Raw genomic sequence first — 57,671 nt, forward strand, 5'->3', positions numbered from 1 at the left:
CCGTCAGCAAGTTGTTGCAGGTGGTGTTGCAGAGGTTAATGCTCAGATGCAGGCTGCTCTGCAGGCTCAGCAGGTTGCAAACTATGGCGTTAAACAGTCTGGCGTTGCCCAGTACGCTGAACCACAGCAGGCAATCAGCTATAGCGGCCTTACTCAGCGCCCTGGCTATGCAGTCACTACCATGAACTTTAGCGCGGCTCAGGTTGCTGCTAAAAATCCTCAGATGGCTGTCAGGGTTCAGATTGACGGCGTACAGCAGACGGTCACCGCTGCTCAGCTTGCACAGGTAGCGCCACAGGTACAGATTGCCGTGCCTCAGACGGTTTCTTACTTCCAGAATATCCAACCGGTAAAAGGTGGCGCTGACCACGACAACAAGGGCGGTCACACATCTGGTCATGATGGACGCGGTTCAGACAATGCACACAGTCACGCTTTCGGGGGTCATGGCTACGGTCACGACAACTCACGCTCTGAGGGTTTTGGTGGTCATTCTCATTTCCACTGATTAAAACTTTTGGGGCTTAACCGCCCCATTGTAACGCTTTCGGGGGAAAGGTAATGAAACCATCAAATGCAAGAAAATTAGCCCAGGCTGGCTGCGCTTCCTTCTGGCTGATAGTGGGTCTGGGTTGTCACTCTGCACGTGCTGCAATGCTTGAATCTCAGTTTGTTGATTCTAACGGTGATCGGATTTGTGTTTATAACAAACAATTTCACAGTGTCTATGTGAACAAAGGCTTTACCGGAATGTGTAGCTTCAATGTGCCGGATGAGGAACTTCCATGACCAGATTGAAAGTAATGATTATGTCTACACCCTGACCGGCCAACGCTGCATTGTTGAATGAGCAGCAATAAAAAACCCGGTGAACCTTTCCCTTTACAGAGACTGAAACTGTAGTGGCACACTCAATTTGGGCTCAAATCACTCAATTAGACAGCCTGGCTGGGGAAGAAGACGGCAACCTGTGACACCGAGCGGGGCGCTACAGATGGGGGCGCGCAGAGGCTGATACCCAACCATACAGCCAAAGTAAGCCGCTGCAATCATAAGCAGTTAAAGAATAATCTTTGCCAGCTGTGGTTGCTGGGGGAAATATACATATTTTAAGACAGTTTTTTGTCACAAGACTCGCTGCTTTTTTGTGACAATTTCATTAGCATGTTGATATTCCCCTCTTTTTAGTAATCACGTTATGCCGACCTCTACTCCGCAGGATGGCCTGCCCGTTCCGCAGCGCTATGGCGCGATTTTAGCTATCGCACTGGGTATTACCGTTGCCGTGCTGGACGGCGCTATCGCCAACGTGGCGCTGCCAACCATTGCCCGCGATCTTCAGGCCAGTCCGGCGGCCTCAATCTGGATCGTCAACGCCTATCAGCTGGCGATTATCGTCTCGCTGCTTTCGCTCTCTTTTCTGGGCGATATCCTGGGCTACCGCCGCGTCTATCAGTGTGGACTGGTGGTATTTACCTGTACCTCGCTGTTCTGCGCGTTTTCCGACTCGCTGGGCATGTTGACCTTCGCCAGGGTGCTGCAGGGTTTTGGCGGCGCGGCACTGATGAGCGTGAACACCGCGCTGATCCGCATCATTTATCCGCAGCGCTACCTGGGGCGCGGAATGGGCATTAACTCCCTCATCGTCGCCGTCTCAACCGCCGCTGGCCCGACCGTGGCCGCTGCCGTGCTCTCTGTCGCCTCCTGGCAATGGCTGTTCCTGATTAACGTGCCGGTAGGCCTCGGCGCGCTATTTCTCGCCTTCCGCTTTCTACCCGATAATCCGCAAAAAGCCAGCGAACAGCGCTTTGATATTCCCAGCGCCATCATGAACGCGCTGACGTTTGGCCTGTTAATCTCTGCGCTGAGCGGTTTCGCCCAGGGTCAGAGCGGCAAACTGGTTGCGGCGGAACTGGTCGCGCTGGTAGTTATTGGCGTGGTGTTTATTCGTCGGCAGCTGCGGCTGCCGGTGCCGCTGCTGCCGGTCGACCTGCTGCGTATCCCGGTATTCTCGCTGTCGCTCGGCACCTCGGTATGCTCCTTTTGCGCGCAGATGCTGGCGATGGTGTCGCTGCCGTTTTTTCTGCAAACCGTGCTGCATCGCGACGAGGTAGCGACAGGCCTGCTGCTGACGCCGTGGCCGCTGGCAACGATGGTGATGGCACCGATAGCGGGCAGACTCATCGAGCGCTACCATGCCGGGCTGTTGGGCGCTATAGGGCTGGGATGCTTTGCGATCGGCCTGTTTTCGCTGGCGCTGCTGCCAGCTTCGCCGGATAACTGGAGCATTATCTGGCGCATGATGATCTGCGGCGCGGGCTTTGGCCTGTTTCAGTCGCCCAACAACCACACTATTATCAGTTCGGCGCCACGTCATCGCAGCGGTGGCGCGAGCGGCATGTTGGGCACGGCGCGCCTGCTGGGTCAAACCAGCGGCGCGGCGCTGGTCGCGTTAATGTTCAATCTGTTCAGCGATCAGGGCACGCACGCCTCGCTGCTGCTGGCGGGGGGATTTTCTACGCTGGCCGCCATCGTCAGCGCGCTTCGGCTGACGCAGCCGGGGCCGCAACAGAAAGCGGGCTGATCGACAGGCAAAAAAATGCCGGTCAGCGACCGACATTTATCATCTTAACGACTATTTCAGGTACTGGCCGCTGCGCAACGCCTCAATACGCTTATCCAGCGGTGGATGCGACATAAACAGCTCGCTCAGCGACTTCGATTTACCGTTAATGCAGAACGCCATCATGGTGCTTGCTTCCTGCGGCTCATAGCTGGTTTTCAGACGTTGCAGCGCGGCGATCATTTTCTCGCGGCCAACCAGACGCGCCGAACCGGCATCGGCATGGTACTCACGATGGCGCGAGAACCACATGGTGATAATGCTGGCCAGAATACCGAACACCAGCTCCAGCACCATCGACACCGCAAAATAGACCAGCGGGTTGCCGTTGCTGCTTTCGCCCTCTTCGCGATCGCCCGACATAAAGCCTGCGGCTATCTGCGCGATAATACGCGAGATAAAGATCACAAAGGTGTTTACCACGCCCTGGATCAGCGTCATCGTCACCATATCGCCGTTGGCGATATGGCTGATCTCATGCGCCAGCACCGCCTCGGCCTCATCGCGGTTCATGTTTTGCAGCAGCCCGGTAGAAACCGCAACCAGTGAGGCATCGCGGCGCGCGCCGGTAGCAAAGGCATTAATGTCCGGCGCATGATAAATAGCGACCTGCGGCATAGCAATGCCCGCCTGCTGCGCCTGTCCGGCAATGGTCTGCATCAGCCAGCGCTCGGTTTCGTTACGTGGCTGCTCAATGACCTCACCGCCTACGGAGCGCAGCGCCATCCATTTAGACATCAGCAGTGAGACAAACGCACCGCCAAAGCCAAACAGACCCGCCATGATCATCAGGCCCTGAACACTGCTTGACTGAATTCCCGTCAGACTGAGGATCAGTCCAAAAACCAACATTACGCCCAGGTTGGTTAACAGGAAAAGCGCAATACGCATCATAAAATTTCTTCTTCCTCAGTTAAAAAATCGCTTATAGCGGATAACTATCCTATGGGCGCGGCAAAACATTTCAAGCGGCAAAGGGCATTAAGTGTCTAAAAAGACATAACTTTACATTTTGTCTTAACTTTTAACGTTCAGGAAAACATTGACTGTCAGGAAAGGCAAAGTTACCGCGTGGATTGGGAAAGTTCAGGTAAAAATAAGGCACAGCTTGCGCTGTGCCCTGGGGGTTATTTGGTGCTCTGGCTTTTTTCCAGCTGCGCCATATCATTGGCGATATTGACCGTTTCGTCCAGGTAAGGATCCGGCTCTTTGTAATCCTTCGGCAGATCCTCAAGCTTCGCCAGCGGCTTTTTGCCTTCCACTTTAAAGCGGGCGTTGATCCGCTCCAGCCGCAGCGCGTCATCCTCGTGATTTTCTTTCTCACGCTCGGCAAGATTCAGCGAGATGATATTGCGCTTATCCTTCATCGCGTTGAAGCGGGCAATATCTTTCAGGATGTACTGGAACTCCATATCCTTCGCGATACGATCCTGATGCGTCTTGAGCAGCTGCGGGATCAGCGGTTTAACATCGCCGGTTTTGGTATAGGCCGCCGCATCAATGCTGTCCCACGGCAGCGCGTTATCCTCGAATTTCTCACCGGTTTCCACCGCTTCCACGCCGGTCGGCATCAGCAGATCCGGCGTAACGCCTTTACGCTGGGTACTGCCGCCGTTAACGCGGTAGAACTTCTGGATGGTGTAGGTGATGGATCCCAACGCGGGCCATTCGGGACGCAGCATCTGATCGTAGATACGGTTCAGCGAGCGATACTGCTGCACGGTGCCTTTACCAAAGGTCGGTTCACCGACGATCAGCGCGCGACCATAATCCTGCATGGCGGCGGCAAAGATCTCGGAAGCCGAGGCGCTGAAACGGTCTACCAGCACCACCAGCGGGCCTTTATAGTAAACCATGCTGTCGGTATCGCTGTCCTGACGCACCTTGCCGTTGTTATCGCGCACCTGCACCACCGGGCCGCCCGGAATAAACAGGCCGGAAAGCGATACCGCCTCCGTCAGCGCCCCGCCGCCGTTGGTACGCAGGTCGATCACTACGCTGTCGACATTCTGCTTCTGCAGCTTTTGCAGCTGCACTTTAACATCGTCGGTCAGACCCACGTAGAAGCCCGGAATATCCAGTACGCCGACTTTCTCTTTGCCGACGTTATGCACGCTCATTTTCACCGCGCGATCTTCCAGACGGATTTTTTCACGGGTCAGCGTAATAATACGGGTTTTGGTGCCCTTGCCGGCCGGCAGGATCTCCAGACGCACTTTGCTGCCTTTCGGGCCTTTAATCTGCGCCACGACGTCGTCCAGACGCCAGCCGATCACGTCCTGAACCGGTTTGCCGGGCTGGCCGACGCCGACGATACGATCGCCCACGGTAATCGCTTTGCTTTTGGCTGCCGGGCCGCCCGCAACCATGGAGTTGATCACGGTGTAATCATCATCCATTTGCAGTACGGCGCCGATACCTTCCAGCGACAGACTCATTTCAGTATTGAACTGATCGGTATTGCGCGGAGACAGGTAGCTGGTATGCGGATCGATTTCACGCGCGAAAGCGGTCATCGCCAGCTGGAAAACGTCCTCGCTATTGCTCTGCGCCAGACGGCGGATAGCAAACTGATAGCGCTTGGTGAGAACCTCGCGGATCTCCTTTTCCTCTTTGCCCGTCAGCTTCAGGCTCAGCTCGTCATATTTGACTTTGGCATCCCAAAGCTGGTTCAGCTCCGCAGTGGTTTGCGGCCAGGGTGCCTTGCTGCGGTCGATATCAATAGTATCGTGACCGCTAAAATTCATCGGCTTGTTCAGCACCGTCAGCGCGTATTGATAGCGCTCAAAACGGCGTTTCTGCGCCAGGTTATATAAATCGTAAAAAACATTCAGCTGACCCGATTTCAGTTCATCGCCCAGCGTGGTTTTTTTGGTGTTGTACTGCGCCACGTCAGAAGCCAGCAGCACATTGTGGTTGTAGTCCAACAGATTTAGATAGCGGGCGAAAATTTTCGCGGAGAAATCTTTATCCAGGTCGAACTGACGATAGTGGGAACGCGTAAAGCGCGACGTCACGCGCTCGCTGACGGTCGCGTGCTGCGGTTCCTGATGAAGCTGCGGAATTTGCTCGGCGCGCGTAATAGCATCGGCGGCGAAAACATGTCCGGTAAACAACAGTGCAGCAATAACGGTGGTTTTAAAAAAGTTGTTCATGCCCTGATTGGCCTCCGTATCAGAACTGCAAGTGTTCTGCGCGCACTATCATTGCCAGGCCGGAAGCCAGCTGTACCCGGACGCCATCTTTTGTAATCTCAAGAATGGTTGCATCCATCGCACTTTTGCCTGCCGTGACTTTGATGTTTTGACCCACCTGCAATGCTGCGGTATCCGTAACGGGTGTCGTGCGTTGCGGTTGGCGTTCTGCGGAAGGCGCGCGGCCAGGATTACGCTGCGGCTTGCTGCGTGCGGCCCGAGGCTGCTCGCCTTCAGCAGAAGGTTTACGAACCGGCTTGCGTGGACGACGAGGGGCAGTTTCTTCACCCGCTTCGCGTTTTTTCGCTTGCTGCTGCTCGCGCTGCGCCTGAACGCGCGCCTTGGCCTCTTCGAGCTGCTTACGGGCGTGTTCCACGTGCTGCTCGTCCAGAACGCCGCAGGCGTTGCCGTCCAGGTCAACGCGGGTGGCACCAGCTTTGATGCCGTATAAATAGCGCCAGCTTGAAGTATAAAGGCGCAGCGCGGAACGAAGCTGAGTTTTACTCAGGCCCATTTCGCCCTGCACGCGGTCGACTAAATCCTGAAAGATGCCGATTTTTAGCGGTCGCGCTTCGCCTTCGGCACTGAAGCACTGTGGGAACCGCTCCGCCAGAAAGGCGATTACTTCTTTACTGCTATTCAACTTAGGTTGATTTTCCATGAAATTTCCTGATTACAACGGGTTTGCCAACCAGCGCAGGCATGAACAGGCGTCATTATAATGACACCATCAGCAAATGCTACGTGATCCAGCACTTTAGCTGCGTTTCATGTGAATAAATTTTTCCACGTCCGTGCCGGCAAGCACTTCACACAGCCCGTCAACCAGCGTAATCAGCCCGTTTTCGTCTTCCTGATCGAAGCGATTATATTCCACGCTGTCGATATCCAGTACGCCGATCGTCTCGCCGTTTACCACCAGCGGCAGCACGATTTCGGCATTGCTGGCCGCGTCGCAGGCAATATGCCCGGGGAAGGCATGGACGTCGTCCACGCGCTGTACGGCGCTCTCCGCCACCGCCGTTCCGCAGACGCCGCGGCCTACCGGAATGCGTACGCAGGCGATTTTGCCCTGAAACGGTCCCAGCACCAGGGTCTTCTCTTCCGTCAGCAGATAAAACCCGGCCCAGTTAACGCCTTCCAGGCGCTCAAACAGCAGCGCGCTGCAGTTGCCCATCGCGGCCAGAAAACTGGTTTCGCCGGCGATAAGCGCGCGTAAATCACGATTGAGATCCGAGTAAAATTCTTTTTTAGTCATTTTTTAACCATTATTAAAACTGTTACGAAGCCCGGAATGGCTTCGCCTGATAAAATAAGCATTAAATGTCCAGACGGACAAGGTGAATGATTCCGTTAGTTAATATACCCTTGTTGGTCTGAAGCTTTAAAAACAAACGTAAGAGTGGTTCGCCGGGGCGATTTTGCCTGACCGTACCCTGCAAATCCGGATAATTCGTGAAAATATACGCTATCAGCCAAATTCTGCCTCAGGAACGTTATCAGCGTTGTCCGCAATGCGATACCCTTTTTTCCTTACCAGATGTTAAATCGAACCAGTCGGCGCACTGCCCGCGCTGCAACGCCCGTATCCTTAACGGACGCGACTGGTCGATGACGCGGCTGGCGGCAATGGCCGTCACTATGCTGCTGCTGATGCCGTTTGCCTTTAGCGAACCGCTGCTGACTATCCGGCTGCTGGGCACCACTATCCGCGCCAGCCTGCTGGAAGGCATTATCCAGATGGCGCAGCAGGGCAACGTGATTACCGCCTCTATGGTGGCCTTTTGCACCATCGGCGCGCCCGCCACGCTGGTGGCGTCAATCGGCTGGCTTTTTTTTGGTGACCGGCTGGGTTTAAATTTGCGGCCGGTGCTGCTGATGCTCGATCGGCTGAAAGAGTGGGTCATGCTGGATATCTATCTGGTCGGTATCGCCGTCGCTTCTATCAAGGTGCAGGACTATGCGGATATCAATCCCGGCACCGGCCTGCTCGCCTTCCTGTCGCTGGCCGCGCTGAGCCTGGTGACGCTTATTCATATCAACGTTGAACAGCTGTGGCATCGCTTTTATCCGCAGCCGCAGCCGCATATCGCCCCCGAGCAGCTGCGCGTTTGCCTGAACTGCCATCATACCGGCCTGCCTGACGAACGGGGCCGCTGCCCGCGCTGCCATACGCCGCTACGACTGCGTCGTCGCCACAGCCTGCAAAAATCCTGGGCGGCGCTGATCTCTGCGGTGGTATTGCTGATCCCGGCCAATCTGCTGCCGATTTCCGTTATTTATCTCAACGGCGCGCGCCAGGAGGATACTATTCTTTCCGGTATTCTTTCGCTCGCTTCCGGCAATATTCCGGTAGCGATCGTGGTTTTTATCGCCAGTATCCTGGTGCCTTTCACCAAGGTTATCGTGCTGCTGACGCTGCTGCTCAGCATCCATTTTAAATGTGAACAGGGTCTGAAAACGCGCGTTCGTCTGCTGCGGGTAGTTACCTGGGTCGGACGCTGGTCTATGCTGGACCTGTTTGTTATTGCCTTAACCATGTCGCTGGTGAATCGCGACCAGCTTCTGGCTTTTACTATGGGACCGGCTGCCTTCTATTTTGGCTCAGCGGTTATTCTTACTATCCTTGCCGTCGAGTGGCTGGATAGCCGTTTACTTTGGGATGCACATGCAACAGGAAACGCCGACTACACCGACTAGCGCACGCGTGAAAAGCCGCCGCAAAATTTCGCCGTTCTGGCTGCTGCCTTTGATTGCGCTGTTGATAGCGGGCTGGCTCGTCTGGAACAATTACCAGGAGCGCGGCACCACGGTTACCATCGATTTCGCCACCGCTGACGGCATTGTGCCTGGCCGAACGCCGGTGCGCTATCAGGGCGTCGAGGTGGGTCTGGTGCAGGGCATCAGCATGACTGACGATCTGCGCACCATTAAGATCAAGGCCAGCATCAAGAGCGATATGAAAGACGCGCTGCGCGATAAAACGCAGTTCTGGCTGGTGACGCCGAAAGCGTCACTGGCGGGCGTGTCGGGCCTCGATGCGCTGGTGGGCGGCAACTATATCGGCATGATGCCGGGCAAAGGCAAGCCGCAGGAGCATTTTGTGGCGCTGGATACGCAGCCGAAATATCGCATGAACACGGGCGAGATGATGATCCATCTGCACGCCGCCGATTTAAGCTCGCTGAATACCGGCTCGCTGGTCTATTTCCGTAAAATCCCGGTTGGCCGCGTCTATGACTACAGCATCAACCCTGGCAATCAGGGCGTAACCGTTGACGTGCTGATCGAGCGCCGCTTCACCAACCTGGTGAAAAAAGAGAGCCGCTTCTGGAACGTCTCCGGGGTGAAGGCCGATGTGGGCCTGAGCGGTGCCAAAGTGCAGCTGGAGAGCCTGGCGGCGCTGGTCAACGGTGCAATTGCGTTTGACTCGCCAGCCGACTCCGCGCAGGCAAAAAGCGATGACAGCTATCAGCTCTACCCGGATTTGGCGCACAGCCATCGCGGCGTGATTATCACGCTTGACCTGCCCGACGGCAAAAACCTGAAGGCGGGCAGCACGCCGCTGATGTATCAGGGACTGGAGGTCGGCAAGCTAACCGCGCTGAACTTACAGCCCGACGGCAAGGTAAAAGGCGAACTGACCATCGATCCGTCGGTAACCGGCCTGATGCGTACCGGCACCCGCATTGAGATGCGCAGCCCCAAAATCACCCTCGCCGATACCAGCCTCAGCAGTCTGTTAACCGGCAGCACGCTCGAACTGGTGCCTGGCGAAGGCGAACCGCAGGATCGCTTTACCGTGCTGCAAAGCAACGAGTCGCTGCTGCAGCGGCCTGACACGCTGGAAGTGAAGCTGACCGCGCCGGAAAGCTACGGTATCGATGCAGGCCAGCCCGTAATGCTGCACGGGATGCAGATTGGCCAGGTGGTCAGCCGCAAGCTCAATGAAAAAGGCGTGAATTTTATTATCGCTGTTACGCCTGAGTATCGCGAACTGGTGCACGGCGACAGCAAGTTTATTATCAACAGTCGGCTGGACGTTAAGCTGGGGCTGGACGGTATGGAAGTGCTGGGCGCCAGCGCACGCGAATGGATCGACGGCGGCATTCGCCTGGATCCCGGCAGCAAGGGTGCGCCAAAAGAGAGCTATCCGCTGTTTGCTAATGCGGAAAAAGCCGCCGAAGGCATTACCACCAACCAGTTGCCTACCACCCTGACGCTGACCGCCAACAGCCTGCCGGATATTCAGGCCGGTTCAGTGGTGCTCTATCGTAAGTTTCAGGTCGGCGAGATCGTGGAGGTCACGCCAAGAGCTAACGAGTTCGACGTGCGCGTGCACATCAAGCCGGAATACCGCAAGCTGCTGACGCCGAACAGCGTGTTCTGGTCGGAAGGCGGCGCGCGCGTGCAGCTTAACGGCAGCGGCCTGACCGTGCAGGCTTCGCCGCTTAACCGCGCGCTGAAGGGCGCTATCAGCTTTGATAACCTCAGCGGCGCCGGTGCGGGCCTGACGAGTAAAGACAAGCGCACGCTGTTTGAATCAGAAACGGCGGCCAGAGCGGTCGGCAGTCAGATTACGCTGCATACCTACGACGCCAGCAAGCTCTCCTCAGGGATGCCTATCCGCTATCTCGGCATCACCATCGGCCAGCTGGAATCTCTGGCGCTCAATAACGACAAAAATCAGGTGATTGCCAAAGCCGTGCTTTATCCGGAATACGTACAGGATTTCGCGCGGCTGGGCAGCCGGTTCTCGGTAGTGTCGCCGGAGATTTCCGCAGCGGGCGTTAATCATCTGGATACCCTGCTCCAGCCTTATATCAATGTCGATCCCGGCAAAGGCCGCGCGCAGCGCACCTTTGAACTACAGGAATCAACCATTACCGACGCACGCTATCTGGATGGCCTGAACGTGGTGCTGGACGCGCCTGAAGGCGGCTCGCTGTCTGTCGGTACGCCGGTACTGTTCCGGGGAATCGAGGTCGGTACGGTAACGGGCACCTCGCTGGGATCGATGGCCGATCGCGTGCAGATTACGCTACGCATCAGCAAAAAATACCAGCATCTGGTGCGCAATAACTCGGTGTTCTGGCTGGCCTCCGGCTACAACTTCAAGTTTGGCCTGATTGGCGGCGTGGTGAAAACCGGCACCTTCCAACAGTTTATTCAGGGCGGCATTCAGTTTGCCACCCCGCCGACCGTGCCGCTGGCACCGCAGGCCACCAGCGGCAAGCATTATCTGCTGGAGGACGAGGAGCCGAAAGACTGGCGTAAATGGGGCACGGCGCTGCCGGCAAAATAATCGAAACGGGCAGCCTGGCTGCCCGTTTTTTTTGCCGCCGCAGAGTGTGATAAACTCGCCCCACTTTATTGCCAGCGGAATCTTTCAGTGTCTTCTTCTTCACGCGTGTACTTCCCGGATCTTTTTTTAAATCAGATGCGCGAGCTGCTGCCCGACAGCGCCGAGTTCGAGCAGTTTATTGCCTTCAGCCAGCAGCCGCTGCGCCGCAGCCTGCGCGTCAATACCTTGAAAATCAGCGTTGAGGCGTTTCTGGCGCTGGTCGAGCCTTATCAATGGGCGCTGACGCCCGTCCCCTGGTGTAAGGAAGGGTTCTGGATCAGCCGTGACGATGCCGACACGCTGCCTTTAGGCAGTACGGCGGAACATCTGGCGGGGCTGTTTTATATTCAGGAAGCCAGTTCCATGCTGCCGGTAACCGCGCTGTTTGCCGGTTCGCCCGCGCCGGAACGCGTAATGGACATGGCCGCCGCGCCGGGATCTAAAACCACCCAGATTGCCGCCTCGATGAGTAACAAGGGCGCGCTTCTCGCCAACGAATACTCCGCCAGCCGGGTCAAGGTGCTGCACGCCAACATCAGCCGCTGCGGCGTCAGCAATACGGCGATCGCCCATTTCGACGGCCGCGTCTTCGGGCCGGCGCTGCCGGAAACCTTCGACGCCATTTTGCTGGATGCGCCCTGCTCTGGCGAAGGCGTAATCCGTAAGGACGCCGATGCGCTGCGCAACTGGTCGCTGGAAAGCACCGAGGCGATTGCCGCCACTCAGCACGATTTAATCGATAGCGCCTTTCATGCCCTTAAACCCGGCGGGACGCTGGTCTATTCCACCTGCACCCTGAACCGCAGCGAAAATCAGCAGGTCATCGCCTGGCTGCTGGCGCGCTATCCGGACGCCGTTGTCATCGAACCTTTAGACGACCTGTTTGCCGGCGCCGAACGGGCCAGCACCCCGGAAGGCTTTTTGCACGTTTTCCCACATATTTTTGACAGTGAAGGCTTCTTTGTCGCGCGACTGCGCAAAACAGCGGGCGTGCCGCCCATGCCCGCGCCAAATTATAAACTGGGTAAGCTGCCTTTTACGCCGGTAAAACGTAAAGATGAGCAGGAAATTACGGCCGCTGCCGCTAAATCAGGGCTGGCGTGGGACAGCGCTGCCCATGCGCTTTGGCAGCGTGATAAGGAGCTCTGGCTGTTTCCGCGCGCCGTGGAGCCGCTGCTGGGCCGGGTTCGCTTTTCGCGTATCGGCCTGAAGCTGGCTGAAACCTTTGCCAAAGGCTATCGCTGGCAGCACGAAGCGGTTATCGCTCTGACGCAGCCGCAGGCGTCAAATCGTTTTGAGCTGACGCTGGCGGAAGCCGAAGAGTGGTATCGCGGACGGGACATTTATCCTGAGCGTGCGCTGCCCGCCGACGAAGTGATTGTCACCTGTCAACAGCAGCCGATTGGCCTGGCAAAGAAAGTATCGAGCCGGATTAAAAACAGCTACCCGCGGGAGCTGGTGCGGGACGGCAAGCTGTTCTCCTGAGCATTACTGTACCTGCACCATTGTGAGCCGGTTGCCGAATACGGCGCCGGTATCGATAAAGTGCAAATTCGCCGCACTCAGCGGCTTGCTTAGCGGCGTGTGGCCAAAATAGAAAGCGTCCGCGCCGCTGATGGCCTTGCCCTTTCCTTGCTGTACCTGTTCAACGCGGCTGCGGCTCCAGACGACCTTAAAAGGATCGACTGCTGCCTCCCACGCATAGCGTTCGGCCGGATAGTCGGCATGAGCGACCACCACCACGCTATTTTCCAGTTCCAGATGAATAATTAAGGGCATCAGGCGACAACGGCTGAGCGCATGTTTCGCCTCAATCATTTTCATGCCTTCCAGCTTATAGAACCAGTCGCCGCCGTTGCCGATCCACTGCTGATGATCGCCCCGCGTCAGCGCCCCGATAGCCATCTCTTCATGATTGCCGCGCACGCTGCGAAACCAGGGCTTATTCAACAGCGCCACGCAGCCAGGGCTGTCCGGGCCACGATCGATCAAATCGCCTACGGCTATCAGCAGATCCTGCCCGGCATCGAATCGCTGAGCCTCTAACTCTTCGTGCAGCATGGCGAGACAGCCATGAATATCACCCACAATATAGATATGCCGCCACGCCGTGCCGTTAAGGTATTGATACACCATAGTTGCATCCTGAAGGAAAAATGACTGGAATGTTTACGAAATGTTCAGTTAACAGGCTCTAAAGTATAGTCTGTTAACTTATCAGGGAGCGGCAATAACATGGAAACAGATCAACAGTTCAGTCTGATGCTGGCACTGGTTATCATCGGCGGCGCCTTGCTGCTGGAAGTCTTATTCAGGGCGCTGCATTTAGTGTTTATCGGCTAGCTGCCTTTTAGCGCCCGTGGATTTTTGCGCAGGGAGGCAGACCAGTTAAACTCTTTGACTTCGCTTTCTTTGGCGGCGGCGGGCTTGCGTGGTTTTTTAGCCACGACGGCTTTGCTGGTCTCTTTGATGACGCGATCCTTCATTACCAGCCGTTTGGCCTCTTTCAGGATCTCTTTTTCTTCTTTTTGCGAAGGAACATGGCCTTTTTTCAGCGTGAGGGCTTTCACTTTAGCGTCAATCAGCTCTTTTTCGCTGTCGGTAAACTGATCGATCGAAATCTCTTTGCTACTTTTCATCAGGCTTGCTCCTGCCAGTACGCCAGACGCGTAAATCGCGTGGCGTGGAAACGGCAGCGTAGAGCTTTCATCTCTGATAAACAAGCCTGAAAGGTAAAGTATCGTGTTGAAAAGCACTTTACCCGGCACCAGAAGAATAAACGTTCGGCGTTTATTCACCCTTATCCAGGGCTTTTTCATAATAACGCGCTAGCGGGCCCGGAGTCAGTACCGATCCTACTCCAGCCAGAATCGTTACCAGGCGGCAGATTTATTTGCTTAAGCGCGCGTCAGCCGTTAAACCACTGCCAAAAACGTACAGCATCCTGCCACAGCGCGACTATACCCCGAATAATAAAAATCCAGGTAAGCAGCAGAAAAGGATGGAAGATGAGATCGTGGGCCGGCAGGCAAGTATGCGACAGAAAAAAGAAAATGGTTATCAGGCTGCCGTAGTAACAGACCCGATATTTGCGGCTATGTTTCATTGCACTCTCCTTTGCAAGGCGCTTTTCCTTTTTTCAGAAGCTAAAGAATAGCGCTGTCCACAACCCTAAAGCAATCGTATAACCTGCGGGCATCAGGCCCGCAGCGGGCCTGAGTAAACCTTATTTTTCCTGATAAGGATCTTTTTTATCTGCCTGGCTATCATCGCGAGTCCGCGGCACTTCACCGTGTTCATCAGGCGCATCCTTGGCCGGATAATCGTCTTCCTCGTAAGCATTACCAGCCGAAGGCGCGGCTTCCGGCAGACCTTTATGCACGTCGCCTTCATCTTTACGTTCTTTATTCGTTTCATGTTTAAACATAACTGCCTCCTTTAGTTTGCAGTTAGTTAAGTGTAGTAGAGGATTTTTCTGTCACCGTCCGATAAAGAAGCAGGAAAATTTTTCCGCTCTGTTTTTGTCAGGCCGCTGCTGGCAATCAACAAACGCCAGGCTACGCTTAAGGCTCTGAATCTTTTTCAACCCACGGAAAATATTATGAAAAATTGCACTAAAGGTCTTATCGCTCTGCTGGCCGTTTTATCCCTGGCGGGTTGTATGAATCGCAGCAGCGCGGTAGGTAACGACGGCCGTCCTCATGCACCAAGCGCGCAGTCCGTGCCGGGCGGTACGCTGGGCGCAGGCCCGGTAGGTCAGCCGCAGTCGTAATCAAGGCCGTTACGCTTTTCGATACCGGCTTCCCGCCGGTATTATTTTGCAGCAGCGTCTCTCCTTTCCCTGTTTGATGAGTTAAAATAGGCCGATAATCCAGACCGCTTAATACGGGATGCGGCCCTTATTTCCGGGATAGTTTGACCCTGTTAAATTGATAGCTTACTTTGCGCCTGCTGCGGCAAAAATAAGCCCCGGCTCGGTGGCCAGGGCGTTCACGCTATTTTAAGCCAGCCGGAAGCCGGGCTGTGTTTCAGAAATAGTCCGTGCGCACGTTAATTAAATACGCAGCGACGGCCAGAAGGCGTGCCGATAACGCGTGACATGCGCTGACAAACCACCTCAACCTGACTGCCCTTCTTGAGCGTTAAAGCCGTGTTTTTCTCAGAATCCTGCATCTCCATACTGGCGGCCATAAACTGATTCGGGGTTTTCAGTCTGATAATAATGGCATTGGTAAAATCTTTATCGATAGACTGTACCGTGCCCGTTACGGCAATAAGTTTCCCTTTCATCGCCTCATCTGTGGCAACTTCGTTTGCTTCATAATCTTTAAAAAGTTTAGTGGCGGAAACATGGTAAACCTCTTTTTGCGGTGAAGAGGATGCTGTCGCGCTACCCTGCTGCGCCTGGCCGGTATTTGCCGCGTTTTTACTCTGCTCGCTGGGGCCGGTAAGCGCGCGAACCACAATTAGCGCAACGATAATGAAGAACACCCATTTTACTACTTTTTTCATTTTTTATTCCTTGTTAAAAAACACCATGTGTTTAAAAAACAGACCAGCCGTTACTCATATTGGCAGGCTGAAACTACAATAGTCAGAGGCTCTTATCGGCAACAGAATTGAAAAAATTAGGTTAAGTAGCAAAAAAATGCGTATGGCCATTGCACTAACGGATAGTGCCAGTGCCGCAAACGATTAATTTGTACTCGTAGACGCTTTGTTTAAATTGTCAGCATTACTATGGGAACTGGCATTATTAAAAGGAACTTAAAATGTTAATGAAATATATTGTACTGGTGAGCCTTTCCCTTACCCTTGCGGCATGCTCAAACCCACCGCCTCAGGACAAGACGCCTCCCCTGAAAATTTGCAAAGGGTTTGGCTGTGATAGCCTTCCGGGAAAAACCCCCAGCAGGGCCGATACACATAAGCCGACAAAAGATGAAAAAATTCGGGCAAGACGAGGAGAATCACCTGATTTTGGTTCTGAGGAGTTAAACGTAGGGGGCCGTTTCCCCTGGTAATAATTGTACGGAAGACCCACTTCTCTGCTTAACGCGATGTCCTTTTTACCCGCTGGGTTATCCCGAAAGTACATCATAAATACTTTTTCAGGCAGCCGACGCATAAAGCAAGCCCGGCAGATAGCTGAGGCTTGCTTCTGCCAGGCAACTAACTGCATTTTTCCTGACGCTGCCGCGAGGGATGGATGAGCTGTCCGCTGCCATTACGCCAGTCGGCAAAAAAAGCTTTCTGGCATTATTCAATATGGTAGCCGAATATACAGCTACCACTATGCATTAAACAATGCAGCATTACAGTCTTCAGCCGATAAAAAACCCAGCGCTTCGGCTGGGTTAGACTGTACGTGCTGCGCGATTACTTCACGTCATTCTCTTCCTGTAGCTCAAAAAAACGGCGTCTGAACGCCATAGGATCCTTTATATACTTTATAGGGGCACGGGATGCACCTACATCGCAAATAATTAAAGAACCATAGCCGAGAATACGGCCTGCGATACTTTGTTTTATTTGCAGACTGGAAACTTTATTCAACCCTATCTCGATTGTATCTCGCTTGATAATACCAGTTTTAGCAATTACGCGTCTGTCCGTTATCCCGGCTTCGTTAGAACGTATTACAAAATAGCCAAAAGGTATCAACAATAACCCTAAACCTGCCGTAATAGCGCCTAAAATGACACCCCAAATCACCCAGGGCAGTAAGGCCCATAATGTTACCTCACCGCGATAAAGCAGCGTTTCGTTTTTGATAAGATTAGCATCGATGTAAGCCATGGCTTTATAAGTCCCTTATGAGTCATTGCAGAATAGCATCCTATCACCCCCGCTATAAACTGGATAATTTATTTCTTTTTTTCCTTTAAAAAATAATTAAGTTATACATTTAAAAAACAGTCCGGCAACCTTAATTCAACGTAATTCTGGCACGCGAGAGTGGTCGGGCTGAATCACGTTGCCGGACTACGCTCAAATTAAGGCATTACTGACCGCGTGCATGAAGTACGTGCAGACCGTTGATACCGGCACGCCGGATATTGTCTGGCCGGGAAAGCCAGCATGATACCAATCCCCGCCCGGCGGGGATTATCTGATAAACATACCTGATGCCGGGATGTTTAATTCTGCCACGTAATCATTTCATCCAGCCGTTTCAGTATCTCAGGAAAATAACTTTCGTTGATACTGAAATCTCCTTTAACCCGGACACTGTCAGCATGTGCTTCTGGTCTAAGAACATACTCAATAATCACACTATCAACATCATTCAGTTTCCTGAGTATCAGACCTAATTGATGGCGTTCACTAAGAAATTCAAAAGGCTTTATATCACTTTGCGCGATTAATGCTTCGTAATAGTTACCAGAAGGCCAAATGAGCCACGGCGTGCGTCACGGCTTTGCCAGCCACTTTATGATGGCCGGTGGCAATATTGTAGTACTGCAGCGCATCCTGGGGCATTTCGATATCAGGGTAACTATGCGTAATGCACACTTTGCGCCTGATCATCTGGAAGAGGCCGTGACCAACAATCTGCTGGCAAGAATGGCCCAAAAAAGTGACTACAAAGTGTCTACATAGGTTCTTACAGGGGGTAATAAGGTGCAACTGGGGGGATCTTAAATGATTGATTTAAATGTAAGTTACTGTTTAAAAATCCTAAACAAAAAAAGACCAAAGACGATTCCTGTCTTTGGTCCAGGGGAATGGCTCTGGTAGGAGCCGTGCGCTAAAAGTTGGCATTTATGCAGGCTATGACGCCTTGCTCTTTATAAGGTAGTTCAGGCGCGGAGATTTTCCAGCTGTATGGTTCAGGGCCAGCTAAAATATGACAGCTCTGTGATCGTAACGGCAGAAACAGTGACAAGATGGCAGGAGTGGACAATTACTGCTACCGCGCTGGCCGGGAAGCCAGCGCGGCAAAACGTTTAATCACACAGCTTTTGCGCACGCTCAATAATTGGCGTCAGGCTCTTTTTCTGGCCCGGCTGCGCAGGGTCATCAATCTGAATAACGTCGATCGGCTGGCCTTTCACCTGCCCGCTTTTCAGCTGCTGCTTTGCGATATCGTTCAGCGGATACTGCATCAGCGTGCTGGGATTAATTGCGTACAGCGCGCCGTCTTTGGTACAGGTTAGCATCACCTCTTCGCGGTTAAAGGCCCATTTGTCCTTGCCCACTTCAAAGCGGCTGACGGTAATCACCTCTGACGCCATCGCGCTGGAACAAAAACTTAAAGCTAGCATCAGGCCGACTAATTTTTTCATGATGTTGCACTACCTCTTGTAGAAACGCCCAACAGCAGGCGGTAAAAATTCAGGCTGGCTCCAGAGTAGCAAAGACGCTCACCAGCGCTATTACCAGCGCGGCAAGCAGCAGCTCGGCCAGCGTGGTCAGGATAAAAAGGTGCCGGGCGCGGTCCCCGTCGGGCTGAAAGCGCGGCACCAGCCAGTAACGATTAAACAGCGCGACGCCGCACATCACCGCTACCAATAGCGCCTTCAGCAGCAACAGCTGGCTGTAGCGCCCAAATGCCGGCGGCCAGCCAGGCAGCAGGATAAAAGCGTCAATCGTGCCGCTGATAATAACCAATGCCACAGCCAGATGACCGTAACGGGAAAAGCGCATCAGCGTACGGATAGCGTCATAGCCCGCCGGGAAACGCGCCATATCGCGCATCAAAATCACTACCGGGAGCAGGCCGCCCGCCCAGAAGGCAGCCGACAGCAGATGTACGCTATGATTCAGACGCTGTAGCCAACCGGCCGCGCCATCCAGCATGGTCGCATGGCCCACAAAGGCCAGCCCAACCAGCTGCCCCGCCCCACTCAGTAATAACAGCCACTGCCGCAGCTGTCCCCTGGCTGATAAGGCGACGACGCCCAACAGCGCGGCGAGCAGCTGCCATTGCCAGGCCTGCCCGAAACGCGTTTGCAGCACCGCCTGCCATATGGCGCTATCGCCAATATCGCGCCAGCCGTCGGCCATCAGACCGGTTTGCGCCACCAGCAGCATTATCGCCGTTGCCAGCGCAAGCAGCGAAGCCGCCACCAGCAGCCGGTGAAGACGCCGTGCCAGATGCGGCCGGAAACGCGCGGGCGCCAACAGCGTGGTGTAGATTGCGCCGCCCGTCAGCGTCATCAACGCGGCAAAATGCAGCCAGCGAGAAAGCAGATAAAACAGGCTGAGGGACATATTACTGCACGCTAAAGGTGTAGGTTCCTTTAGTTTTATGACCATCAACCGACAGCACATGCCAGTTGACCTGATACTGTCCGCTGCTCAGCGGCTTCGCCAGCGGCACGATTAGCTGATTATGCTGCTTTGGTGCACGCTCGGCTTCGGAGAGCGGCATGGCCTGCTGCTGACCGTTCGTGACCTCAACGCCGCTGAAAGCCGGTTCGATATCTTCCGAAAACGTCAGCGTCAGCGCCTGCGGCGAAGCTTCCACATTGGCATTCGCTGCCGGGTACTGGCTTTTAAGGTGGGCGTGAGCAGAAACCTGCTGTGAAAAAGCGGCGGCACTCAGCGCCAGCGCGAAAATCATTGACCTACGCATTGAATCCATCCCGTTTGGTGCAGCCCGGGGCTGCGACAAGGCCGAAAGAATACTCCGCTACCAATAAAGTGTCGAGTAGTTCAAGGGCTTTACCCCGCCGTCAGGCTTGCGAAACGCGGCCGTCTGCTTTATTTTTGCCGCGAGTCAATGGAGGCCATCATGAACTACAATCTGGCGGTGCTGCCGCAGGAAGAAAAAGACAAAATCAATGTTGATATAGCTGCCGCAGGCGTGGCGTTTAAAGAGCGCTACAATATGCCGGTCGTGGCGGAGATGGTGGAGCGCGAGCAGCCGGAGGCCCTGCGCGACTGGTTTCGTCAGCGGCTGACGCATTATCGACAGGCGTCGCTCAGCCTTTCCCGCCTGCCGTATGAGCCGAAGCAAAAATAGTTACGCGAATAACTTGTGTTTCCTGGTCGCTTCGGTTGAGATAACGTCTCAAAAACCGTATCGCGAGTATATTTATGTCCGTCTGGAGCATCGCCGCCGCGCAATCAGGGTCTCGTCCCGGAGAAATCGAGTGGAATATAGAACGCCATCTGGCTTTTGTTCGTCAGGCCGCTGAACATCAGGTTGATTTACTGCTGTTCCCGGAGCTTTCCATCACCGGCTATGAGCTTGCGCTTGCCAGCCAGCTGGCGATGTCGATAGACGATGTGCGCCTTAACGCTTTTGCCGAAGCGGCGACAGAATACCGTATGAGTATTGTTACCGGCGTTCCTTTGCAGGATGGCGATAAAATACGCCTTTGCGCGCTGGCTTTTTTGCCTGACGGCACGCGCCTGGCCTATTTTAAACGCAATCTGGTAGAGGCGGAAAAACCCTTCTTCCATCCCGGACAAAGCGTTCCCGTGTTTGGCTACCAACATCATCATGTGGCGATGGCGGTCTGCGCCGATATCAGCGTGGAAGACTACGCTCGCGATGCCGCGCATCGTGGCGCTAATCTTTATGCCACCAGCGTGCTCCTTTCTGAAAAAGGTTATCACAAGGATTGCGAATACCTGGCGCGCTGGTCGCGTAAGTTCAATATTGCCGTGCTGATGGCTAACCACGCTCTGCCCACGGGCGGTTTTGACAGCGCGGGGAAAAGCGCCGTCTGGGATGAAAATGGCCGTCAGATTATCGCTGGCGGTAGCGGCGAGCAGCTGGTTATTGCCCGGCGTCAGGACAGCAAATGGCAGGGCGAAGTGCACGATTTACGCACGGCTACCGCCCTCTGAAAGAGAGAAATTATGTTACGCGTAATAGATACCGAAACCTGTGGCTTGCAGGGCGGCGTAGTGGAAGTCGCCTCCGTTGACGTTATCGACGGCAGGATCGTGAACCCTATGAGCGATCTGATCAGTCCGGATCGGCCCATCAGCCGTCAGGCTATGGCCATCCACCGCATCACTGAAACGATGGTGCTGGGCAAGCCCACCATTGAAGAAGCGATTGGCCGCTATCACGGCAGCCCTTACTACGTCGCTCACAATGCCAGCTTTGACCGTCGGATGCTGCCGGAAATGCCGGGCGAATGGATTTGTACTATGACGCTGGCGAGAGGCCTGTGGCCCGGAAAAAAATACGGCAACCAGGCGCTGCGTGAAGCTTTACAGCTGGACGTGACGCCGCCAGCGGATCTCCACGCTCACCGGGCACTGTACGACTGCTACGTTACGGCGGCTTTGCTGATCCGTATTATGGAATTTTCCGGCTGGGATGCGCCAGAAATGGTGCGCCGGATGCAGGTTCGCGGCTCCAGCGCCACTTTCCCGTTCGGCAAATATCGCGGTAGCCGTATTGATGATGTGGTGAAGCGCGATCCGGGATACCTGAAGTGGATGCTAAAAAATATCCCGGATCTGAAGCCCGATCTCAAAAGCGCGATGGAAAGGGCTCTGTCGGCGGATTAACGGGCGCTGGCGGCGCTTAGCGTCTCCTGCGCCAGGCCAATCAGGAAAGCGTATTCCAGCGCCACGCCCTCATAAGATTTAAAACGGCCTGATTTACCGCCGTGCCCCGCATCCATATCGGTACAAAGCAGCAGCAGATTATCGTCCGTTTTAAGCTCGCGCAGCTTCGCAACCCATTTGGCCGGTTCCCAATACTGAACCTGGGAATCATGCAGTCCGGTGGTCACCAACATATGCGGATAGTGCTGCGCGGTGACGCAGTCATAAGGGCTGTACTGACGCATATAGCGATAGTAACGCTCGTCCGCCGGATTGCCCCACTCATCATATTCTCCCGTGGTCAGCGGGATAGATTCGTCCAGCATCGTGGTGACCACATCCACAAACGGCACCTGCGCCACCACGCCGTGAAAGCGCGTCGGCGCCATATTGATAACTGCGCCCATCAGCAGGCCGCCAGCGCTGCCGCCCATGGCATAGAGCTTTTCCGGGTTACCATAGCCTTTTTCCACCAGCGTATTGGTCACGTCGATAAAATCATGGAAGGTATTGAGCTTGTTCAGCAATTTGCCATCTTCGTACCACTGCTGGCCCAGCTCGCCGCCGCCGCGAATGTGCGCCAGCGCGAAGACGAAGCCGCGATCCAACAGGCTCAGGCGGCTGGAGCTGAAGTCCGCATCCATACAGCTGCCGTAAGAGCCATAGCCGTAAACCAGCATCGGGCTCTTACCAGGTCGATAGTGCTGACGGTGATAGACCAGCGAAACGGGCACTTCCACGCCGTCACGGGCCTTGATCCAGTGATGTTCGCTGCGGTAGTCGTTGGCGTCAAAACCCTTAACTTCCGTCTGCTTGAGGATTTTCCGCTCGCCGCTGTCCATATCCAGCTCGAACAGCGTATCCGGCGTGGTCATTGAGGAGTAGCCATAGCGCAGCTTGCTGGTATTCGCCGTGGGATTGACGGAAAGCCAGGTGACATAGGCCGGATCGTCAAAAGCGATACCGTAATCTTCTCCGCTCTGCCAGTTAATCTGCCGCAGGCTGGTCAGGCCGCGCTGACGCTCTTCCACCACCAGCCAGTCGCGAAACAGCGCAAAATCCTCCAGCATAACGTGATCGCGCGGCGCAATCAGCGTTTGCCATTTTTCCTCTTTCACATGATCGGTGAGATACAGGCCGAAATTTTTGCCTTCGCGGTTGGATCGCACGTAAAAATGGTGATCGTAATGATCCAGGCTGTATTCGTGATCCTTACGGCGCGGGCAGAAAATTTGCGGCTGTGCATCGGCAAATTCAGCGTCCAGCAGCCGGATTTCGCTGGTAGTGGTGCTATTGAGCACAATCAGAATAAAGTGCTCGGACATCGTTTTATGCAGGCTGACGTAAAAAGTCTCATCCTGCTCTTCATAGACCAGTTCGTCATCCCGCTGTGGGGTGCCCAGCCGGTGACGCCATACCTGCCAGGGCAGCAGCGTCTGTTTATCCTTCAGCACATAGTAAAAAGTGCGGCTGTCGCTGGCCCAGACGAAGCTGGAAGAGACGTGATCCAACACCTCCGGATACCAGTTGCCGGTTTTAAGGTTGCGGAAGCGGATGCCGTACTGACGGCGCGACAGAAAATCCTCCGCCAGCGCCATCACTTCATTGTTTGGGCTGATGCCGAGGCCGCCCAGCGTATAAAATTCGCTGTGGGCGGCGCGCTGGTTGCCGTCAACGAGCACCTCCCACTCTTCCGGCGTGGCGGTTTCTTCCGGCTGGCGGGTGTAGACGGCATATTCGTTGCCCTCATCATAGCGTCGCTGGTAGCGATAGCCGTTTTTGACATAGGGAACGGAACTGTCGCGCTGCGGCACGCGATCGACCATCTCTTTCAGTAATTTTTCCTGCAGCGCCTGCTGCGTCTGCATTACGGCCTGCCCGTAGTCGTTTTCCGCATGCAGGTAGTCCAGCACGGCCGTATCTTCACGCTTGTCGTCACGCAGCCAATAGTAATTGTCTATGCGCGTCTCGCCGTGCGCGCTCATCTCGTAAGGTATTTTTTTAGCGACTGGTGGTTTTATCATTTGCTGCCCCCCTGAATCAGTTATACAGAGTAAGGGTGGCAGCTACGGCGGTGATTGCCAAGCGCAGCGCGTTGACAAGAGTTGATAAACAACGTTAAAAAAGCTTTCCGGGCCGGGTAAGGCGCCCGGAAAGAGTCAGGCGACCAGCTTTTGCTTCTCCTGCTGGATATCTTTCGCCATGCTCTCGCGGACGTCCTGCGGAATTTTCAGCTCGTCGCCCAGCGCCTGCAGATAGCTGCGCTCCATAAAGTGATCGACATCAATGACCAGATTACTGAGGAAGTAGAGTTCCAGCGCTTCCTCTTCGTTTTTCACATCCTGCGCCAGCATTTTAGGATCCAGCGGCATATCGATAGCGCGCTGCAACAGCTGCTCGCCTTCCGCGCCCAGCCCCGCCTGATGAATATGCTCATTGATGGCCTTACGTTCTTCGCCGTCAATATGCCCGTCGCTTTTTGCCGCAAACACCAGCGCCTGCACCAGCCGCTCCGCGCGTCTGTCCACTGCGGTGGCCTGCTGCCCAAACTGCGGCTCTTCACGATGCGTTTCGCTGACGCGCTGCTTGTACTTGTTCCAGAGCAGCGCGCCCGCCGCCGCGCTGCCGCCAATAATCAGCGCGTTTTTACCGTATTTGCTCAGCAGGTTACGGGAAGATTTATTGGCGATCAGCAGCCCGGCCAGGCCGCCTAAAGCGCCCGGCGCCAGCATTTTACTCAGGCCCTCGCCGCCGCCCTTGCCTTTCCCTAACACGGTTTGAATTTGTTGCAGCCAGTTAGTCATATGCTCTCCTTATTGTAAAAAAACCAGCATAGAGCGGCTAACGTCAGGAAGCGTCAAGTCAGGCAAAGCCTGGAAAACCTTTAGCGCGCTGATGAGGCTGGCGAATCGGCACAGGTCGCTATACTTGTCAGCAGGCGAGAGTCAAAAGGTCGGACCGTTTACCGGCTCTCTGTCCATTTTTTTGCTATTGAGCTTTAAGGGGAACAGGATGCGTTTTCAACATAATCCACTTTTTATTAATACGGTTTTACTGAGCGGCACAACGGAAGAGAAAATTATCGCCGCCGCTCAGGCTGGCTTCAGCCAGCTGGAATTGTGGCGGCAGGATGTGGACCCGGCTGAAGGTACGCCTCAGGCTGTAGCCAGCCTGCTTGAGGAACAGCGGCTTGCCCTGACGGATTACCAGGTGCTGCTGGATTTTGACGGCGCACCGGACGATCAGCGCGAGGAAAAACGCCGCGACGCGCTGAAAATGATGGAGACAGCGGCGGCGCTGGGCGCCACCACCCTGCTGACGCCAGCCTCTACGCAAAAAGAGTGTATCGCCGGGCGTGAAGAAGAGGATATTCGCTGGCTGGCGCAGGAAGCGGGAAAGCGTGGGCTGCGGGTCGCCTTTGAGGCGATGGCATGGAGCACCCATATCAATACTACGGCCGCCGCCTGGCAGCTGGTACAGCGTATTAACGAGCCTAATCTGGGCCTGGTCGTGGATGCCTTCCATATTTTTGTACGCAACCGAACCGTGGCCGACTTAAACGGCATCCCGATGGACAAAATTTTCCTGGTACAGCTTTCCGATTTAGCCACGCTGCCTTCCGGCAGCGAACTGGTGGAAACGGCAAGGCACCATCGGCTGTTGCCGGGCCAGGGCAACTTCCCGCTCTATACGCTGCTGGACTATCTGGAAGCGGAAGGCTACAGCGGGCCGGTTGGGCTGGAAGTCTTTAATGATGAGATTAAACAGCGCTCGCCTTCCGATGCGGCGAAAGAAGCCATGCACGCGCTGAAACGCTGCTGTGCGCAGGCGACAATCGCCTGAACCTGAAAAGCTGTGGTCTGTAAACGCTAAACAGAAAGATAAAAAGCCTGTCCGAGGACAGGCTGCTACTGATAACGCCCTCTTATCAGGGCATCTGGTAGCGACAGGGCTGGTAAACAAGCCACAACGTCACATACTACAGACGAGACCGCCTCAGGCTGCTTTAATGCGCCCCGCTTTGGGCTTCTTCTCTTCCGCATCGGCATCGGCATCGGCATCGGCATCGGCATCCTCAGCGGTTAACGCAGCGACTGACGCAACGGGACGGGAGGACTCCGCTTCCGGCATTTTGCTGGTACGCAGGATATGCTGCACGGCATCTTTGTTTTCCGACAGGAACATCCCCAACGCCTCGCGCTGATTTTCATCCATATCCAATGGCGCAGCGCTCAGCCAGTCGCAGAACACTTCGGCCATATCCAGCATTTTGTCATAAGCGTCGGCTTCTTTCTTACTGGCGAAAGTCATCTTTTCCTCACCTTTTCTGACGACAACATATTTGATTTCAACAGCCATAGTGCCCACCTCGTTTAACTGTATTTTTATACAGTATATCAGGCCGGGAATTTTTCTCAAGCCCGGAAATCGGATGAAGACGCAATCGTTTTCGTTTATACTGCGCCCGCATTTTTTCCTCTAATCAGGTAGAGATTTATGACAACTCTTGGTACTGCGCTGCGTCCTGCGGCAACGCGTGTAATGCTGCTTGGCTCTGGCGAGCTGGGTAAAGAAGTGGCGCTGGAATGTCAGCGTCTGGGCGTTGAAGTCATTGCGGTGGATCGCTATGCCGATGCACCGGCGATGCATGTCGCCCATCGCAGTCACGTAATCAATATGCTGGATGGCGAGGCGCTGAAAGCGCTGGTGGCGCAGGAGCGTCCGGACTATATCGTGCCGGAAATCGAAGCCATCGCTACCGATATGCTGATTGAGCTGGAAAAACAGGGGCAGCGCGTGGTGCCGACGGCTCGCGCCGCTCGTCTGACCATGAACCGCGAAGGTATCCGCCGCCTGGCTGCAGAAGAGCTGGCGCTGCCGACCTCTTCTTATCGCTTTGCCGACAACGTGGCGGACTTTAATCAGGCCGCGCAGGAAATTGGCTTTCCCTGCATCGTGAAGCCGGTCATGAGCTCTTCCGGCAAGGGGCAAAGTTTTATCCGCGAGGCCGCAGGGCTTGCTGCCGCATGGGAATATGCCCAACAGGGCGGACGCGCCGGTGCAGGCCGGGTGATAGTGGAAGGCGTAGTGAAGTTCGATTTTGAGATCACGCTGCTGACCGTCAGCGCTGCCGACGGGATCCACTTCTGTGCGCCGATTGGCCACCGCCAGGAAGATGGCGACTACCGCGAATCCTGGCAGCCGCAGCAGATGAGCGAGCTGGCTTTACAGCGCGCGCAGCAGATTGCCGAGAAAGTGGTTACCGCGCTGGGCGGGCACGGGCTGTTTGGCGTGGAGCTGTTCGTCTGTGGTGATGAAGTGGTGTTTAGCGAGGTTTCCCCTCGCCCGCACGACACCGGCATGGTAACGCTGATTTCTCAGGATCTTTCGGAATTTGCGCTGCATGTCCGCGCTTTTCTTGGCCTGCCCGTTGGCGGCATCCGCCAGTATGGCCCGGCGGCCTCGGCGGTGATCCTGCCGGAACTGAGCAGCGATAACGTGCAGTTCGCCAATCTTGATACGGTACTTGGCGCGGGCTTGCAGCTTCGTCTGTTCGGCAAGCCGGAAGTTCAGGGCAAACGTCGCATGGGCGTTGCGCTGGCAACCGGTGACGATATTGATGAGGCCGTGCAGCGTGCTGTCGCCTGCGCCGCTGGCGTAAAAGTCAGCGGTTGACGCCGTGCGCGCTACTGCATAATTAGCGTAAAATCTGCGGCTGATGCTGCCCCGCTTCTGCGCTGCTGGCGTAAAAGTCAGCGGTTGACGCTGTGCGCGCTTCTGCATCGTTAGCGTAAAATCAGCGGCTGATGCGCTCCCGCCTCTGTAAAGCTGGCGGCCGGCGCTGTACCCGCCTCAGCAAAAAGGATGGCCGCCAGCCATCCTTTTTTAGTTTTACGCTCTGAACGGCATTAGCGCGCGCCTGCTACCGCCTCTTTAGCCAGCTGCGTAATGCGATCGTAATCCCCTGCTTCCAGCGCATCCGCCGGCACCAGCCACGAACCGCCGATGCACAGCACGCTTTTCAGCGCCAGATAGTCCCGGTAGTTGGCCGGAGAGATGCCGCCGGTCGGACAGAAGCGAACCTGTGGGAAAGGTCCGCTGATGGCCTGGAGCGCTTTCACGCCGCCGTTGGCTTCCGCCGGGAAAAATTTAAACTCGCGCAGGCCGTGATCCATGCCGGCCATCAGCTCAGATACGGTACTGATCCCCGGAATTAGCGGGATTGGCCCTTCCACGGCAGCCTGTAGCAGCGGCTCGGTGATGCCGGGACTGATAACAAATTTCGCGCCCGCCTGGGTCACTTCCCGCAGCTGCTGCACGTTCAGCACCGTGCCCGCGCCGACGATGGCTTCAGGCACTTCTGCGATCATCGCTTTTATCGCATCCATTGCGCAGGCCGTTCTCAAGGTTACCTCAAGCACTTTCACCCCGCCCGCGACCAGCGCTTTCGCCATCGGCACCGCATGTTCCAGCTTGTTGACTACGATGACCGGTACGACCGGCCCGGTGGTAAGAATTTTTTCAGCGCTTGTTTCCCAGTTACTCATCGTCCTGCTTCTCCTGTCAGGCCTGCCTGCTTCAATAAGGCGGGCAAAAACGACGCGCGCGGCGTCCGAAAAGTGATCGTCTGCTACCATACAGGATTATGAGCGGGTGCGTCCATGCGCCAAAGATATTTTTGAAACTGCGGTTCAATTTTTTACAGGCCGACGCCAGGCGTAAAAAAACCCGCCAAAGCGGGTTAGTCGAGCGTTTTATTCGAACTCGTTCCAGGAACGGCCGTCGCGGGTAATCATCGCGACTGAGGCAACCGGCCCCCAGGTCCCGGCCTGATACGGTTTAGGCGCTTCGTTATCGGCCGCCCAGGCTTCCATGATGGAATCGACCCACTTCCAGGCCTCTTCCACCTCGTCGCGACGTACAAACAGCGCCTGGATGCCGCGCATCGTCTCCAGCAGCAGACGCTCGTAGGCGTCGGCCAGGTGCGACTGGTTAAAGGTTTCCGAGAAGCTTAGATCCAGTTTGGTGGTTTGCAGATTGTGCTTGTGATCCAGCCCCGGTACTTTATTCAGGATCTGGATATCCACCCCTTCATCCGGCTGCAGACGAATGGTCAGCTTGTTCTGCGGCAGTTCCTGCCAGGAATCTTTAAACAGATTCAGCGCCGGGTTTTTAAAATAAACCACGACTTCCGAACACTTGGTCGGCAGACGCTTGCCGGTACGCAGGTAGAACGGCACGCCAGCCCAGCGCCAGTCGTCGATATCGACACGAATAGAGACGAAGGTTTCGGTATTGCTGGATTTGTTGGCGTCTTCTTCCTCAAGATAGCCAGGGACTTTTTTGCCCTGCACAAAGCCGGAGGTGTACTGTCCGCGCACGGTTTTATCGCGCACGTTAGTGTGGTCGATACGGCGCAGCGAGCGCAGCACTTTGACTTTTTCATCGCGGATACGGTCAGCGGTCAGATCGGCCGGCGGCGACATCGCAATCATGGTCAGAACCTGTAACAGGTGGTTCTGGATCATATCGCGCATCTGGCCTGCTTTATCGAAGTAACCCCAGCGTCCTTCGATACCCACCTCTTCCGCCACGGTAATCTGCACGTGATCGATGGTGCGGTTATCCCAGTTAGAGGCAAACAGCGAGTTGGCGAAGCGCAGCGCCAGCAGGTTCAGCACCGTCTCTTTTCCCAAATAATGGTCGATACGGAAAACCTGGTTCTCTTCGAAGTATTCGCCCACCTGATCGTTGATCTCGCGCGAGGTTTCCAGCGAGGTGCCCAGCGGCTTCTCCATCACGACGCGTGCAGGCTGCGCGTTCAGTTTAGCGGTGCCCAGACCTTTACAGATAGCGCCGAACGTTCCCGGCGGCATAGCAAAGTAGTTGATGGTGACGCGCTTTTTCTGGTCAAGCATTTTGCCCAGTTTGGTAAAGTGGGCCGCGTCATTAACGTCCAGATTACAGAAGTCGAGTCGGCTGCTCAGCTTATCCCAAAGCGCCTCGTCGATGGTTTCCTTCATAAAGGTTTCCAGCGCTTCACGAACGACTTTGGTATAAGCCGCTTTATCCCATTCCGCGCGGCCCACGCCAATAATGCGTGACTCTTCATGGATTTGTCCGGCTTTTTCCAGCTGGTACAGGGAAGGCAACAGTTTCCGGCGTGCAAGGTCGCCTTTGGCACCAAAAATCACCAGATCGCATGCCTGGGCTGTTTGTGTAACCGCCATTCTATTCTCCTCGTTGCAGGATAAACCCGACCGGCGGATCCCAGCGCGGTCAGGCTTTTAATTTTCTTTCAATACAATGTACTGCTTTTGCCGGGTCGGCGTAAACCTGGCGACGCCCCGCCAGCACAGAGTAGCCAGTCTCAAAGCTTTTTGCCGCCCAATACACAGGCAGTTTGTGCTTAAAATTTCCGCTCGCTTACTAAGCGTTCCGACCAGAAGCACACGGAATATAACGAGGATAATGCGTTAAAATCAGCGAAAAGCAGCTCAACGACAGTTAACTAACGCTTTTTACCGCAGCAAAAAATCATCGATTTCGCCTTTAAAAGAAATCGACGAAACAGATAGTAAAAAAGCACTGTCACTGTTTAAAGTTACAACAGAAGTTGCGCCAGTCTTTTCATAATCCGCCATGCAGCAGTATCCAGAATGTCGCGAAGAGAGCTAAACCTTCCCCCTTGCAGAACGCGAGCATCAGCGATGGCAAAATATCAGCTCGCCTCTTTTGGCGCCTGAGGGAAATATTTTTTATAGCCAAACTTTAGTCGACCAACAAAAAGCAGGACTATGGTCAGTACAAACGAGAGCGCAAAGGCCAGTAGAATGATGTTCTGCAGCGTGGTCTTTTCAGAGAGCAGGCTTACGGCGAGGCCGCCTACTGGAATAGAAAGCAAATTCAACATGCCGACCACGCCGATTACCCTGGACAAAATTGCAGCAGGAATAATCGTGCTACGCATAATTCTGATATAAACGCTGAAGCCTCCGTCAAAGGCGCTCAGAAGCGCATAAAGCGCCACGTAAGCATAATAATTACCTGCCAGTCCAAGAAACAGGCCGCTCGCTAATATGATTAACAGTGAAAGTTGCCCAATCAGCGTCACGCTGAAGCGAAGCGTCAACCGAGGAATAAGGTAAAAAAGCAGCACTGACGCTAAAGCCGCAACGCTTTGCATCAGGCCTAACGCTCCCGACTCCAGCTTAAAATGCTTAAGGATAACGGCCGGAGAGATAGCTAAAACCACGCCATAAATGATATTGACAATCCATGTCATAGTGCACAGATAAATAATTTTCTTGTCTTCGAAAAGATAAACAAAGGCTTCGCGATTAGAGCGCAGGATATCTTTGACCTTAGTCACTCCTGCGGATTCAGGCGAGGCAATAGATAATGTTAAAAGGTTCGCGGCCGACAGCAAAAACAGCGCGGCCGAGATCAAAAGAATGCCATTTACGTGTGCGTGGCTATAAATAACAATGGCGATGGCTGGCCCAAGGATCTGTGAAAATTGCTCTACCGTCTGTATCCTGGAATGCACTCTGGCATACTCTTCACGTGGAACATTGGCCGGTATAATGGACTCGATCGAGACAAAATTCAGGACGTAACACAGAGACATGATGGCCATCAGCGTGGTCAGCGTGGCAAATATGCCGGTGATGTTAACCAGTAAAAAAGCAGCCGCCAGGGCTGCGCATCTGAAGACATCTAACGACAAAAATATTTTTTTGAAGTTTTTCCCCTGCAGTAAACTTCCGGCAATCGGAAAAAACAGCACTCGGGGTATCCACTCGATAACAAATGATAAAGCAGACAGGCTGGTCGAACCGGTTGATTTAAGGATAGCCAAAGGAACGGCGAACATCAGAAACTGATCGCAAAGGGCGCCCAGTCCTCTGCTAATGATGAATTTATGAAAATTAAAAGCGCCCAAAACGACTCCTTTACTCTGTTACACAGATTCCGTTATAAAAGTTTGCGCTGAAAGCGTTTTTGCCATTTCAAGATGTCGGGTAAACAGCGTTTCACTTTGCGTTTCGCCCGGCCAGAAAAATTCGATAATACCTTCCCGGTTACGCCACGAGTCCAGCGGAAAAATCTGTTGGCCCTGTACGGCCATGACATTGAGATGCAGGATTTCTTCAGGCAACGAGGCAGGCACGTTTATCTGCGTAAGCCTCCCCGTTTCCGCTTTCATAAAAGCAATAGCGGCAATGCCTTTGGCGGAGTCGAGGCGGGAAGCGAAAACCATTTCAGGATTAATATAGGATGAGACATGCAGCTGATAAGGGTTATAGCCATAAACCTTTTCAACCAGACTCATGATGCTATCACCGCCCGTCCTGGCGGCTACTTCAATAATTTTAATCTCGCCCTTAGCGCTGACTTTGGCTTCGAAATGAGCAATACCGTATTTAATCCCTAACGTACGACAGGTTCTTTCAGCAAGTTCAATAAGATCGCGATGGGAGGTAAATCGGGAAGGTACTACATGCCCCAGTTCAACGAAATGCGGCGGCGCGCCAAGGTATTTATCCGTCACGCCAATAACACGGCTAAAATCAGGGGTATTCAGGACTTCCACACTGACTTCAAACTCATATGCGATAAATTCTTCGACAATAAATAAACTTTCGTCGGCATTGGCTTCGCCATTGATGCTTTTGACATCGGCAATGCTTTTTTCGAAAGCGCGCACCAGCTCTTCTTCCGAAGAAACTTTTATTACGCCCAGGCTGCCCGCCATCAGGCGTGGTTTAATAATGGCCGGATAACCTGTCTGCGCAACGGCGCTACGTAGCTCGTCAAGTTTGGCAACCTGATAATATTTTGGCACCGGCAGGCCCGCATCTTGCAAACATTCCCGCATGATAAATTTATCTCTGCATCTTTCGACAACGGAGAGATCGTTGTGGGGTAATCCGTAATGTTTAGCAACGAAGGCAGCAGTAACTACGGTAAAATCATTGGTAGGAATAACCGCCCTCGGCGTTCTTCCGGTTAATTCCTCGTACCGTATAACTTCCTGTAGAACTTTCTCATGATCCGAGATGGGTGCACAAATATAGCCATCAAAATATTTAAGCGTATGAGAAAAAATAGTATTACTGACGGTAAAAACATCCATTCCTTCAGAAGCGCGTAAAGCGCCGGCAAAGGCACGTTCGCGGAAAGGGACTTCTGCCCCTACCAGAAGGATATAATCGCCATGCTTATTCATAAACTTCCCTCTAAATAATCTTATGTTTTACTGTCTGCCGCTGCATTTTTTACATACGTAACCTGCCCCGTTCATTAACAGCAGGCACGATTAAGGGCGGCAAAAGCCGCGCTGCGATCGAGAACCATTAGCCGTAAAGCTAACGATCCTTATTGGACTATTTTATTTTTTTCAGCGCCCTGGAAATTCGTATCACTGCTTCCCGCGCCGTTTCTGCGGTAAGCATGGAATAAGAGAGCCGCAGTGAATTTTTTTGCGGATCCCGCGCAAAAAACACTTCTCCGGGTACGAACACGACATTTTCTTTAATACATTCCTGCAAAAGCTGCGAGGCGTCGATACCCTCCGCGAGGTGACACCACAGGAACATTCCCCCATCAGGCGTATTCCACGTGATATCGCCGCCTGAATATTCATGTAAGGATCCAATCAGGTAATCGCGTCGGTCTTTGTAGGTGGCCTTTAATATCTCCACTCTTTCATTGATTCTACCGGACTCAATATAATGTGCGGCTATGCTTTGATTTAAAGTAGAAGTATGCAAATCTAATGCCTGCTTGGCGACAACCGTTGCCATGTGGAAATGTTCGGGCACGGCCAGCCAGCCCAATCGTAATCCTGGTGAGAAGATTTTTGAGAAGCTGGACATATAGCAGACGTTATGATTTTTACCGAACAGACTTTGCGCGACAGAAAATATTGAGGGAACGGGGTCACCGCTGAAGCGCAGATGCCCATAAGGATCGTCTTCAATAATAACCACCTGGTATTGTTGCGACAGCTTAGCGATTTTCACGCGCTGTTCATAACTGATGGTATTACCGGTAGGGTTGGCGAAGTTTGGCGTAAGGTAAACCATTTTCACCCCGCCTGCCGCCATCTCTTTTTCCAGCAGGTTCAGTTCAATACCTTCAGAATCATATTCCAGCTCAACGACCGTGGCGTCGGTATAGCCAAAAATTTGCAGCGCCGCCAGATAAGTTGGCCGTTCAACAAATACTTTGTCACCCTTTTCAAGGAAAACGCGACTTAAAAGATCGATAGCCTGTTGCGACCCGTTAGTAATAATAATGCTTTCCGCATCCACATTCAGATTATGCCCGCTGTTCCAGCGAGAAAGCTGCTCACGCAGGTGTTCCTCGCCTTCGGTAACGCTATACTGGAATAAACCTCTGTGCTCACGAGATAAAATATCTTTGAGAACGGTATCGATACCTTCAACATCGATAAGATCGGTGGCAGGAATTCCTCCTGCAAGCGATATAACACCGGGAATTTTGCTGAATTTCAGCAATTCTCTGACAGCAGAGGATTTGATACCAGCGGACTTTTTAGAAAGCATTGCTCACTCCCAATGAAAATTATTTTTTTAATCGCCGTTTTATCTTACTGTTAAAATTCTGTAACTACAATAATGTGAGGAGCCTAATTGCGCGGTAATCATTACTTTTTTCCATGTAAAAAAGCCGCCCGCAGCAAAGCCAGGCAGCGTTTGTTAGCTTCTATTTTTTTGCAACATAAACCGGGGAAATGGCTACCTGAATCAGACCTTATTTATAAATACAAGGTTTTTTGAGGTTAAAAATTGCGTATAGATTTTTAACTTCTCTTGATCGAGGGCGGTATAGTTGAAAATTTTAGTTTCTTCCGAAATTCTGGTAAGAATCCCTGCTAATCCCAGTAATATGTTGTCCCACTTATCTTCCTCGAGTGAAATAACAATATTTTCACTGTCGGCTACAGCTTCATGTAGACTGGAGCCGATGGCAACAAAGGGAGAAGTATCCGCTTCTTCCGGATAGTAACCTTTCACTACGCAAGCGTTATCGGTCAGCGCCGCATCGATTTTACTCAGGTTGACGACTGAATCACTGATGATAAGATTTTTCATAATATTAATAAGTTAACCCAAGGTATCTTTTTGATTCATCTGCCGCGTGATGGCGGGCCATGTTTGCACTACCGTACAGGCGCACCATCCAGCGATCCAGCCCGTTATATCGGGCTACAAACTTCTGTCGGGAATGCAGGGTACGCTGATTTTTAAACAGCAACATATCGCCTGGTGGAAGCTGAAGGCGGTGATAATGCTTAACCTTCTTGGTGGCTTCCATAAAAATGTTTAAGCTGACCAGCGCAGGATAGTCAACAGGAATAACCGTATCCATATCTGTCCTGTTGTAGTACATCCCGTCTTTGATGCCAAGGATAGCTAGCGGCCCTTTCAACTCATCGCCATTAAATGACGATGGCATCCGAAAGTAGTATTTTTTCTCACATAGCTCGTCAATAACGCGTTGTTCAAGCTGTTGCAACACCTCATCCAGCTCCACGACTTCTGTGAAGACGTCCGGATCCGGGCGTATACCATAGAAAGATAAAATTTCCGGCGAACCTGATACATTATTGGTTTCCTCCGGGATTATCGGCAGGATCGGATTTGAAACATGCATATCCAACGTTAATGCGCTGCCGTGAGAGCTGACTCTTTTTGCCCTTTTTCGCGTCGGCACCACGTGACGGAACAGGAGCCCTTTGTTCTCACGCAGATAAGATATCGGGAAAATACCGCAGGCTGCGAAAACAGCAAACTGCATGACGCTGGCTATCGGCAGATCGGCGTTATCAACATAGCCGGTATAAGGTGTCTCTTTAACGTTATAGTCAAAAGGCAGACCGTTGACGCGCAGAATATTTCCTTCACCAGGCATAAAACCAATTAGAGCGGCGAACGTCTCCGGGCTAAGGATATTTTTAACTTGTTCTTTCAGACTTGAGAGCGAGGAAAAAAGCATCTCATCATCAAACTCTTTAAAACTTTCAGCCAGTCTTTTCAGGCCCTGCTGTTCTTCCCATGAAATCCATACGGTTTCGATCACTGATATTCTCCAGTAATTATTTAACGCAGCTGTTAACAGACCGCTATTACAAATCTTTGCCGCAGGTCCATCCGCCATCAATAACAAAATTCGCGCCGTTGATAAATTGCGAATTTCTGTCGGAGAGCAGATTAACCACGGCGGCAATATCCTGGGGTTCGCCTGTTCGGGTTGAATACATTCCACTGTATATTTTTTTCATGGTGGCTTCTTCATGAAAATAGTGTTCAGTCATTCCCGTACGGGTAATAGCCGGTGATACTGAGTTACACCTTATTCCTTGACGACCAAACTCCAGAGCGAACTGTTTTGTCAGGCCAATTAAAGCATGTTTCGACGAGACATAGGCGGTTCTGTCAGGTTCAGCCAGAATCCCGCTTACAGAAGCAATGTTAACAATACTTCCCTCTTTGTTTTGTGCGACCAGCTTTCTGCAAAAGTTTCTCGAAATTAGAAAAGGCGCGGTGGTATTGATTGCATATACAGCCGACCAGTTTTCAAGACTCAGGTCCAGCAAGGGTACGATCTCCCTGATACCGGCAGCGTTGATCAGAAGGTTGTATTCGCCGAACGGTAAGTCATTGAATGAATTTTCATTCAGAGCATTCAGGTCCATCAAATCCGTTCTGATAAATTTAAAGCCATCACGAACTATATCGTTTTCAAGATCCAGTCCGAATACCTGATAGTTCCTCTCGAGCAGGGAGTAAACGATTTCTTTGCCAATACCGCCATTACTTCCGGTAACAATTGCTATATTTTCATTCAATACCTTCACCCGTTTCCCTTTTTTGGAAAGTTACCAGGATGATATCCCTGTGCAAAAATGCATTATCGTCATATTCCTCTGGCACACTCATTGGCGTGACCGCATGAAAACAGCGATGATTAACCACTAACGTATCAAAGGTTTTTTTCATCCTTAATACACGGTCAATCCTCTTAGGATGCTTAGCTATTATGCTTTCTCCGCCGACAAGATCTTCCGAAACATCCACCAGATGCATAAAAACGACGTCCTCATCATCTTTGTGTAGCCATGCAGGAGAACTGTACGCCGGTTCTTTTCCCGCGTTATAGCGAAACAGATGTACACCAATCATTAACTCTTCAACGGGCGGCATGTCTTCGATATTTTTTACAATGTCGATATCTGTTTTCACTATCTTATTGAACAGCGCTGTTTTGAGGATTTCCGCACCGATATTTTGATAGTCTCTGACCACGCCACCTGTTACGGGATTATATCTTTTAGTTTGCTGATAAGGTTCAAACTTTCCATAAGTTACCTCGTTGTTCTGCCAGGCAACCTGAATATAATTTCTTAATCGATTTCCTTCAGAATAGGTATCCAAAGGCATATCGGCAAAATTAGCCTTTAAAATTTTAAGCTCATCTTCAGCAATGGTGAAATCTGTGAAGTTCTTAAGATTAAACTTAGCGTAACCCTGCCCTTGTAAATCCTGAACAATATTATCTATTTCCATTTTTCTACGTCCACCAGACCACTTTATTATCGATATAACCGATAAAGCGACCGGAGCTGATCCTCTCGTTCTCTACCGAACTGGTCACGCCATGGAGATAGGAAGCATTGAGAAAATAAAGATCGCCAGGTTTTAAACGCACTGTGAAACTTTCAAAGCTATCAGCGAACGCCAATGGATAAGGATAACCTGTGTCCAGAACATCAAATTCTTTACGGATATTGTCATCCGGCCTACAGTTCCACACCTTCAGTTCCCCGCCGTTAGCAGCATCGCAAACGCACAGATTGGAAGAAATAACGTTTTTAGCCGCTGCAATTTCATAACCGTCTTGCTCAGCAAATTTTAACTGGGCGCTGTCATCATGTGGCCATAACGACATATTACCGTTGTCCAGCCATCGTCTGGTGGTGGCAAAATTGGCATTATGGCTTTTAAACGCCGACGGTCGATAAGAAATTTTTTCCTGAGAAAAGAAATTTTCCAGCTGTTTATCCATATAAAGCGTTCTCACTACATCATCAGACATACCCTGATATAAATTCAGAACGTCCGCATCCGACTCCAGGGTGGCATTGATGTATTCCATTCCGGTTTTATGGAATTGTGAAGAACCTATCTGTTCTGTTTTCACAAAGCCGTCATCCGGGCGGTGATTGCCTTTTATCCGCATAATTTCATAAAAATTACTTTTTATTTTTTCACAGACCGCCGGGTCTACCGCATTACGAATGATATAAAGCACTCTGCCATCAGCATTTCCTTCCAGGATGATTTTTGATATTTTATATAAGTCCAGGTCTTCGATAACGTCTTCATAGTATTGGAACGGCATACACCCTCACAAAAGTTATTATTGTCATTCCCCTGATACAAAATAATAAATCAATTGTTATAATATGGTTATGTTTTAACACCTGGTTTTTTTAACGTCAACATTATTACTCATTGGGCATTGTCATCGGCGACCAAATTCCACTTTTGTTTTAAGCGTGAAAGTCCTCTCTGTGGATAATAAACTTAAGTGATAATTATTTCGCGAGCGTTGTGAATGCTTACTGTTGATAAATTAGTCGCTACTATCCGTTGGTTTGCGGCTTCGCTCTGGCATTAAATGCTGCGCCCGTGAGAATAGCGGCGTACAGAGTGGCTACAGTCTGTCGGAAAACACGGCTAATTTAAGGCATTTTCTCGGCGGTTTTTTTCTTCAGAATCGGAATAATCGCTTAAGCTTTTTGCTCCCTTTTTGCTACCGGATCGTCTGGTGAGATTACGCCGCCTGTTAAAATTGCGGCGGCGGACGGAGACAAGGTGGTGACTTCAGCCACGCGTCCCAGTATTGTATCCATTGAGGGCTTTGCCGCCCGTCTGCAGAACCAATACTAAAAGAAACAGAACGGTTCCCGCTTTGTTTCATCAGTATAGATGTGCACAGATGCACCGCGGGTGACGGCCTGACCTTTCATCCGTGGTTTTTAAACACAAGGAACTCCCCATGACTCGACGTTTAAGAAGAACGACTCAAGAGGTGTGACTAGATGGAGGACCTGTAGTAGATCAAAGAGTTGCATAGCCTGTCAATCAATTTGTATCACTTCTTGTGTTCCTCCTTGTGTCACTTGGTAGCACTGAGATGCACCACCAGACGCCATAGGAATCATGGAGAGACACGCAACGTATAAAGGAAGGGTAATCACACGGGGTGACCTGAGAGGACCGCAGAGAGGCACCCACCGGGGGTAAAGTGGGAAGTTGTTCTATTAGATATGCTCTCAGATTTCTGTGAGATTTTCTTAAAGGGTCACCCACGTTTATCACAGCTTGTCTAAGGCCCACAGGAGCACGGAGAGGAGCATAAGGAAATCACGCAGGTCTAGGCTTAAGGTAGACATTGCGTTTCCCTCCGTGGGTCCTATAGTGTCTGTGGGTGTGGTCAAATAGTGATCCACTTGGTTGCATCGAAGCGAATAGGTCAGAGTAACCCTGAGAGCAATAAAGAGGGATGGTTGCTAGAGTATTATCTTTTAATTAAATCAATTCTTTTACACAATAAGTTTATAAAGTGTCTTTATGGTCTTATGGTTTAAAACCTAAAGTTAATACTTAAAGTAAGGTGTCTAGCTGATCGCTAATAATCACCACCACTCAAAGTATTATCTTTATGATTTTCCACCCTGTAGACAATGAGTCCACAAAGCTAGTTACCCTCATTGTCCGATAGCTGAGAAGCAGTCATAGAGACCGCGAAGCGTAACAATGTCCCCACCCTGAAAAGAAGCGAGCAACAAGCGGGTCAGAGCGTCTACAGAAATTTTCTTCTGAGTCTCCCCCAATAGTGAGTCGCAATTAAACCTGTTGACAATGATCATAAAGTTCTATCTAAATTCACTAAAGGCAGCGCCTATCGTAATCCCGTAAAGAATTATTTTAGGTGCTCTCCCATTAGTGGGTGTTAATTAAAGCTCTAGACAAACGCCCCCCCCCTCTTTGTTCTATCGACCACCTGTAGTTACTTAACGTTTACCGCACTGTGAGTCCTCCTTGTTTCCTAGGGTATGCTCTAAGTATTGCAATAAGAGCCACTGAGTTACCGGATCGTTCGGCATAATGCGAGACTGTGAGCGGTAAGTAGCATCAGCCGCCTCTTGCCTTACCCATCCTTCATTACCAATCAGCACCCATCCTAGTGATTTACTAAAAGTTGCCACAGCGTTATTACCGAATTAAACACCGTGACACGTTCGATTGATCCATTATTAATCTTAGCCAGATAATTATCGCAAACATCGGAGCCTCGCTTTTCTCTACATTCTCTATAAGTTCGTTATGAGCATTGCTTGCCGCAAGAAAAAACACTGCTCAATATTAAGAAATCCAAATTATTGTTAAATAAATCAGCACTCTTGGCAAAATATAAAAATAACAACAAAAATATGGAAATCCATTTCTCCCTATCTGACTTACCAAAGGGCCTCGTTTCCCTAAGAGTTGCTCTCGGGAGAATTACTTCATCTCTTGTTTTACCCGCCATAAAAAATGACATGGGTTCGAAGTAATCTTTGACCTGTAATCCGTATATGATTTGTAACCGTGGGCTGCTGCCAGCATGGTCGCTAACAAGCTAAAGCCATTGGTTACTACACTTAAACCAAGTCCGGCGGTTATTATAGATAAATCTAATGAATGCATTTTCTTTAGGTTTTTAACCTGAGGTGTGATCTTACTTGTTTGTACTTCAAATAATTCATGCTGCGTATCTTCAATTATATTTCGAATACGCGATGGATCAGATTCATTACGCGCTTGTCGCAGACCTTTTTCCAATTCAACTCTAAAAGAATTAAATGAATCACCATCATCATTTCTGATGGACATTAGGTCTACCGAAGAAACCTTGTCTAAAAATGGGACATCCATTTGTAAAGTGCAATTAAGCGTGTTCTCAATTATTGAAGATTGTCTCGCATTCATATCAAGCAAGTCGCTCTCAAAAGAGTGCTCAGTTCCAAACATACATCCTAAACTATCACATAAGGCAACCCTCTTACTTAATTCAACATAATGATTAATTGCAGTACGATTTATAGACTGGTTAACCCATCTATCGAAAACTTCTTGAGTGGGCGGCTCCGTTACCATTTTTTGTATCATGGTATAGACCTGAGCATTATTTGTAGGTTCAAATTCAGTAGGATTGAGCATATAACCCATTCCGAATCCTCCTCGCATTCCTTTGAAATCAATGCTGATATTTCGGCAAAGGTCTAGGTAATTCATGATATACATTTGACCTTCAACATTCTTAACTGTACGAACTTTGGCAGCAGCTTTGTACTTATCCAAAACTACTGTAGAAAGGCAATCCTCAAACCCTACCTCAGAATAAAACAAAGGAATTTCTTTGGCGTTTTCAAGTTCATAACTTACAGGATAAATTTTAACATACCCTCCCGTTACAAATGGCCTTAATTCAATTATCCTTATAGCGGCGCTTGCTAATTTTTCACGATCTATTTTAGGTGTGGCCGCCATACCCATAAAGGCTGAATATACTTCTGTTGTCTCTGATCTGAAATCTGTCAATTTAAATATTGGGTCTGTAACTACAGCTTCTTCAAGGTACAATGCTGCTTGCTTCAATGTCTTAACTGTGGACATTTTGTCTGTAGCCAAACACCTGTTTGAGGTATTTATATGCTGAAGCTCATTGTTCAAAGTTGGGAGGGACCTTAGACAATGCTCACGGTATCTAATGAGCTCTCGCTCCAAAACCGAATCAGGTATTCCTTCATAAAATCGCGTAATCAATGAACCGTCTAAGATAAGAGAGTCATTTAAATAATCGTAGGCGTAGCTGCTCATCGAACTTCCTCATATTAGCATTATGATGGATCTAAATAATTACGTCAGTTCCTTACATATAAAATAGCAGGTTAACTATGTCAAAATCCCGGAGAGTATCTCACAGGAGACATAGCGCCCTTCTTCCTGAGGCCATCAGGAATCCTTTTACCAAGATAAAGCCGTGTGACTTCTGGGTCAGCTTCTCTACCACGAAACCCATAGCGGGTACTCTGTGCAGCTTCAAATTCATCATTTGTGTCCCACAATGGTATCTCAGGGAAATTCTCACGGGTGGACTTGAGCCACTCATCAGCAACATATACACCTCTCACGATGCCCCTTACTGTCGCCAATATGACCTCAGCTTTACGGGCACGCTCAACGCTAACACGCCAACTAAAACGCACAGCATCATAGAGATTTATATCCTTTGAACTCCTGTTCACAGAAATCATCAGGACCTTATGATGAAACTCAATAGTTTCGGGCTGATACGTAGCGATTAACTCTTTAATGTGCGCAGCGCCGAACTCGTTACTACCAGCGCCACTCATGATGTTTGTTAAACCCGGATAGGCATCAATGAGCGCAGCTTCAACCTCATAGGCGGTCTTCTCGTCAACCATACCATGCCGATGGATAACGTGGATAACCTCAAGGCCAGCCAACCTGATTTCTCTAAGTTGCTTAAGTTTATTACTGATTAACTCATCGTCGTCTACTGCTGCCACCTCTCCCCGCATGTGAGCGAATACGCGATTACCCTTACCTTTTCCAACGTAGAACGTGCTGCCGTCTCTAGGGTCAATCAGGCGGTACACATACCAGCCTAACTGTTCAATAACTCCTGCTGGAAACTCTTTGATGTCCATATCACATTACCTGGAGCTTTATTAATACAGCTTAAGCTATATACAGTGTGGTCGACTGGCAACCCCATATCCTTCAAATCTGTCTATGAGTGCACTTTTCAACCGCAACCAGATCAACATTGCTACACCCTTGAACAGTATCACTAAGAACTAGGTAGAATTGACTTTAGTTTTCATACAAGAAAAACCCTATTGAATCATATGGATACATCAGATAAAATTACACTTGGACTTATCATCTTTAAGAATTTATGCTAAGGGAAAACAGTGGCCATTACGACAAAAGACCTATCCAACGCATCAGCGACCATTAAAAAACCTTTAATCCAAATGCTGAATAAAAGATACATTCTTATGCTACTAATATCTATATTCATATTTCATGCGGTATATATGGTATATGCGAGTCATGAATATTACTTAAGGATACGCTTAGAGAACTGGTTGCTTTATTCTAAACAATGCACAACTGATAATTGCGTTTCATTTGAAACCTTAATGCATCGCGTGATGGATAATTATGGATGGAAGCAAATTGCAATGGCATCATTGAACATGCTCGCAATTTGTATTATGTGTTTTTTAATATCCATATTAGCTCTCTGTGGGTCTTGGATGGTATCTCGGATTTTCCGAGTAGGAAATAGCGTAGGGGCATGTTTTAGCATCTCACTCATATTATTTATTGCATACATTTCAGCTATCATCAATAGGTATTTCGCTATATGGAGACCCGAATTTCGCCTTGGAGATTTCAGCCTAGGTGTTGCTGTCGATGAAAGAATACTAACAGCATTTTATGCGTTCCCGGCCTTTTTGATTTGTTGTTTTTGTTATGAGCTTTTACGTGACCGTGACCCCGGTCACTGATCTCAAATCCTATTGCAAGGGCTTACCACGACTAGCCCTTGCCACTAACTTCTATATCTTTATATAAACTTAGGTTTTGTGAGGTAGTCATGTTGTTATCCTTTTCTGATTATTTTGATGATTTCTAAATTTCCTGAAAAGCTCCCTTTCTCTTAAATTATGTGAGATGACCTGAGATATTACCCTGCAAGATTCACGCAGAGGCATCTGTAAGGAGTTGATTTGTTATAAACCAAAAGGCCCACCTAGCTTAACAGGTGAGCCACGGTTTTGTTTTAGAGTTGACGTGCTGTTACTCAGTGAAGGTAATGCGATGCACCAGAGGAAACGAAGCGTCAGCCTCAACTTCCATATGTGCACTCTCTTTGACACGCACAGTGCCGGAAGCCAATACGTCAATCACAGAGACCAACTCAAGGTTGTAACCTGCACGACCAGAGTCACGGGATACGATTACTCGCACTGCGTCACCTTCCTGAGTGGTACGGAAAGAGATAGACGCAAACAGTTTAGGCAGTAGATAAACGCCAGTGTCCTCACCCACGTAAGGGCATACAGTACACCCCAGCAGGTCGGACAGGTCTTCATGACCAGCACGTTGAGCAGCACGCTCTAAGACGGCCTCAAGTTTCGCAGGGACCATCAAGGCGAACTGGTCCAGAGAACCACCCAGATGCACAGGAAGATTCAACGCGAGAGCATCGAGAACGTCCTCAGCTTGGTCAGCGGGTTTACCTGTCAGTTTACTGTAAGTCGCAGTCTGTAGATCAGGAGTTGCAGCGAGAACCTCCGCGACTTTACCGAACATCAGACGATTATATTGGTCAATCATGTTATCGACTGACTGCACCAGAGCGCCGTGAGTATAACCACCCATCATCTCAAAATCAGACACGAAGGTTGCCGCAGAGATAAACGCGCCAGTGTTCTGAGCGTTGTCCTCATTAGGCACCAGCAGTGGTGAGACCATCACAGCGGAGCCTTTAATAGCTTTAGCGGTCGGTGCGTCCTCAGCCGGGTTAAACAAGCCGTTCTTCTTCAAGATAACGCTGCGATCTTCCATTGTGTGGGTACGCAGTGGAGTAGGCTTGGTGCCATATGGACGAAACTCACAAGGGAAGATGTGCTCACGTACAGCAGCCTCAAATTCACCATCGTTAAACGTAGCATTGAGTGATTCTTCCAGAGCCTGAATGTATGCGGTCGAGTCATTACCACCCGGCAGACCCTTACCGTTCAGGTCCGTGCCGTTCACCTGTAGAATGTCAGCGGTGCCGTCAAGCATCTTAATGACCTCACTGTTTTCTAAATCAGCGTCACGGCCTTGGAATGGCTTACGGGTTACCTGAGCATCATTATTACGAGCCATTGGTGATGCATAGTCAGCGGTGTTGATAACGCCTGTAGTCTTGCCGTTGTCAGTAGGTGCGTTACGGTTAGCAATACTGTAGTCGAGTGTGTGGAAACCGGAATTAGACATGTTGCTCATGGTTTATACCTTCTCTTAAATTGGATTTGAATAGAATTGCACTTAATGTGCATGGCGGGCCCACGGAATTGCAGACCCATTGATTGACTTGCTGAGTGAAATTAACAACCGAATGCGGCACGATGACCGTGCTCACCGAACTTACGGGCAATCTCTTCTTCACGCTGTTTGCGTTCAGCCACGGCCTTAGCGATCTCAGCAGGCGTAGCGTGGATAGCAGCCATGCGTTCACGGTGTTGCTCGGTCTCGATGCGCTTACGGTCAGCCTCTTTACGTGCCTCAGCGTTACTGTGCGCCCACTCTCGGGAATACTTGCTGTAGTCGCCAGCGTTCAGACCAACGGAGTGCAGAGCGTTTAGAATCGCGTTGCTCTTACCGAAGTCATTACCGACACTGTTAAGCATGGTCACCACGACAACCTCAGTGAAATACTTGGTCGCCATCTCTTGACCAAAGAGCATTACGGTTTGCTCATCGGCGCTTAGGGTCAGGTCGAGTTTGCGATATGAAATAGACATAATTTGTACCTTCTGAATAAATGTTAAGTTAATGTTAATTACACGAAGTCACGCAGGGTCAGACCCGCAGCAATCGCCATGTGACATAGAGCGGGTTTAGGTAGCTTCTCGCGGCCTTCAAGCGGTCCGAGTGCTAATCTGTCAGCCAATGCTTTGCTGCTTACTGTGGCTAATCTGAGAGCCTTACGGCCTTCTGGTGTCGCTGTGTTGAACTTGTCAGGGATGGTCATAGCGGGTTAATCCTTTTGTTCGGCGTAGAGTTCAGCCAGAGTGTTCACAACGACCACGCTTAGAGCAGTGTTGTAACTTGCTAGGAGGGTCACAAAGTCGGAGCCTGTAAGGGTCTCGCAGAGTTTAACTTCCTGTTCCTGTTTGACCTGTAGACGCTTAATGTCCCGCTGTACGTTGCGCACAGTCTTATTGGTCAAGGTGGCTACGGTCTCAATAGAAACGCTGTAGCCTTTAGGATCTTTGAGCCACTCCGTAAGGTGGACGCGGAGAGCTTTACGGTCTATCACGGCCTTAGTTTGAATAGTGGTCATGGTGGGAATCCTTAAAGAGAGAGAGATGTAGAAAGATGTAGGTGATTGGTAGGATTGAGATTCAGTAAATCAATTAGCGACCTCAGCCGCTCGCCACTAGACACCCGCCGTTACTCGGGAAGATAACTTTAAGAAAACGTTAGGACGCCTGTGCGGAATGCACGATAGGACAACCCGTGTGTTTTGTAGGATTTGTCTAGTGTTGGTAACGGTTAGGCGCTTGCTGTCGGACCCATACGGGACACGGTAGGACGCTAATTGATGTACTGAAAGAGAGATGGTAGGTAACCACAGAGAGACTACTCAATGCTCGCCATTGGTCCACCGCAGCGGCCCGGTTGAGTTCTTGATGAGATGGAATGAGCGACCAATGTTAGCCGTTGTGAGGCGCTGTTAAGTGGTCTCTCTGTGGTTACCTGAATCAAATTTGATACAAAAAAGTGAGGCCGCAGGGAATCGGTCTGGACCTCTAATCAGGAATAGAAAGGTAATGTCTGTAACACCATGAGAGATGAATACGAGCCGTGGGAACTGAGCATAGTCAGTAAGAACCGGGCTGGGTGTGGTCTCACATTAGTGGGTGATAATTGGGTCGGGATAGTCCCCCATTAGTGAGGTGCAATTTAACCCCTTGATTTAAAAATGGTTTACCTGAGGTCCTAAAGAACGGTTTTTCATTTTGAAAAGTGAATAACTCAGAGTTCATCCGGTTTACCTGCACGAGCGCGAGACAGTAACAGTTGCTGCTTCTGGTAGTCTGACCCGAGTTGCTCCACTAAATCTGTGCGGAACTTTTCGAGCGCCTTATCATTGCTAAAGTATTCCTGACCCTTTGCATTGAACCGAAAGTTAATCCCGGTCGGGCTAAAGCGCCTGTCAGTTGGCTTAAGGATAATGAAGTAATCACGATAACGAGGGTTCACCTCTACGCGCCCATCAGGTCGGAACCGGAACAGACCGCGAGACTTCTTGAGTGCTTGAAGTAAACGCTGTGCTGGCAGGTCGTGAGCCTTGCAGAAGTCACCCCATGTGACACCACGGCGGTTAGCTGATTGAACGGCTACGCGCTTCTTATCATCCTCTAGGCGTTGCTTTACAGCCTCTATCTTACGGATGTACTCAAGGACCTTTAAGCGTACCGCTTTGGATTCACGCATACCGACCAGTAACAATTGGTCAGCGTTAAGGTTAATACTTTCCATTGCACGACCGCCGCCAGCAGGGGTAACCAATTCGATTACGAAATTTTCGTAACCGTTCAGTTCATCCTTAACGCGCCCGATAAAGTCATTGTTACGAAGAGGCTTCTCCCCTGCTTCCTCTCGTGCCGGATTGATAACCGAATTGAGGAAGTCGAGAGAGGTCATTGTAATGTTCTGGTCAAAGTTGATAATTGAAGTAGACATGTTGTATTTCCTTTTGATTGCATTCTCTAAGTTCGCACCCTCCAGCAGCCACACAGTCCCACAACAAGGGAACCGCCAGAGGCAAAGAGAGTACAATCAGAATGACTGTGTTTGATTAAAGTGGATGCGCTGCGATGCGCGGGGGGTATTCAAGGTTGAGAGACACACAAGCACACATAGAGACCACCTGAAAGTTACGGGAACTGAGCGGGTCAGTGAGAACCGTGAGAGGTGATCGGGATTGTGTGGCTGTGTGTCTCCCATTAGTGGGTGTTAATTGCAAGTCATTGATATATATGGGCTCATCCTATTTGGACGGCCTTGGTTTCACTGGGGGGCGGGAGGGTCTCCCATTAGTGAGTTAAATTTTCAGACTAATAGTCACCAAAAGTTACTACATGGAGGATGACCCGTTGTCGTCAGTGAGGCGTACGAAAGTTTCATAGGATACTTATCGTTTAAACTAACAGACACCCGATGACCACCTACAGCCGGAACCATAAGCAGGACCACCAGAACAGGTCAGTCTGTATATAAAGGTGGGACACCATCAGTACACCTAAAGTCAAACACTTACCAGACCGCACATGAGCAGCGGAGAGCCACGCACTGAGTTAGGCCAGGTGTGTTTGCTTGAGGTAATCGCTGAGGCGCTGAGATGATCATACAGGGATGACCTAAGAGGGATGGTTGCTATCGCATGATGACCATCGTACAACAGGGAATCTTAAAGATTACTCTTAGAATTTATAATCTTATTATTTAAATCTTTAATAAGACTATAAGAGACTTAAAGTAATCATAGAGTTTCCACCCTGTAGAGAATGGTCATAATAAATATGTCAACCATTCATCAGAAAGATAATCACTCATCGACCGATAGCTAAGAGCCAGTCAGTTAGACCGGAAAGCGTGTCAATGTGTCCACCCTGAAAGCCAGCGTGATTACCTTCGAGAGATTGTGTCTCCCATTAGTGGGTGTTAATTGCAGACTAATTGTCACTTTATGGGATCAATAGGTCTGGTCAGTGTCTCCCATTACTGAGTTGCAATTGAAATAATTGATTTTAAAAGGTTTTATTTCACCAACCTAAAGACACACAAAGGGCCAGTCCGTTCAGAGTAACTCGCAGCCTATTAGTCCAGCGCCATGACCTCATAAGGTGCGCCGTTATACTCTGCCTTGGTGACCTGAAAGATTGACGGTAAGCCCATCACTGATAGGTACTCGCTGATAATGGTCATGTATCCTGTGCTGTCCTCCACCTTGAGGGCTGTCAGGCTCTTTGAGAAATCCTTATCGGCATCACCTAAACAGTTATTGAACATATAAAGGTGAAACTTTAGACCCGCCTTGCTGGTCATTGGCAGGATCGCAGCGAGACCGCAAGTTGCAATATGAATATCGCTATTGTTTCGATGGTCCGCAATGGTCAAGCGGTGACCGTCAAAGTAATAGCCTGTATCACCTACATCAGCTTTAAAGGTTTCCATAAGTGGAACGGTCTGTGCACTAACTCCAGCGCCCTTAGCGAAGTTAACATAAAGTGCAGCAACCAGCAGGAGCAGCAGCAACACAGGGACGCGGATAGATTTAGACATAATGATATATCCTTACTGTATGCAATTAAAGTGAATGATTATTCAAATACAAAGAGGTACCACCGTAGCGGCCCCAAAGAGTGGCCCTTAGCGTAGAGCCTGAGCCAAAGCGTTAGCCATCTGGTCAACGGCTTTTGCTTTACCGTACAGACCAAAGGTAATCCCTTGTCCGCTATGGCCAAGAACGTCACCAGCGAGGCTCTCAGCAACGCCAGCATTCTTAAAGAGGGTGGCCATAGTGTGACGCAGAGAGTGCAACACAAGATCACCTGTACGGTCTGGCAGTGCTTGCGGCAGGACCTCCCTGTTAAACCACTGTGACGCTGTATCTCTGGACATACCGAACACAAGGGAATCACTGGACGGCAACGCAGCGACCCACTCCCGGAACTCGGTCAGAGAGAAACCCATAGCGCCATCTGTCAGCGGGACCAGACGAGCACTTGCAGCGTTCTTAATGCTTTTGTCGCCATTGTCATTAATGTCGATACAGAGATGACCAGCTTCCTCTACTACATCAGCCTTAGTTAGCTGTGTGAGTTCCCCGGCGCGTGCTCCTGTGATGGTAGCGACCAGACCAAAGAGGCGCTTATTGGGTTCACGTTCAGTGATCACCCGGTCCAACACCTTGACCAGTTCAGCCTCAGAGTAAGCACGACGCACGCTCTTTACGCCCTTCACTTTCAGACCCTTTGTGTAGTCGTGTTTGATGTGTCCATTCTGATAGGCCCAATTCATAACGGCGCACAGTTTAGCGAGCATCTTATTGACCGTAGCATCAGCGTATCGCCCTGAGTCACGCATAGCATCTCGCATCGCGGAGACCTCAGCCCTTGTATGAGTGCGCCAATCAATCGAACCAGTGAACAGCTTGAGTGCCTTATGTGCGGACTGAATGTCTCTCACGCTGGCTGGCTTGAGGTTTACGCTGTGTTCCTTTATGTAGAGGTCTGACAATTCATTAAAAAACAGAGGCTCCTGTGTGGATTCTGTAGGGCTAGACTCTTGGTCATCTCTCAGATTTCGCTTTGGAGCGTCTGCATTGTGCACTCCCTGATCATTATCACCATTCAACGAGGCCAGCACTGACAATAAAGGCTGAGTGTCCCCACTGCGTGCACGACTCCGAGCAGCTTGCAGGACCTCCAACGCCTTAACGATGTGTGCTTGCTGGTCTACCGTCATTGATTCCTTTGCGAGTGACCGCAGATTAACGCTGGCGTCTTCGATGTGGTCCACCTCCAGACCTGACCAGAAGTCCTCTACCTTGTCAGTAAGGAACGTTAAGGCCATGTTCTTGAGGTGTTCGTTTAAGGCACTTGCTGTGGCCTGTGGATTATCGAGAAGAAAAGCCTTCGCGGTCTGTGCTACTCCATTCATTCTTTTTACAGCTTCCTGTTTGTTCGTGGTGCGCAATCCAATACTGACCAGAGATGACACTGAGCCTACTTTACGAAGCCGCACAGTATAGCGGCCTGAGACCTTACGTCTAACGAGTTGTGGTATAGCCAGCCTTGATAGCAATAATGACTGATTGTTCATGATGTGATTCCTTTTGACTCGTTTTGAGTGGACACGCTGCCCTCTCCCAAATCGTGAGTCGCAATTACCTCCTCACCCCCGTAAGTGGGTGTTAAATGGCTTCCTTCCCTGTGTGGATTGAAATCAGCATCAACATAATCAGGTGCTGTCATGCACCAGTAGACCAGACAGACCAAACTCAGCAAGTAGACGAAAAGCACAGATGAAATAACCAATGTGAACCACGGGAAGTTACTCAAAGAAAAAGACTCAGCAGCACACATCACAGAGCGCCCTCCTCTTTTGCGTTCAACTCAATGGTAATCTCGTGAGCAACCCGGTTATCGAGGAGTAAATAACTGACGTGATAGAGAACGGTATGTGGACCCGCAGTTTTATAATTAACAATCGACCAACACGCTAAATCAGAACCGATAGATAATTCCATGATGAGACCTAGCGTCATGGTGCGCACAGATGGGCCTTGCTGGTAGATGTGGACTCCTCTCTGGTCACTATGAGTAACCACCGAGTCAGCTTTACGGATAGCGTGAGTAAATACAGGTCGAGCTTGGCTTGAGGTCGTCTTAACAGTGTCAAACATTTGGTGTACCTTAGGTGTAAGCGTTTACCTTGTGTCAGTATTTGGAGCACTACTTGTGTCACCTTAAGCGCTAAACAGATAGCAACGGACAGACGCTAAGGCATGCTCAACAAGTAGACCCACACTGGCACGCACGATTAAACATCAGGCTAATCAATCAGTTAGAACAAAAGGATCATCGAATGACCAGCCCTACAGCAATCATCCAAAAGTCCACCTCCCGACGTTTAAGAAGAACCAAGATCGTTACCACCCTGGGTCCGGCTACCGATCGCGACAATAATCTCGAAAAAATTATCGCTGCCGGGGCCAACGTGGTTCGACTTAACTTCTCACACGGGACGCCAGAAGATCATATGCAGCGCGCCAGCAACGTGCGCGCAATTGCGGCAAAGCTGGGCCGTCATGTGGCCATTCTGGGCGATCTTCAGGGCCCTAAAATTCGTGTATCCACCTTTAAAGAAGGCAAAGTCTTCCTTAACCAGGGCGACCGCTTTTTGCTGGATGCCAGCCTGAGTAAAGGCGAAGGCGATAAAGAAAAGGTAGGCATCGACTATAAAGGCCTGCCGGCCGACGTTGTGCCGGGCGATATCCTGCTGCTGGACGACGGCCGCGTACAGTTGAAAGTACTGGAAGTCCAGGGCATGAAAGTCTTTACCGAAGTCACCGTCGGCGGCCCGCTTTCCAATAATAAAGGCATCAATAAGCTGGGCGGCGGGCTGTCTGCCGACGCGCTGACGGAAAAAGATAAAGCGGACATTATCACCGCCGCTAAAATCGACGTGGATTATCTGGCCGTCTCCTTCCCACGCTGCGGCGAAGATCTGAATTACGCTCGCCGTCTGGCTCGCGAAGCAGGCTGCGAGGCGAAAATCGTGTCTAAAGTTGAACGGGCGGAAGCCGTAGCGTCGCAGGAAGCCATGGATGACATTATCCTGGCGTCGGACGTGGTGATGGTCGCCAGGGGCGATTTGGGCGTTGAAATTGGCGATCCGGAACTGGTCGGCATCCAGAAAGCGCTGATCCGCCGCGCTCGCCAGCTGAACCGTTCGGTTATCACCGCAACCCAAATGATGGAGTCGATGATCACCAATCCTATGCCGACGCGCGCAGAAGTTATGGACGTGGCGAATGCCGTGCTGGACGGAACCGATGCCGTTATGCTGTCGGCGGAAACCGCAGCGGGCCAGTATCCGGCGGAAACCGTCACAGCCATGGCTAAGGTCTGCCTTGGCGCGGAGAAAATCCCGAGTATCAACGTCTCCAAGCACCGTCTGGACGTGCAGTTCGACAATATCGAAGAGGCCATCGCCATGTCCGCGATGTACGCCGCCAACCATCTTCAGGGCGTTACCGCGATTATCACCATGACGGAGTCCGGCCGCACCGCGCTGATGACCTCACGCATCACTTCCGGCCTGCCGATTTTTGCGATGTCGCGCCATGAGCACACGTTAAACCTCACCGCGCTGTATCGCGGCGTGACGCCGGTCTATTTCGACAGCAACAATGACGGCGTGGTTGCGGCGCATGATGCGATTAATCTGCTGCGTGATAAAGGCTTCCTGATGTCTGGCGATCTGGTCATCGTCACCCAGGGCGACGTTATGAGCACCACCGGCACCACCAATACCAGCCGCGTGCTGCGGGTAGAATAACGCTTACGGTTATCGGGCCTTCGCGCCCGATAACTTTTTCCACCCTGCTGTTCCCTTTTCCGCTATTTTTTCAGCAACTTTTTATCCGCCCGTCATACAACTCCCGTATGCTGTCGCGATTTAGATCCTGTTTACTCTGGAAGGAGCCTTAATGCCCGCTTTTGTTCCGGTGACGGCCATTACTCGTCGCCATTTGATTTTTCCCCTTTCGCTGGTGCTGTTTGAGTTCGCCAGCTATATCGCCCATGACATGATCCAGCCCGGAATGCTGCTGGTGACCAACGAGTTCGGCGTCGGCCCGGAATGGGTTTCCGCCTCGCTAACCGCCTATCTGGCCGGCGGCATCGTGCTGCAATGGCTGCTGGGGCCGCTTTCCGACAAGCTTGGCCGCAGGCCGGTGATGCTGGCAGGCGTGGCCTTTTTTACCCTGGCCTGCGTGGGGACGCATTGGGTCGGCTCCGTCGGGCAGTTTATTCTGATGCGCTTCCTGCAGGGCACCAGCCTCTGTTTTATTGGCGCGGTCGGCTATGCCGCCATCCAGGAAGCCTTTAACGAAGCCCTGAGCGTGAAAATGATGGCGCTGATGGCTAACGTAGCGCTACTGGCACCGTTGGCAGGCCCGCTGGCCGGTGCCGCCTTTCTCTCGGTGGGCGAATGGCGCACGATGTTCTGGCTGTTCGGCGCCGTCAGCGCGGTGGCGCTGGTCGGCCTGTGGCGAACGATGCCGGAAACCGCGGGCGACCGCAGCACCTCCGTTTCAGTTAAGTCGCTGGCCAAAGGCTATCTCGGCCTGGTGCGGGATCGCCAGGTGATGAGCGGTTCGCTGGCTATCGGCCTGGTCAGTATTCCCTGCCTGGGCTGGGTAGCGCTGTCGCCGGTGATCCTGATCCATGACGAGCATCTTTCCCGTATGACCTACGCGCTGCTCCAGCTGCCGGTGTTTGTGGCGATGATTATCGGCAATCTGACCCTGGGCCGCCTGTCCGGCCGCGTACCGATTGAGCAGCCGCTGAAGCTGGCCGCGTGGCCGATCCTGATTGGCCTGGCGGTAGCAACGCTTGCCAGCGCGCTGAACGCCCACAGCTACCTCTGGCTTACCGCAGGCCTGAGCCTGTACGGTTTTGGCACGGGGCTGGTTAACGCCGGCCTTTACCGCCTGACGCTGTTTTCCAGCTCGTCGGGCAAAGGCAGCGTCGCCGCGATGCTGGGCATGGTAAGTATTCTGGTCTTTACGTTAGGGATCGAAGCGGTGAAAAGCGCCTATTTCAGCGGCGGCAGCTTTTGGTTCAGCCTGGTCAATCTGGCCTGCGGACTGCTCTGGTTCTGGCTGGTGAAAGCCTTTCTGCGCGAGCGTAACCGACGGATAGCGCTGGCACAGTAAAAAAGCCCCGCCAGACGGCGGGGCTTTGGGGTTGCCGACAAACTGATTCTCTGCCATCAAATCGCTTTCAGGCCGGTGAAAAGCAGCAGAGGCAGATCGGAACACGGACACGCCGTGAATCCGTCCATGGAGGCTCGTTTCGCGCGTCCATGCGCGAAAACGGTCCGCTTATCCGCTCAGCCTCTGCCGCCGAGAAACAGCCGAATTGCTGTAAAAAAACGGCAGGATGCCTCGGCTATTTAGGTTTATCAGCAGTCTGAAAGCCCCGCCAGACGGCGGGGCTTTTTTTATTTTTTAGGGAAAAGATCTTTGCGGCGGTAAGGCTCAGTCTCACCCTCTTTGCGGGTCTTCAGCAGCTTCAAAATCCAGGCGTACTGCTCAGGATTAGGCCGCACCAGAAGCTCCACTTCCTCATTCATTCTGCGCGCCAGCGTTTTATCATCCGCTGCCAGCAGATCGTCCATTGGCGAGCGCAAATAGATATCCAGCCGATGCATTTTGCTGTTGTAAACCGGGAACAGCGGCACCACGCGGGCACGGCAGACCTTCATCAGCCTCCCTAACGCAGGCAGCGTGGCCTTGTAGGTGGCGAAGAAATCAACGAATTCGCTGTGCTCTGCGCCATGATCCTCATCCGGCAAGTAATAGCCACAGTATCCCTGGCGCACCGAGCTGATAAACGGCTTGATGCCGTTATCCCGGGAGTGCATACGGCCGCCAAAACGGCGGCGCACCGCGTTCCAGATATAGTCCATTACCGGGTTCCGCTGGTGATGGAACATGGCCGCCATTTTATGCCCTTCCGAAGCCAGCGCCATTGCCGGGATATCCACTGCCCAGCCGTGCGGTACCAGAAAGATGATGTTCTGATTTTGCGCGCCGATCTGCTCAATAATTTCTTTATTATGCCAGGTGATACGCTGCACTGCATGGGCCGGACGCAGAGCCAGCTCGGCCATCATCACTATAGACTGCGGCGCCGTGGCGAACATTTCATCAATGATTTTTTCGCGATCGGCTTCTGCTACCTCAGGCATACAGTAAAACAAATTGATTTGCGCACGACGTCGCGCGCTCTTCGCGTATTTTCCGGCGAAGCGCCCCAGCGCGCCCAGTAACGGATCCCGCATTTTTGCCGGTAGCCAGGCCATGCCGGCGCAAAGCCCAATCGCCAGCCAGCTTCCCCAATAGCGCGGCAGCAGAAAGGATTTCCGAAAGGTGGGAATAAATTCATTATTGCTTTTCTTGTTTTCCATGCACTCGCCTCAAATTCTGAGCGGCTAATGATAGTGCCGACGCACAATTTTGCAATGCCCGCCTCATTTTACCCATAAAGAAAAGCCGACGGCTAAAGCGTCGGCTTTTTTCGCGGGAAAGTTAATGCTTACTTAAAGCGCAGCTGTGGCGTGACTTCGCGAACCTGCGCCAGATAATCGCTGCGGTCTTTACCGGTCAGCCCTTCCATACGCGGCAGCTTCGCCGTAAGCGGATTGACGGCCTGGTTGTTGATCCAGACTTCAAAGTGCAGATGCGGCCCCGTTGAGCGACCGGTATTGCCGCTCAAACCAACGCGCTCGCCGCGCTTCACTTTATCGCCTGGCTTCACCAGCAGCTTTTTCATATGCATATAGCGCGTCATATACTGACGGCCATGACGAATGGCAACATAGTTGCCCGCGCCGCCGCTGCGTTTCGCCACGATCACTTCACCGTCGCCTACCGCCAGCACCGGCGTGCCCAGCGGGATAGCGAAGTCCACGCCCTTATGCGGCGCGACACGACCGGTCACCGGATTCAGGCGATGCGGGTTGAAGTTGGACGACACGCGATACTGTCTGGCCGTCGGGAAGCGCATAAAGCCGTGCGCCAGTCCGGCGCCGCTGCGATCGTAGAATTTGCCGTCGGCAGCGCGAATCGCATAGTAGTCTTTGCCGCCGGTTTGCAGACGAACGCCGGCAAGGCGGCTCTGCTGGCTCTTGCCATCCATCATCTCGCGCGACATCAGCACGGAGAAACGGTCGCCGTTACGCAACTTACGGAAGTCCATCTGCCACTGCAACGCTTTGATCACGGCGCTGATTTCGCCGCTGCTCAGCCCGGCGTTTCGCGCGCTGGTCACGAAACTGCCCTCCACCGTGCCGGAGAGCACGTTGTTTTGCCACTCGCCCTGCTGAACCGCAGCGGAGGATTTAAAGGTGTTGCCGGAACGATCGTAGGTGCGGGTTTCGCGGCGCGACGCTTCCCATGTTAGCCGCTGCAGCTGGCCGTCGTCGGTTAACGTCCAGGAGAGCTGCTGACCAATTTGCAGGTTACGCAGATCCTTATCCACCTTGACCAGCTGGTTGATATCTCCCATATCGATGCCATACTGATTAAGAACGCTGCTTAACGTATCTCCCGATGACACCACGTAATCATGCGTGCCGGTTTCGCTGGGCACATCCTGGTCTATCTCATCTTTCGGCACGTCGTCATCAGGCGAAGGCATATCCTGATCGATTGGCTCGCTGGCTTCCGGCAACAGCGTACGCAGCTGCTCTTTATCCAGCTCTATGCTTTTGACGATCGGATTTTCACCGCTGACGGTGGGATGGTAAACGAAAGGCCGCCATACGGAGACGGCCAGCGTAACAACGGTGAGCGAACCCAGCATAACGCGGTGGGTTCGCGGCAATGTATTAAACGCCATAGCGACAGCGCGGGCAATTTGCTGCACGTATTAGTTCCTCTAAGCTCCTTTCAGGCAGCTCGCGTACTGGCTGGACAGCTGTGAGAGGAATTTCACATAGCTGTCTCTTCCCGGAGTGATGTCCGTTCCCAGCGGATCCAGCGTTCCTGTACGCACTTTGGTTCCTCTGGCAACAGCATCGATCACGGCCGGCCTGAATTGTGGCTCAGCAAAGACGCAGACGGCCTTTTGCTCAACCAACTCTGTTCGAATTTGATGTAAACGCTGAGCGCCGGGCTGGATTTCAGGGTTGACGGTAAAATGACCCGCAGGAGTCAGACCGAAATGTTTTTCAAAGTAGGTGTAAGCATCGTGAAAAACGAAATAACCCTTCCCTTTTACCGGCTCAAGCTGAGCGGCTATTTGCGTATCAGCCGTGGCCAATTCTGCCTCAAAATGCTGCAGGTTCGCGTCTAGTTTGTCTCTGCTCTGCGGCATAAGTTCCAATAATTTTGCATGGATTGCAACCGCAGATTGCCTTGCGATTTCCGGGGACATCCACAAGTGCATATTATATTCGCCGTGGTGGTGCGCATGGGCATGTTCATCCGCTGCTTCAGCGCCCTCCTCATGCTCGTGCGCATCGTCATCCGCCCCACGAACCAGCAGGGGTTTAACCGCCGTTAACTCAGCCAGTTCGAGGTTTTTTTGCGCGGGCAGCGCGGCGACCGCCTTCGGCAAGAAAGCCTCCATTTCCGGCCCGATCCAGACCACAAGATCCGCGCTCTGCAGGCGTTTAATGTCCGAAGGACGCAGCGCGTAGTCATGCTCTGAAGCCCCATCCGGCAGTAAAATTTCCACCGGCGTAACGCCATCGGCAATAGCGGCAGCGATAAAGCCCAACGGTTTAACAGAGGC

Annotated in this window: 53 protein-coding genes and 1 pseudogene (1 of these 54 running past the window's edge); 15 read left to right on the top strand and 39 right to left on the bottom strand. The window is 51.6% G+C overall.

Features of this window, described 5'->3' with window-relative positions:
• Positions 1–388 (bottom strand): hypothetical protein (locus QCD69_RS11940; protein WP_301252168.1); only part of this gene is annotated, 388 nt, incomplete at its 3' end.
• Positions 389–561: 173 nt separating this feature from the next.
• Here QCD69_RS11940 and QCD69_RS11945 point away from each other — a divergent pair.
• Both QCD69_RS11945 and QCD69_RS11950 read left to right on the top strand, forming a co-directional pair.
• Positions 562–789, top strand: a complete 228-nt coding sequence (locus tag QCD69_RS11945; RefSeq protein WP_301252169.1) for a hypothetical protein — start codon at positions 562–564, stop codon at positions 787–789.
• A 409-nt stretch (positions 790–1,198) separates the two neighbouring features.
• On the top strand, positions 1,199–2,584 hold the full coding sequence (locus tag QCD69_RS11950; RefSeq protein ID WP_301252170.1) for an MFS transporter: 1,386 nt from the start codon (positions 1,199–1,201) through the stop codon (positions 2,582–2,584).
• Between the two features lie 51 nt (positions 2,585–2,635).
• Here QCD69_RS11950 and htpX read toward each other — a convergent pair whose 3' ends face one another.
• The 4 genes from htpX to QCD69_RS11970 all read right to left on the bottom strand — a co-directional run bounded on the left by htpX (position 2,636) and on the right by QCD69_RS11970 (position 7,075).
• Positions 2,636–3,517 carry a protease HtpX gene (htpX, locus tag QCD69_RS11955; protein WP_125287812.1) on the bottom strand — a complete coding sequence of 294 codons (882 nt, stop codon included), beginning with the start codon at positions 3,515–3,517 and terminating at the stop codon, positions 2,636–2,638.
• Positions 3,518–3,750: 233 nt separating this feature from the next.
• Positions 3,751–5,778 (bottom strand): carboxy terminal-processing peptidase, encoded by a 2,028-nt coding sequence (gene prc / locus QCD69_RS11960; RefSeq protein WP_301252172.1) that lies wholly within the window; start codon positions 5,776–5,778, stop codon positions 3,751–3,753.
• A gap of 19 nt (positions 5,779–5,797) precedes the next feature.
• A complete protein-coding gene (gene proQ / locus QCD69_RS11965; RefSeq protein WP_125287814.1) occupies positions 5,798–6,478 on the bottom strand; it encodes an RNA chaperone ProQ in 681 nt (226 codons plus the stop codon).
• 96 nt (positions 6,479–6,574) lie between these two features.
• A complete protein-coding gene (locus tag QCD69_RS11970; protein ID WP_253460817.1) occupies positions 6,575–7,075 on the bottom strand; it encodes a GAF domain-containing protein in 501 nt (166 codons plus the stop codon).
• A 197-nt stretch (positions 7,076–7,272) separates the two neighbouring features.
• Between QCD69_RS11970 and yebS the strand changes: the two genes are divergently transcribed.
• The 3 genes from yebS to rsmF all read left to right on the top strand — a co-directional run bounded on the left by yebS (position 7,273) and on the right by rsmF (position 12,646).
• The gene (yebS, locus tag QCD69_RS11975) at positions 7,273–8,517 is read left to right on the top strand and encodes a membrane integrity lipid transport subunit YebS (protein WP_253460815.1); all 1,245 of its coding nucleotides are present in this window, start codon (positions 7,273–7,275) and stop codon (positions 8,515–8,517) included.
• The gene (locus QCD69_RS11980) at positions 8,486–11,122 is read left to right on the top strand and encodes a PqiB family protein (RefSeq protein ID WP_301252174.1); all 2,637 of its coding nucleotides are present in this window, start codon (positions 8,486–8,488) and stop codon (positions 11,120–11,122) included. The genes yebS and QCD69_RS11980 overlap by 32 nt, the downstream gene beginning before the upstream one ends.
• 87 nt (positions 11,123–11,209) lie before the next feature.
• A complete protein-coding gene (gene rsmF / locus QCD69_RS11985; protein WP_301252175.1) occupies positions 11,210–12,646 on the top strand; it encodes a 16S rRNA (cytosine(1407)-C(5))-methyltransferase RsmF in 1,437 nt (478 codons plus the stop codon).
• A gap of 3 nt (positions 12,647–12,649) precedes the next feature.
• Here the strand turns inward: rsmF and QCD69_RS11990 are convergent, their stop codons facing one another.
• The 4 genes from QCD69_RS11990 to QCD69_RS12005 form a co-directional block, all read right to left on the bottom strand.
• On the bottom strand, positions 12,650–13,297 hold the full coding sequence (locus QCD69_RS11990) for a metallophosphoesterase (protein ID WP_253460810.1): 648 nt from the start codon (positions 13,295–13,297) through the stop codon (positions 12,650–12,652).
• A gap of 203 nt (positions 13,298–13,500) precedes the next feature.
• Positions 13,501–13,800 carry a DUF3811 domain-containing protein gene (gene yjbD / locus QCD69_RS11995; protein ID WP_125287823.1) on the bottom strand — a complete coding sequence of 100 codons (300 nt, stop codon included), beginning with the start codon at positions 13,798–13,800 and terminating at the stop codon, positions 13,501–13,503.
• Positions 13,801–14,069: 269 nt separating this feature from the next.
• A complete protein-coding gene (locus QCD69_RS12000; RefSeq protein WP_253460807.1) occupies positions 14,070–14,267 on the bottom strand; it encodes a hypothetical protein in 198 nt (65 codons plus the stop codon).
• A 120-nt stretch (positions 14,268–14,387) separates the two neighbouring features.
• Positions 14,388–14,588, bottom strand: a complete 201-nt coding sequence (locus QCD69_RS12005) for a hypothetical protein (protein ID WP_253460804.1) — start codon at positions 14,586–14,588, stop codon at positions 14,388–14,390.
• A gap of 174 nt (positions 14,589–14,762) precedes the next feature.
• Here QCD69_RS12005 and QCD69_RS12010 point away from each other — a divergent pair, with 174 nt between their 5' ends.
• Positions 14,763–14,933 (top strand): hypothetical protein, encoded by a 171-nt coding sequence (locus QCD69_RS12010; protein ID WP_253460801.1) that lies wholly within the window; start codon positions 14,763–14,765, stop codon positions 14,931–14,933.
• A 278-nt stretch (positions 14,934–15,211) separates the two neighbouring features.
• On the opposite strand, the gene QCD69_RS12015 is transcribed toward QCD69_RS12010, so the two are convergent.
• A complete protein-coding gene (locus QCD69_RS12015) occupies positions 15,212–15,673 on the bottom strand; it encodes an OB-fold protein (RefSeq protein WP_301252177.1) in 462 nt (153 codons plus the stop codon).
• A 260-nt stretch (positions 15,674–15,933) separates the two neighbouring features.
• On the opposite strand from QCD69_RS12015, the gene QCD69_RS12020 reads away from it, so the two are divergent.
• The gene (locus QCD69_RS12020; protein ID WP_301252178.1) at positions 15,934–16,185 is read left to right on the top strand and encodes a hypothetical protein; all 252 of its coding nucleotides are present in this window, start codon (positions 15,934–15,936) and stop codon (positions 16,183–16,185) included.
• Between the two features lie 355 nt (positions 16,186–16,540).
• Here QCD69_RS12020 and QCD69_RS12025 read toward each other — a convergent pair whose 3' ends face one another.
• The gene (locus QCD69_RS12025; RefSeq protein ID WP_301252179.1) at positions 16,541–16,960 is read right to left on the bottom strand and encodes a PH domain-containing protein; all 420 of its coding nucleotides are present in this window, start codon (positions 16,958–16,960) and stop codon (positions 16,541–16,543) included.
• Positions 16,961–17,542: 582 nt separating this feature from the next.
• Between QCD69_RS12025 and QCD69_RS12030 the strand changes: the two are divergent.
• A pseudogene (locus QCD69_RS12030) lies at positions 17,543–17,764 on the top strand (tyrosine-type recombinase/integrase); the annotation flags it as partial.
• Positions 17,765–18,111: 347 nt separating this feature from the next.
• Here the strand turns inward: QCD69_RS12030 and QCD69_RS12035 are convergent.
• From QCD69_RS12035 to yobA, 3 genes are read right to left on the bottom strand one after another with little or no spacing between them, the layout of a single operon-like run.
• The gene (locus QCD69_RS12035) at positions 18,112–18,450 is read right to left on the bottom strand and encodes a YebY family protein (RefSeq protein WP_125287886.1); all 339 of its coding nucleotides are present in this window, start codon (positions 18,448–18,450) and stop codon (positions 18,112–18,114) included.
• A gap of 49 nt (positions 18,451–18,499) precedes the next feature.
• Positions 18,500–19,378, bottom strand: coding sequence for a copper homeostasis membrane protein CopD (gene copD, locus QCD69_RS12040; RefSeq protein ID WP_301252180.1), 879 nt, complete (start codon positions 19,376–19,378; stop codon positions 18,500–18,502).
• Between the two features lies 1 nt (position 19,379).
• Positions 19,380–19,751, bottom strand: coding sequence for a CopC domain-containing protein YobA (gene yobA / locus QCD69_RS12045; protein ID WP_370734224.1), 372 nt, complete (start codon positions 19,749–19,751; stop codon positions 19,380–19,382).
• Between the two features lie 150 nt (positions 19,752–19,901).
• On the opposite strand from yobA, the gene QCD69_RS12050 reads away from it, so the two are divergent.
• The 3 genes from QCD69_RS12050 to exoX all read left to right on the top strand — a co-directional run bounded on the left by QCD69_RS12050 (position 19,902) and on the right by exoX (position 21,640).
• A complete protein-coding gene (locus QCD69_RS12050) occupies positions 19,902–20,132 on the top strand; it encodes a DNA polymerase III subunit theta (protein ID WP_125287889.1) in 231 nt (76 codons plus the stop codon).
• Positions 20,133–20,206: 74 nt separating this feature from the next.
• Entirely contained in the window at positions 20,207–20,965 is a 759-nt protein-coding gene (locus QCD69_RS12055; RefSeq protein WP_301252183.1) for a carbon-nitrogen hydrolase family protein, read from the top strand.
• A 12-nt stretch (positions 20,966–20,977) separates the two neighbouring features.
• Positions 20,978–21,640: an exodeoxyribonuclease X gene (gene exoX / locus QCD69_RS12060; protein ID WP_253460780.1), complete on the top strand. Its 663-nt coding sequence runs from the start codon at positions 20,978–20,980 to the stop codon at positions 21,638–21,640.
• Here the strand turns inward: exoX and QCD69_RS12065 are convergent.
• Both QCD69_RS12065 and QCD69_RS12070 read right to left on the bottom strand, forming a co-directional pair.
• Positions 21,637–23,700 (bottom strand): prolyl oligopeptidase family serine peptidase, encoded by a 2,064-nt coding sequence (locus QCD69_RS12065; RefSeq protein ID WP_301252254.1) that lies wholly within the window; start codon positions 23,698–23,700, stop codon positions 21,637–21,639. The two genes, exoX and QCD69_RS12065, sit on opposite strands and share 4 nt — an antisense overlap.
• Positions 23,701–23,838: 138 nt before the next feature.
• Complete coding sequence (locus tag QCD69_RS12070; RefSeq protein ID WP_301252184.1) at positions 23,839–24,483, bottom strand: tellurite resistance TerB family protein; 645 nt, start codon at positions 24,481–24,483, stop codon at positions 23,839–23,841.
• 208 nt (positions 24,484–24,691) lie between these two features.
• Between QCD69_RS12070 and QCD69_RS12075 the strand changes: the two genes are divergently transcribed.
• Positions 24,692–25,522 (top strand): sugar phosphate isomerase/epimerase family protein, encoded by an 831-nt coding sequence (locus QCD69_RS12075; protein ID WP_253460774.1) that lies wholly within the window; start codon positions 24,692–24,694, stop codon positions 25,520–25,522.
• Between the two features lie 153 nt (positions 25,523–25,675).
• Here QCD69_RS12075 and QCD69_RS12080 read toward each other — a convergent pair whose 3' ends face one another.
• Positions 25,676–26,038 (bottom strand): YebG family protein, encoded by a 363-nt coding sequence (locus QCD69_RS12080; protein ID WP_301252185.1) that lies wholly within the window; start codon positions 26,036–26,038, stop codon positions 25,676–25,678.
• A 138-nt stretch (positions 26,039–26,176) separates the two neighbouring features.
• Here QCD69_RS12080 and purT point away from each other — a divergent pair, with 138 nt between their 5' ends.
• Positions 26,177–27,355, top strand: coding sequence for a formate-dependent phosphoribosylglycinamide formyltransferase (purT, locus tag QCD69_RS12085; protein WP_301252186.1), 1,179 nt, complete (start codon positions 26,177–26,179; stop codon positions 27,353–27,355).
• Between the two features lie 233 nt (positions 27,356–27,588).
• On the opposite strand, the gene QCD69_RS12090 is transcribed toward purT, so the two are convergent.
• The 19 genes from QCD69_RS12090 to QCD69_RS12180 form a co-directional block, all read right to left on the bottom strand.
• Entirely contained in the window at positions 27,589–28,227 is a 639-nt protein-coding gene (locus tag QCD69_RS12090) for a bifunctional 4-hydroxy-2-oxoglutarate aldolase/2-dehydro-3-deoxy-phosphogluconate aldolase (protein WP_253460768.1), read from the bottom strand.
• A 207-nt stretch (positions 28,228–28,434) separates the two neighbouring features.
• Positions 28,435–29,910, bottom strand: a complete 1,476-nt coding sequence (zwf, locus tag QCD69_RS12095; protein ID WP_301252187.1) for a glucose-6-phosphate dehydrogenase — start codon at positions 29,908–29,910, stop codon at positions 28,435–28,437.
• 491 nt (positions 29,911–30,401) lie between these two features.
• Positions 30,402–31,625: an MFS transporter gene (locus QCD69_RS12100; RefSeq protein WP_301252188.1), complete on the bottom strand. Its 1,224-nt coding sequence runs from the start codon at positions 31,623–31,625 to the stop codon at positions 30,402–30,404.
• Positions 31,626–31,643: 18 nt separating this feature from the next.
• Positions 31,644–32,912: an ATP-grasp domain-containing protein gene (locus tag QCD69_RS12105; protein WP_301252189.1), complete on the bottom strand. Its 1,269-nt coding sequence runs from the start codon at positions 32,910–32,912 to the stop codon at positions 31,644–31,646.
• Positions 32,913–33,069: 157 nt separating this feature from the next.
• Positions 33,070–34,254, bottom strand: coding sequence for an aminotransferase-like domain-containing protein (locus QCD69_RS12110; RefSeq protein WP_253460755.1), 1,185 nt, complete (start codon positions 34,252–34,254; stop codon positions 33,070–33,072).
• A 201-nt stretch (positions 34,255–34,455) separates the two neighbouring features.
• Positions 34,456–34,803 carry a hypothetical protein gene (locus tag QCD69_RS12115; RefSeq protein WP_253460752.1) on the bottom strand — a complete coding sequence of 116 codons (348 nt, stop codon included), beginning with the start codon at positions 34,801–34,803 and terminating at the stop codon, positions 34,456–34,458.
• A gap of 4 nt (positions 34,804–34,807) precedes the next feature.
• Positions 34,808–35,791 carry a TauD/TfdA family dioxygenase gene (locus tag QCD69_RS12120; RefSeq protein WP_253460749.1) on the bottom strand — a complete coding sequence of 328 codons (984 nt, stop codon included), beginning with the start codon at positions 35,789–35,791 and terminating at the stop codon, positions 34,808–34,810.
• Positions 35,792–35,837: 46 nt separating this feature from the next.
• Positions 35,838–36,569: an SDR family NAD(P)-dependent oxidoreductase gene (locus QCD69_RS12125; protein ID WP_253460746.1), complete on the bottom strand. Its 732-nt coding sequence runs from the start codon at positions 36,567–36,569 to the stop codon at positions 35,838–35,840.
• Complete coding sequence (locus QCD69_RS12130) at positions 36,553–37,278, bottom strand: 2OG-Fe dioxygenase family protein (RefSeq protein ID WP_301252192.1); 726 nt, start codon at positions 37,276–37,278, stop codon at positions 36,553–36,555. The genes QCD69_RS12125 and QCD69_RS12130 overlap by 17 nt, the downstream gene beginning before the upstream one ends.
• 4 nt (positions 37,279–37,282) lie before the next feature.
• Complete coding sequence (locus QCD69_RS12135; RefSeq protein ID WP_253460740.1) at positions 37,283–38,113, bottom strand: hypothetical protein; 831 nt, start codon at positions 38,111–38,113, stop codon at positions 37,283–37,285.
• Positions 38,114–40,281: 2,168 nt separating this feature from the next.
• Positions 40,282–41,640, bottom strand: coding sequence for a hypothetical protein (locus QCD69_RS12140; protein WP_301252194.1), 1,359 nt, complete (start codon positions 41,638–41,640; stop codon positions 40,282–40,284).
• 80 nt (positions 41,641–41,720) lie between these two features.
• A complete protein-coding gene (locus QCD69_RS12145; RefSeq protein WP_301252196.1) occupies positions 41,721–42,494 on the bottom strand; it encodes an LEM-3-like GIY-YIG domain-containing protein in 774 nt (257 codons plus the stop codon).
• Between the two features lie 1,162 nt (positions 42,495–43,656).
• A complete protein-coding gene (locus QCD69_RS12150) occupies positions 43,657–44,853 on the bottom strand; it encodes a hypothetical protein (RefSeq protein WP_301252198.1) in 1,197 nt (398 codons plus the stop codon).
• Between the two features lie 101 nt (positions 44,854–44,954).
• Complete coding sequence (locus QCD69_RS12155; RefSeq protein ID WP_301252200.1) at positions 44,955–45,371, bottom strand: DUF6971 family protein; 417 nt, start codon at positions 45,369–45,371, stop codon at positions 44,955–44,957.
• A 236-nt stretch (positions 45,372–45,607) separates the two neighbouring features.
• Positions 45,608–45,913 carry a hypothetical protein gene (locus QCD69_RS12160; RefSeq protein ID WP_301252201.1) on the bottom strand — a complete coding sequence of 102 codons (306 nt, stop codon included), beginning with the start codon at positions 45,911–45,913 and terminating at the stop codon, positions 45,608–45,610.
• Positions 45,914–46,608: 695 nt separating this feature from the next.
• Positions 46,609–47,319: a hypothetical protein gene (locus QCD69_RS12165; RefSeq protein WP_301252202.1), complete on the bottom strand. Its 711-nt coding sequence runs from the start codon at positions 47,317–47,319 to the stop codon at positions 46,609–46,611.
• Positions 47,320–48,456: 1,137 nt separating this feature from the next.
• On the bottom strand, positions 48,457–48,921 hold the full coding sequence (locus tag QCD69_RS12170; RefSeq protein WP_301252204.1) for a hypothetical protein: 465 nt from the start codon (positions 48,919–48,921) through the stop codon (positions 48,457–48,459).
• An 87-nt stretch (positions 48,922–49,008) separates the two neighbouring features.
• Entirely contained in the window at positions 49,009–50,463 is a 1,455-nt protein-coding gene (locus QCD69_RS12175; RefSeq protein WP_301252206.1) for a site-specific integrase, read from the bottom strand.
• Positions 50,464–50,725: 262 nt separating this feature from the next.
• Positions 50,726–51,046, bottom strand: a complete 321-nt coding sequence (locus tag QCD69_RS12180; RefSeq protein WP_301252208.1) for a hypothetical protein — start codon at positions 51,044–51,046, stop codon at positions 50,726–50,728.
• A gap of 182 nt (positions 51,047–51,228) precedes the next feature.
• Between QCD69_RS12180 and pyk the strand changes: the two genes are divergently transcribed.
• Together pyk and QCD69_RS12190 are read left to right on the top strand one after the other, a co-directional pair.
• Positions 51,229–52,704 (top strand): pyruvate kinase, encoded by a 1,476-nt coding sequence (pyk, locus tag QCD69_RS12185; RefSeq protein ID WP_301252210.1) that lies wholly within the window; start codon positions 51,229–51,231, stop codon positions 52,702–52,704.
• A gap of 151 nt (positions 52,705–52,855) precedes the next feature.
• A complete protein-coding gene (locus tag QCD69_RS12190; protein WP_301252212.1) occupies positions 52,856–54,085 on the top strand; it encodes an MFS transporter in 1,230 nt (409 codons plus the stop codon).
• A 287-nt stretch (positions 54,086–54,372) separates the two neighbouring features.
• Here the strand turns inward: QCD69_RS12190 and lpxM are convergent, their stop codons facing one another.
• The 3 genes from lpxM to znuA form a co-directional block, all read right to left on the bottom strand.
• Complete coding sequence (gene lpxM, locus QCD69_RS12195; protein ID WP_301252213.1) at positions 54,373–55,341, bottom strand: lauroyl-Kdo(2)-lipid IV(A) myristoyltransferase; 969 nt, start codon at positions 55,339–55,341, stop codon at positions 54,373–54,375.
• A 128-nt stretch (positions 55,342–55,469) separates the two neighbouring features.
• On the bottom strand, positions 55,470–56,801 hold the full coding sequence (mepM, locus tag QCD69_RS12200; RefSeq protein ID WP_253460731.1) for a murein DD-endopeptidase MepM: 1,332 nt from the start codon (positions 56,799–56,801) through the stop codon (positions 55,470–55,472).
• Positions 56,802–56,813: 12 nt separating this feature from the next.
• Positions 56,814–57,671 carry the 3' portion of a zinc ABC transporter substrate-binding protein ZnuA gene (gene znuA / locus QCD69_RS12205; RefSeq protein ID WP_253460729.1) on the bottom strand. 90 nt of this gene lie beyond the right edge of the window, so the window shows 858 of its 948 coding nt (coding positions 91–948); its start codon lies beyond the right edge, outside the window; its stop codon occupies positions 56,814–56,816.

The sequence above is a fragment of the Erwinia sp. PsM31 genome (assembly GCF_030433775.1).
In the GTDB taxonomy this organism is placed as follows: domain Bacteria; phylum Pseudomonadota; class Gammaproteobacteria; order Enterobacterales; family Enterobacteriaceae; genus Erwinia; species Erwinia aeris.

Bases quoted from the DNA above. Each gene is read 5' to 3' on its own strand.
- QCD69_RS11945 (WP_301252169.1), top strand. From the start codon at position 562: ATGAAACCATCAAATGCAAGAAAATTAGCCCAGGCTGGCTGCGCTTCC.
- QCD69_RS11950 (WP_301252170.1), top strand. From the start codon at position 1,199: ATGCCGACCTCTACTCCGCAGGATGGCCTGCCCGTTCCGCAGCGCTAT.
- htpX (WP_125287812.1), bottom strand. From the start codon at position 3,517: ATGATGCGTATTGCGCTTTTCCTGTTAACCAACCTGGGCGTAATGTTG.
- prc (WP_301252172.1), bottom strand. From the start codon at position 5,778: ATGAACAACTTTTTTAAAACCACCGTTATTGCTGCACTGTTGTTTACC.
- proQ (WP_125287814.1), bottom strand. From the start codon at position 6,478: ATGGAAAATCAACCTAAGTTGAATAGCAGTAAAGAAGTAATCGCCTTT.
- QCD69_RS11970 (WP_253460817.1), bottom strand. From the start codon at position 7,075: ATGACTAAAAAAGAATTTTACTCGGATCTCAATCGTGATTTACGCGCG.
- QCD69_RS11980 (WP_301252174.1), top strand. From the start codon at position 8,486: ATGCAACAGGAAACGCCGACTACACCGACTAGCGCACGCGTGAAAAGC.
- QCD69_RS11990 (WP_253460810.1), bottom strand. From the start codon at position 13,297: ATGGTGTATCAATACCTTAACGGCACGGCGTGGCGGCATATCTATATT.
- yjbD (WP_125287823.1), bottom strand. From the start codon at position 13,800: ATGAAAAGTAGCAAAGAGATTTCGATCGATCAGTTTACCGACAGCGAA.
- QCD69_RS12000 (WP_253460807.1), bottom strand. From the start codon at position 14,267: ATGAAACATAGCCGCAAATATCGGGTCTGTTACTACGGCAGCCTGATA.
- QCD69_RS12005 (WP_253460804.1), bottom strand. From the start codon at position 14,588: ATGTTTAAACATGAAACGAATAAAGAACGTAAAGATGAAGGCGACGTG.
- QCD69_RS12010 (WP_253460801.1), top strand. From the start codon at position 14,763: ATGAAAAATTGCACTAAAGGTCTTATCGCTCTGCTGGCCGTTTTATCC.
- QCD69_RS12015 (WP_301252177.1), bottom strand. From the start codon at position 15,673: ATGAAAAAAGTAGTAAAATGGGTGTTCTTCATTATCGTTGCGCTAATT.
- QCD69_RS12020 (WP_301252178.1), top strand. From the start codon at position 15,934: ATGTTAATGAAATATATTGTACTGGTGAGCCTTTCCCTTACCCTTGCG.
- QCD69_RS12025 (WP_301252179.1), bottom strand. From the start codon at position 16,960: ATGGCTTACATCGATGCTAATCTTATCAAAAACGAAACGCTGCTTTAT.
- QCD69_RS12035 (WP_125287886.1), bottom strand. From the start codon at position 18,450: ATGAAAAAATTAGTCGGCCTGATGCTAGCTTTAAGTTTTTGTTCCAGC.
- copD (WP_301252180.1), bottom strand. From the start codon at position 19,378: ATGTCCCTCAGCCTGTTTTATCTGCTTTCTCGCTGGCTGCATTTTGCC.
- yobA (WP_370734224.1), bottom strand. From the start codon at position 19,751: ATGGATTCAATGCGTAGGTCAATGATTTTCGCGCTGGCGCTGAGTGCC.
- QCD69_RS12050 (WP_125287889.1), top strand. From the start codon at position 19,902: ATGAACTACAATCTGGCGGTGCTGCCGCAGGAAGAAAAAGACAAAATC.
- QCD69_RS12055 (WP_301252183.1), top strand. From the start codon at position 20,207: ATGTCCGTCTGGAGCATCGCCGCCGCGCAATCAGGGTCTCGTCCCGGA.
- exoX (WP_253460780.1), top strand. From the start codon at position 20,978: ATGTTACGCGTAATAGATACCGAAACCTGTGGCTTGCAGGGCGGCGTA.
- QCD69_RS12070 (WP_301252184.1), bottom strand. From the start codon at position 24,483: ATGACTAACTGGCTGCAACAAATTCAAACCGTGTTAGGGAAAGGCAAG.
- QCD69_RS12075 (WP_253460774.1), top strand. From the start codon at position 24,692: ATGCGTTTTCAACATAATCCACTTTTTATTAATACGGTTTTACTGAGC.
- QCD69_RS12080 (WP_301252185.1), bottom strand. From the start codon at position 26,038: ATGGCTGTTGAAATCAAATATGTTGTCGTCAGAAAAGGTGAGGAAAAG.
- purT (WP_301252186.1), top strand. From the start codon at position 26,177: ATGACAACTCTTGGTACTGCGCTGCGTCCTGCGGCAACGCGTGTAATG.
- QCD69_RS12090 (WP_253460768.1), bottom strand. From the start codon at position 28,227: ATGAGTAACTGGGAAACAAGCGCTGAAAAAATTCTTACCACCGGGCCG.
- zwf (WP_301252187.1), bottom strand. From the start codon at position 29,910: ATGGCGGTTACACAAACAGCCCAGGCATGCGATCTGGTGATTTTTGGT.
- QCD69_RS12105 (WP_301252189.1), bottom strand. From the start codon at position 32,912: ATGAATAAGCATGGCGATTATATCCTTCTGGTAGGGGCAGAAGTCCCT.
- QCD69_RS12110 (WP_253460755.1), bottom strand. From the start codon at position 34,254: ATGCTTTCTAAAAAGTCCGCTGGTATCAAATCCTCTGCTGTCAGAGAA.
- QCD69_RS12115 (WP_253460752.1), bottom strand. From the start codon at position 34,803: ATGAAAAATCTTATCATCAGTGATTCAGTCGTCAACCTGAGTAAAATC.
- QCD69_RS12130 (WP_301252192.1), bottom strand. From the start codon at position 37,278: ATGGAAATAGATAATATTGTTCAGGATTTACAAGGGCAGGGTTACGCT.
- QCD69_RS12135 (WP_253460740.1), bottom strand. From the start codon at position 38,113: ATGCCGTTCCAATACTATGAAGACGTTATCGAAGACCTGGACTTATAT.
- QCD69_RS12140 (WP_301252194.1), bottom strand. From the start codon at position 41,640: ATGAGCAGCTACGCCTACGATTATTTAAATGACTCTCTTATCTTAGAC.
- QCD69_RS12145 (WP_301252196.1), bottom strand. From the start codon at position 42,494: ATGGACATCAAAGAGTTTCCAGCAGGAGTTATTGAACAGTTAGGCTGG.
- QCD69_RS12150 (WP_301252198.1), bottom strand. From the start codon at position 44,853: ATGAGCAACATGTCTAATTCCGGTTTCCACACACTCGACTACAGTATT.
- QCD69_RS12155 (WP_301252200.1), bottom strand. From the start codon at position 45,371: ATGTCTATTTCATATCGCAAACTCGACCTGACCCTAAGCGCCGATGAG.
- QCD69_RS12160 (WP_301252201.1), bottom strand. From the start codon at position 45,913: ATGACCACTATTCAAACTAAGGCCGTGATAGACCGTAAAGCTCTCCGC.
- QCD69_RS12165 (WP_301252202.1), bottom strand. From the start codon at position 47,319: ATGTCTACTTCAATTATCAACTTTGACCAGAACATTACAATGACCTCT.
- QCD69_RS12170 (WP_301252204.1), bottom strand. From the start codon at position 48,921: ATGTCTAAATCTATCCGCGTCCCTGTGTTGCTGCTGCTCCTGCTGGTT.
- QCD69_RS12175 (WP_301252206.1), bottom strand. From the start codon at position 50,463: ATGAACAATCAGTCATTATTGCTATCAAGGCTGGCTATACCACAACTC.
- QCD69_RS12180 (WP_301252208.1), bottom strand. From the start codon at position 51,046: ATGTTTGACACTGTTAAGACGACCTCAAGCCAAGCTCGACCTGTATTT.
- pyk (WP_301252210.1), top strand. From the start codon at position 51,229: ATGACCAGCCCTACAGCAATCATCCAAAAGTCCACCTCCCGACGTTTA.
- QCD69_RS12190 (WP_301252212.1), top strand. From the start codon at position 52,856: ATGCCCGCTTTTGTTCCGGTGACGGCCATTACTCGTCGCCATTTGATT.
- lpxM (WP_301252213.1), bottom strand. From the start codon at position 55,341: ATGGAAAACAAGAAAAGCAATAATGAATTTATTCCCACCTTTCGGAAA.